The organism is Hydrocarboniphaga sp., from assembly GCF_028291725.1.
GTDB lineage: Bacteria > Pseudomonadota > Gammaproteobacteria > Nevskiales > Nevskiaceae > Hydrocarboniphaga.
Window position 1 is genome coordinate 1 of record NZ_JAQGNT010000098.1, and the last position, 55098, is coordinate 55098.

55 protein-coding genes and 2 pseudogenes (1 of these 57 only partly in view) are annotated in these 55098 nt (G+C 64.6%); 37 read left to right on the top strand and 20 right to left on the bottom strand.

The annotated features are described in order from the left end of the window. Window positions 1-116 precede the first annotated feature (116 nt). The 5 genes from JWQ90_RS25525 to JWQ90_RS25545 all read right to left on the bottom strand — a co-directional run bounded on the left by JWQ90_RS25525 (window position 117) and on the right by JWQ90_RS25545 (window position 5087). On the bottom strand, window positions 117-1055 hold the full coding sequence (locus tag JWQ90_RS25525; RefSeq protein WP_299697892.1) for a hypothetical protein: 939 nt from the start codon (window positions 1053-1055) through the stop codon (window positions 117-119). Window positions 1056-1253: 198 nt separating this feature from the next. Continuing rightward, window positions 1254-1469, bottom strand: coding sequence for a hypothetical protein (locus JWQ90_RS25530; protein ID WP_299697893.1), 216 nt, complete (start codon window positions 1467-1469; stop codon window positions 1254-1256). Then, window positions 1466-1726: a hypothetical protein gene (locus JWQ90_RS25535; RefSeq protein ID WP_299697894.1), complete on the bottom strand. Its 261-nt coding sequence runs from the start codon at window positions 1724-1726 to the stop codon at window positions 1466-1468. The genes JWQ90_RS25530 and JWQ90_RS25535 overlap by 4 nt, the downstream gene beginning before the upstream one ends. 233 nt (window positions 1727-1959) lie before the next feature. Beyond that, window positions 1960-3339: a sigma-54 dependent transcriptional regulator gene (locus tag JWQ90_RS25540; RefSeq protein ID WP_299697895.1), complete on the bottom strand. Its 1380-nt coding sequence runs from the start codon at window positions 3337-3339 to the stop codon at window positions 1960-1962. Next, entirely contained in the window at window positions 3336-5087 is a 1752-nt protein-coding gene (locus JWQ90_RS25545; protein WP_299697896.1) for a sensor histidine kinase, read from the bottom strand. The genes JWQ90_RS25540 and JWQ90_RS25545 overlap by 4 nt, the downstream gene beginning before the upstream one ends. A gap of 134 nt (window positions 5088-5221) precedes the next feature. Between JWQ90_RS25545 and JWQ90_RS25550 the strand changes: the two genes are divergently transcribed. The 11 genes from JWQ90_RS25550 (at window position 5222) to JWQ90_RS25600 (ending at window position 14522) form a co-directional block, all read left to right on the top strand. Then, window positions 5222-6304, top strand: a complete 1083-nt coding sequence (locus JWQ90_RS25550) for a porin (RefSeq protein WP_299697897.1) — start codon at window positions 5222-5224, stop codon at window positions 6302-6304. Next, window positions 6304-6783: a hypothetical protein gene (locus JWQ90_RS25555; RefSeq protein WP_299697898.1), complete on the top strand. Its 480-nt coding sequence runs from the start codon at window positions 6304-6306 to the stop codon at window positions 6781-6783. The genes JWQ90_RS25550 and JWQ90_RS25555 overlap by 1 nt, the downstream gene beginning before the upstream one ends. A gap of 309 nt (window positions 6784-7092) precedes the next feature. After that, complete coding sequence (locus tag JWQ90_RS25560) at window positions 7093-7764, top strand: thermostable hemolysin (RefSeq protein ID WP_299697899.1); 672 nt, start codon at window positions 7093-7095, stop codon at window positions 7762-7764. After that, entirely contained in the window at window positions 7761-9302 is a 1542-nt protein-coding gene (locus JWQ90_RS25565) for an AMP-binding protein (RefSeq protein WP_299697900.1), read from the top strand. Before JWQ90_RS25560 ends, JWQ90_RS25565 begins: the two co-directional genes overlap by 4 nt. Next, window positions 9299-9961, top strand: coding sequence for an iron-containing redox enzyme family protein (locus tag JWQ90_RS25570; RefSeq protein WP_299697901.1), 663 nt, complete (start codon window positions 9299-9301; stop codon window positions 9959-9961). Before JWQ90_RS25565 ends, JWQ90_RS25570 begins: the two co-directional genes overlap by 4 nt. Beyond that, a complete protein-coding gene (locus JWQ90_RS25575) occupies window positions 9952-10755 on the top strand; it encodes an SDR family oxidoreductase (RefSeq protein WP_299697902.1) in 804 nt (267 codons plus the stop codon). The genes JWQ90_RS25570 and JWQ90_RS25575 overlap by 10 nt, the downstream gene beginning before the upstream one ends. Before the next feature lie 32 nt (window positions 10756-10787). Beyond that, window positions 10788-11444, top strand: a complete 657-nt coding sequence (locus JWQ90_RS25580; RefSeq protein ID WP_299697903.1) for a tetratricopeptide repeat protein — start codon at window positions 10788-10790, stop codon at window positions 11442-11444. A 5-nt stretch (window positions 11445-11449) separates the two neighbouring features. Next, window positions 11450-12016, top strand: coding sequence for a cytochrome b (locus JWQ90_RS25585; RefSeq protein ID WP_299697904.1), 567 nt, complete (start codon window positions 11450-11452; stop codon window positions 12014-12016). A 118-nt stretch (window positions 12017-12134) separates the two neighbouring features. After that, window positions 12135-13496, top strand: a complete 1362-nt coding sequence (locus JWQ90_RS25590) for a hypothetical protein (protein ID WP_299697905.1) — start codon at window positions 12135-12137, stop codon at window positions 13494-13496. Further along, window positions 13481-13879, top strand: coding sequence for a c-type cytochrome (locus JWQ90_RS25595; protein WP_299697906.1), 399 nt, complete (start codon window positions 13481-13483; stop codon window positions 13877-13879). Before JWQ90_RS25590 ends, JWQ90_RS25595 begins: the two co-directional genes overlap by 16 nt. A gap of 22 nt (window positions 13880-13901) precedes the next feature. Continuing rightward, on the top strand, window positions 13902-14522 hold the full coding sequence (locus JWQ90_RS25600) for an isoprenylcysteine carboxylmethyltransferase family protein (protein ID WP_299697907.1): 621 nt from the start codon (window positions 13902-13904) through the stop codon (window positions 14520-14522). 138 nt (window positions 14523-14660) lie between these two features. Here JWQ90_RS25600 and JWQ90_RS25605 read toward each other — a convergent pair whose 3' ends face one another. Continuing rightward, entirely contained in the window at window positions 14661-15698 is a 1038-nt protein-coding gene (locus JWQ90_RS25605; RefSeq protein ID WP_299697908.1) for a chromate resistance protein ChrB domain-containing protein, read from the bottom strand. 45 nt (window positions 15699-15743) lie between these two features. Between JWQ90_RS25605 and JWQ90_RS29305 the strand changes: the two are divergent. The 4 genes and pseudogenes from JWQ90_RS29305 to chrA all read left to right on the top strand — a co-directional run. Continuing rightward, window positions 15744-15992, top strand: a pseudogene (locus tag JWQ90_RS29305) (sulfurtransferase); the annotation flags it as partial. A 90-nt stretch (window positions 15993-16082) separates the two neighbouring features. After that, window positions 16083-16560, top strand: a pseudogene (locus tag JWQ90_RS29310) (chromate resistance protein ChrB domain-containing protein). Then, window positions 16557-17303, top strand: a complete 747-nt coding sequence (locus JWQ90_RS25615; protein ID WP_299697910.1) for a superoxide dismutase — start codon at window positions 16557-16559, stop codon at window positions 17301-17303. Before JWQ90_RS29310 ends, JWQ90_RS25615 begins: the two are co-directional and overlap by 4 nt. Window positions 17304-17316: 13 nt before the next feature. After that, window positions 17317-18657, top strand: a complete 1341-nt coding sequence (gene chrA / locus JWQ90_RS25620; RefSeq protein WP_299697911.1) for a chromate efflux transporter — start codon at window positions 17317-17319, stop codon at window positions 18655-18657. Between the two features lie 2 nt (window positions 18658-18659). On the opposite strand, the gene JWQ90_RS25625 is transcribed toward chrA, so the two are convergent. From JWQ90_RS25625 to JWQ90_RS25640, 4 genes are all read right to left on the bottom strand, one after another. Continuing rightward, on the bottom strand, window positions 18660-19277 hold the full coding sequence (locus JWQ90_RS25625) for a hypothetical protein (protein ID WP_299697912.1): 618 nt from the start codon (window positions 19275-19277) through the stop codon (window positions 18660-18662). Between the two features lie 125 nt (window positions 19278-19402). Then, entirely contained in the window at window positions 19403-19852 is a 450-nt protein-coding gene (locus tag JWQ90_RS25630) for a helix-turn-helix transcriptional regulator (protein WP_299697913.1), read from the bottom strand. A 149-nt stretch (window positions 19853-20001) separates the two neighbouring features. Further along, entirely contained in the window at window positions 20002-20229 is a 228-nt protein-coding gene (locus tag JWQ90_RS25635; protein WP_299697914.1) for a hypothetical protein, read from the bottom strand. Between the two features lie 260 nt (window positions 20230-20489). Next, on the bottom strand, window positions 20490-21203 hold the full coding sequence (locus JWQ90_RS25640; protein WP_299697915.1) for a VacJ family lipoprotein: 714 nt from the start codon (window positions 21201-21203) through the stop codon (window positions 20490-20492). 382 nt (window positions 21204-21585) lie between these two features. Here JWQ90_RS25640 and JWQ90_RS25645 point away from each other — a divergent pair, with 382 nt between their 5' ends. Continuing rightward, entirely contained in the window at window positions 21586-22665 is a 1080-nt protein-coding gene (locus JWQ90_RS25645) for a glycosyltransferase family 9 protein (RefSeq protein WP_299697916.1), read from the top strand. A gap of 6 nt (window positions 22666-22671) precedes the next feature. Here the strand turns inward: JWQ90_RS25645 and JWQ90_RS25650 are convergent, their stop codons facing one another. Further along, complete coding sequence (locus tag JWQ90_RS25650; protein ID WP_299697917.1) at window positions 22672-23946, bottom strand: HAMP domain-containing sensor histidine kinase; 1275 nt, start codon at window positions 23944-23946, stop codon at window positions 22672-22674. A gap of 2 nt (window positions 23947-23948) precedes the next feature. Next, complete coding sequence (locus JWQ90_RS25655; RefSeq protein WP_299697918.1) at window positions 23949-24629, bottom strand: response regulator transcription factor; 681 nt, start codon at window positions 24627-24629, stop codon at window positions 23949-23951. A 399-nt stretch (window positions 24630-25028) separates the two neighbouring features. Here JWQ90_RS25655 and JWQ90_RS25660 point away from each other — a divergent pair, with 399 nt between their 5' ends. Together JWQ90_RS25660 and JWQ90_RS25665 are read left to right on the top strand one after the other, a co-directional pair. Further along, the gene (locus JWQ90_RS25660) at window positions 25029-25544 is read left to right on the top strand and encodes a phosphatase PAP2 family protein (protein WP_299697919.1); all 516 of its coding nucleotides are present in this window, start codon (window positions 25029-25031) and stop codon (window positions 25542-25544) included. Next, entirely contained in the window at window positions 25541-27205 is a 1665-nt protein-coding gene (locus tag JWQ90_RS25665) for a phosphoethanolamine--lipid A transferase (RefSeq protein WP_299697920.1), read from the top strand. The genes JWQ90_RS25660 and JWQ90_RS25665 overlap by 4 nt, the downstream gene beginning before the upstream one ends. Here the strand turns inward: JWQ90_RS25665 and JWQ90_RS25670 are convergent. The 6 genes from JWQ90_RS25670 to JWQ90_RS25695 are packed head-to-tail and all read right to left on the bottom strand — an operon-like array spanning window position 27186 to window position 32260. Continuing rightward, on the bottom strand, window positions 27186-27566 hold the full coding sequence (locus JWQ90_RS25670) for a hypothetical protein (RefSeq protein WP_299697921.1): 381 nt from the start codon (window positions 27564-27566) through the stop codon (window positions 27186-27188). The genes JWQ90_RS25665 and JWQ90_RS25670 overlap by 20 nt on opposite strands. Window positions 27567-27582: 16 nt before the next feature. Beyond that, entirely contained in the window at window positions 27583-27957 is a 375-nt protein-coding gene (locus JWQ90_RS25675; protein ID WP_299697922.1) for an EamA family transporter, read from the bottom strand. A gap of 29 nt (window positions 27958-27986) precedes the next feature. Next, entirely contained in the window at window positions 27987-29438 is a 1452-nt protein-coding gene (locus tag JWQ90_RS25680; RefSeq protein ID WP_299697923.1) for an efflux transporter outer membrane subunit, read from the bottom strand. Then, complete coding sequence (locus tag JWQ90_RS25685; protein WP_299697924.1) at window positions 29438-30373, bottom strand: HlyD family efflux transporter periplasmic adaptor subunit; 936 nt, start codon at window positions 30371-30373, stop codon at window positions 29438-29440. The genes JWQ90_RS25680 and JWQ90_RS25685 overlap by 1 nt, the downstream gene beginning before the upstream one ends. After that, window positions 30370-31104, bottom strand: a complete 735-nt coding sequence (locus JWQ90_RS25690) for an ABC transporter ATP-binding protein (protein WP_366919595.1) — start codon at window positions 31102-31104, stop codon at window positions 30370-30372. Before JWQ90_RS25690 ends, JWQ90_RS25685 begins: the two co-directional genes overlap by 4 nt. Before the next feature lies 1 nt (window position 31105). Next, entirely contained in the window at window positions 31106-32260 is a 1155-nt protein-coding gene (locus JWQ90_RS25695; protein WP_299697926.1) for an ABC transporter permease, read from the bottom strand. Window positions 32261-32479: 219 nt separating this feature from the next. On the opposite strand from JWQ90_RS25695, the gene JWQ90_RS25700 reads away from it, so the two are divergent. From JWQ90_RS25700 to JWQ90_RS25725, 6 genes are all read left to right on the top strand, one after another. Further along, complete coding sequence (locus tag JWQ90_RS25700) at window positions 32480-33256, top strand: MtnX-like HAD-IB family phosphatase (RefSeq protein WP_299697927.1); 777 nt, start codon at window positions 32480-32482, stop codon at window positions 33254-33256. Continuing rightward, window positions 33253-34656: an aminotransferase class III-fold pyridoxal phosphate-dependent enzyme gene (locus JWQ90_RS25705; RefSeq protein ID WP_299697928.1), complete on the top strand. Its 1404-nt coding sequence runs from the start codon at window positions 33253-33255 to the stop codon at window positions 34654-34656. Before JWQ90_RS25700 ends, JWQ90_RS25705 begins: the two co-directional genes overlap by 4 nt. Beyond that, complete coding sequence (locus JWQ90_RS25710) at window positions 34653-35510, top strand: alpha/beta fold hydrolase (protein ID WP_299697929.1); 858 nt, start codon at window positions 34653-34655, stop codon at window positions 35508-35510. Before JWQ90_RS25705 ends, JWQ90_RS25710 begins: the two co-directional genes overlap by 4 nt. Window positions 35511-35558: 48 nt before the next feature. Then, window positions 35559-37337 carry an ATP-binding protein gene (locus JWQ90_RS25715; protein ID WP_299697930.1) on the top strand — a complete coding sequence of 593 codons (1779 nt, stop codon included), beginning with the start codon at window positions 35559-35561 and terminating at the stop codon, window positions 37335-37337. Further along, entirely contained in the window at window positions 37337-38725 is a 1389-nt protein-coding gene (locus JWQ90_RS25720) for a sigma-54 dependent transcriptional regulator (RefSeq protein ID WP_299697931.1), read from the top strand. The genes JWQ90_RS25715 and JWQ90_RS25720 overlap by 1 nt, the downstream gene beginning before the upstream one ends. A gap of 193 nt (window positions 38726-38918) precedes the next feature. After that, window positions 38919-40175 carry a cyclopropane-fatty-acyl-phospholipid synthase family protein gene (locus JWQ90_RS25725; RefSeq protein WP_299697932.1) on the top strand — a complete coding sequence of 419 codons (1257 nt, stop codon included), beginning with the start codon at window positions 38919-38921 and terminating at the stop codon, window positions 40173-40175. Here the strand turns inward: JWQ90_RS25725 and JWQ90_RS25730 are convergent, their stop codons facing one another. Continuing rightward, window positions 40176-41375, bottom strand: coding sequence for a glycosyltransferase (locus tag JWQ90_RS25730; protein WP_299697933.1), 1200 nt, complete (start codon window positions 41373-41375; stop codon window positions 40176-40178). It lies immediately after the preceding gene. Between the two features lie 176 nt (window positions 41376-41551). Between JWQ90_RS25730 and JWQ90_RS25735 the strand changes: the two genes are divergently transcribed. Next, complete coding sequence (locus JWQ90_RS25735) at window positions 41552-42214, top strand: response regulator transcription factor (protein ID WP_299697934.1); 663 nt, start codon at window positions 41552-41554, stop codon at window positions 42212-42214. Further along, on the top strand, window positions 42190-43542 hold the full coding sequence (locus JWQ90_RS25740; protein ID WP_299697935.1) for an ATP-binding protein: 1353 nt from the start codon (window positions 42190-42192) through the stop codon (window positions 43540-43542). The genes JWQ90_RS25735 and JWQ90_RS25740 overlap by 25 nt, the downstream gene beginning before the upstream one ends. Window positions 43543-43710: 168 nt before the next feature. On the opposite strand, the gene JWQ90_RS25745 is transcribed toward JWQ90_RS25740, so the two are convergent. Then, complete coding sequence (locus JWQ90_RS25745; RefSeq protein WP_299697936.1) at window positions 43711-43956, bottom strand: hypothetical protein; 246 nt, start codon at window positions 43954-43956, stop codon at window positions 43711-43713. 231 nt (window positions 43957-44187) lie between these two features. On the opposite strand from JWQ90_RS25745, the gene JWQ90_RS25750 reads away from it, so the two are divergent. From JWQ90_RS25750 to JWQ90_RS25800, 11 genes are all read left to right on the top strand, one after another. Beyond that, window positions 44188-45003, top strand: a complete 816-nt coding sequence (locus JWQ90_RS25750; protein WP_299697937.1) for an enoyl-CoA hydratase-related protein — start codon at window positions 44188-44190, stop codon at window positions 45001-45003. A gap of 2 nt (window positions 45004-45005) precedes the next feature. After that, complete coding sequence (locus JWQ90_RS25755) at window positions 45006-46880, top strand: acyclic terpene utilization AtuA family protein (protein ID WP_299697938.1); 1875 nt, start codon at window positions 45006-45008, stop codon at window positions 46878-46880. Then, on the top strand, window positions 46877-47584 hold the full coding sequence (locus tag JWQ90_RS25760) for a TetR/AcrR family transcriptional regulator (RefSeq protein WP_299697939.1): 708 nt from the start codon (window positions 46877-46879) through the stop codon (window positions 47582-47584). Before JWQ90_RS25755 ends, JWQ90_RS25760 begins: the two co-directional genes overlap by 4 nt. Next, entirely contained in the window at window positions 47581-49083 is a 1503-nt protein-coding gene (locus tag JWQ90_RS25765) for a biotin carboxylase N-terminal domain-containing protein (protein WP_299697940.1), read from the top strand. Before JWQ90_RS25760 ends, JWQ90_RS25765 begins: the two co-directional genes overlap by 4 nt. Window positions 49084-49207: 124 nt before the next feature. Next, window positions 49208-49702: a biotin/lipoyl-containing protein gene (locus JWQ90_RS25770; RefSeq protein WP_299697941.1), complete on the top strand. Its 495-nt coding sequence runs from the start codon at window positions 49208-49210 to the stop codon at window positions 49700-49702. Between the two features lie 124 nt (window positions 49703-49826). After that, entirely contained in the window at window positions 49827-51434 is a 1608-nt protein-coding gene (locus JWQ90_RS25775; protein WP_299697942.1) for a carboxyl transferase domain-containing protein, read from the top strand. Window positions 51435-51553: 119 nt separating this feature from the next. Further along, on the top strand, window positions 51554-52711 hold the full coding sequence (locus JWQ90_RS25780) for a Fic family protein (RefSeq protein WP_299697943.1): 1158 nt from the start codon (window positions 51554-51556) through the stop codon (window positions 52709-52711). 157 nt (window positions 52712-52868) lie between these two features. Further along, window positions 52869-53147, top strand: a complete 279-nt coding sequence (locus JWQ90_RS25785; RefSeq protein ID WP_299697944.1) for a type II toxin-antitoxin system RelE/ParE family toxin — start codon at window positions 52869-52871, stop codon at window positions 53145-53147. 13 nt (window positions 53148-53160) lie between these two features. Next, window positions 53161-53466, top strand: coding sequence for a HigA family addiction module antitoxin (locus tag JWQ90_RS25790; RefSeq protein ID WP_299697945.1), 306 nt, complete (start codon window positions 53161-53163; stop codon window positions 53464-53466). Between the two features lie 199 nt (window positions 53467-53665). After that, window positions 53666-54106, top strand: a complete 441-nt coding sequence (locus JWQ90_RS25795) for a DUF2834 domain-containing protein (protein WP_299697946.1) — start codon at window positions 53666-53668, stop codon at window positions 54104-54106. Between the two features lie 91 nt (window positions 54107-54197). Then, a protein-coding gene (locus tag JWQ90_RS25800; RefSeq protein ID WP_299697947.1) for a tannase/feruloyl esterase family alpha/beta hydrolase crosses the window boundary here: on the top strand, window positions 54198-55098 show its 5' portion. Its footprint extends 638 nt past the window's final position; the window shows 901 of its 1539 coding nt (coding positions 1-901); its start codon is at window positions 54198-54200; its stop codon lies off the right edge, out of view.

Here is a 55098-nt window from a genome sequence, read left to right on the forward strand (position 1 = left end):
CGCTCACCCCAACCTACGAATGCCCTGGTAGGTTGGGGTGAGCGCAGCGAACCCCAACATCCCGCGCACACAAAAAAGCCCCCGGAAAATCCGGGGGCTCAGTCAAGCAGCAGGCCTTATCGGCTGCCGATCTGCTTCTGCAGCGCACCCAGATCGTGGATCGCCGCGTCCAGCGAGTAGCGCTGGATCGCCGCGCGTGCGCTATGGCTGGCGAGCCGGTTGGCGGTCTGATAGATCGACAGCGTGCGCAGCACGTCCATCAGCGCCGGGCCCCAGGGGTCGATCGGCACCGGCGTGCCACCGCCGATCGGAATGCCGAAGCCGCCGCCGTCGAAAGTGACGCCGCCGAACAGCACCCAGCCTTCACGCGGTAGCCGTGACGGATCGATGCGCGGTGGTGCGGTATGCGGATTGCGGTACGACGCGATGACGATACCGTCCGCAGCGGCCGCCTCGTTGAAGCTGCGGCTGCCGCCGAGTTCGACGCCGGGTTCCAGTGACACGAACTCGACGAACTGCTGCGAGGAATCGCCGGGCAGGGTCGCGACCATGGTGCCGGTGGTCGCACCGGCCTTGGTGAAGATCAGATCGTTGTCGATGCCCTGCGGCCCGGCGCCGTGTGCCGATGCCGGGTTCACGCTCTCCAGCGGTGACAGCCACTGGCTGCCGGTGTAGATGTCGACGAAATCATCGGCGTCGATCGAGAACGTATCCGCCTCGACCGCCGGCGTGTCTTCACCGCCGATGCCGCCGGGCGGCGCATACCAGGCGGTGATCGTCATGTCGGTGCTGCCGATCGGCTCCATCAGCGCGCTCGGCGGCGCGGTGTGATTCGGGTTGGCCGAGCCGACCACGTTCCAGTACATCAGCTTGCATAGCACCGTCGCTTCGCCTTCGCCGTAAGGCAGCTGCGAAAAAAATCCCGGCGTGGCGATGCCGGACTGCTGGTTGGTCGTCGGCAGAATCAGATCGACATAGGAAGCACCGCCGTTCTGCCGGCGGTGATGGCCGCCCAGGAACAGGCGATACGAAGTAACTACATTGACGTTGGGCATGATGCTCTCCTCCGAAATCGGGACCGTGAATCGTTACGCCGGATGCGTAACGCGGCGCCAACTTAGGCTCGAAAAGCCGTCACGCCTGTGAGCTGCCGCACGTTTACCCCCGGCCTATGGCGTAGGGCATATCGCGTTCGCGGGAGGGGAGTATCCCGACCTGCAGTGCGGTTTATCCGGGCGACACTCAGCGCTTCCTCAGCAGACACCGAGTTCGCGGCGCAGCAGTTCGAGCACCCGCTCCAGCGCTTCGGTCTCGGCCAGCGCCGCGAGTTCGATCGCATCCACGGGAGTGTCGGCTAGCAGTCTCGAACGGCGCATCGCTGCATCGGCGGTGGCCTGGTTGCCAAGCCGCGGACGCGCCGCCGAACCGAGCCCGTGTGCGGAATCGCCGGCGCCCGGCATCGCGTTCACCGCGGGTCCGGCGGAGTGCCGCCCGGCATCTTGGTCGGACGCGCGGCGAGCTGCTCGCCAAATTTCTCGCAGCTCGCTTCCATCGTATGGCTGCCCATCGTTACGCTCACCTTGTCGCCGACGCTTTTGCCGGTGCAGGCGCTGAAGGCTTCCGGCGGCGGTCTGCGCTGAGTTTCGCCGCCCGGCGGCTCGGCCCGGGCTGCGAGGCTGGCCAGCGTCAGTGCGAACGCGGCGGCGGAGCGGTGATAGCGCTTCATAGAGTCCATCCGGTAATGCGCCGATTGGCGCGGTCCGGTCATTGGACTCCGCTATGCGGTAAACCGTTGGCACGACTTCGAAACGATTTGAAACGACCTGTATGCCGGTCCGCTGAATCATGGGAATCGGTGAACGATATTTCGGCGGCCTTGTAGGTTGGCAATCCTTTGCCGACGTGTACCCCCGGATGCGCCATCACCGCTTCACGTCGGCAAGGGATTGCCGACCTACGTCAGGGCTCGCCGTCGATCGCCGCGAGGCCGTATTTTTTCAGCTTGTACCAGATCGATCTTTCGCTGATCCGCAGCAGCTGCGCGGCGCGTGTCTTGTTGCCCTGGGTCTGGCGCAGCGCCTCGCGGATCAGGCGCGTCTCCAGGCCTTCGACGCAGGCATCGAGGCCGATCTCGCCGAGCGTGATCTCGGCAGCGGCGCGCGGCGGTGCGGCTTCGGCCGCGTCCAGTGCGACGTGGCGCAGCTCGAGACTGCGGCCGCCGCCGAGAATCAGCGCGCGCTCGATCACGTTGCCGAGTTCGCGCACATTGCCGGGCCAGGAGTAGGACTGCAGGTGCTGCAGAGCCTCGGCCGACAGCGCCGGCACGCTGCGACCCGCGCCGAGATGCTGCTGCGCAAAATGGGTGATCAGCGCCGGCAGATCGTCGCGGCGTTCGCGCAGCGGCGGCAGCTCGAGCGCGAACACGTTGAGCCGGTAGTACAGATCTTCGCGCAGCCGGTTCTCGCGCACCGCGGTTTTCGGCGGACGGTTGGTCGCGGCGATCACGCGCAGGTCGAGCGAGACGCTGCGGTTGCCGCCGAGCTTTTCGACCACGCCCTCCTGCAACACGCGCAGCAGTTTGGTCTGCAGCGCCAGCGGCATTTCGGTGATCTCGTCGAGAAAGATCGTGCCCTTGTCGGCCAGCTCGAACTTGCCGACGCGCTCGCGTACGGCGCCGGTGAACGCACCTTTCTCGTGGCCGAACAACTCGCTCTCGAGCATCTCCGCCGGGATCGCGGCGCAGTTCAGCGCAACGAACAGCTGCTCGTGGCGGTCCGAGGCGCGGTGGATCGCGCGCGCCACAACCTCCTTGCCGGTGCCGGTTTCACCGGTCAGCAGCACGGTGGCGCGTGTCGGCGCGACCTGGCTGATCTGCTCGCGCACGCGCTGCATCGCGGCACTGCCGCCGACCAGTCCCTGCCAGTCGCGGTCGGTCTGTTCACGCAGGTACTGGTTCTGCTGCAGCATGCCGCGCACGTTCAGCACACGCTGGATCGCCAGGTCCAGCGCGTCCACGTCGAAGGGCCGCAACAGATAGTCGCAGGCGCCCAGGCGCATCGCCTCCACCGCGCTTTCGATGCTGCCCTGCGCGGTGATCATGATCAGCGGCACGTCGATGCCGTGATCGCGCAGCTGGTGCAGCAGCTCGATGCCGTTGATCAGCGGCATGCGCAGATCGCTGATCACCAGATCGAAGCCGCCTTCGCGCAGCTTGTCGAAAGCCTCCTGGCCGTTGGCGGCACTCTCGGTGCGATAGCCATGCCGGGTCAGCATGATCTCGAGCACGCGGCGCATGTTGGCCTCGTCGTCGACTACCAGAACTCGCAATGCGCTCGTCATGAATCCTCGCTGTGGTTGCGCGGCAGCCAGAACCGGAACAGCGCGCCGCCGAGCTTGCTCTGATCGGCGACGATATCTCCGCCATGTTGCCGCAGAATCTGCCGGACCACAGCCAGCCCCAGGCCGATGCCGCCTTCGCGCTTGAATACGAAGGGCTCGAAGATCCGGATGCGGTCCTCCGCCGGGATGCCCGGCCCGTCGTCGTCGACTTCGACGACCAGGCGCTGTGCCTCGTCGCGGCTGCGGACCTGCACATGGCCGCCGCGGGGCAGGATCTGCAGCGCGTTCATGATCAGGTTCAACAGCACCTGCGAGATCTGCTCGGAATCGCAGTCCAGCATCGTGTCGCGGGCATCGGCCTGGAACTCGATGCCGATGCCGCGGGCGCGCGCCTGTGCTCCGAGCAGCGTGATGGCGTGGGTGATGATGTCGTGGATATCGTCGGGCCGGCGTTGCGGCGGCCGCGTTCGGGCGCTGTCGAGCATCGAGCCGACCAGGCGGTTGAGCCGCGCGGTCTCGCTTTCGATAATGCCGACCAGTTCGCTGCCTTCAGAGCTCAGCGCCGGCTCCAGCTTCAGCATCTGCGCCGACGAGCGCAGGATGCCGAGCGGCGTGCGCACCTCGTGCGCCATCAGTGCGGTGATCTCGCCGAGCGCGGCGAGCTTGGATGCCTGCGTCAAGGTCGCCTGCGAGCGCTGCAGTTCTTCCACCAGCCGCACGAAGCTGCGGTTGAGTTCGCCGATCTCACCGGGCCCCTGCGGCGGTGCCGGCGGCGGCGGGCCGGGCTGCAGGTAGTGCCGCGTGAACTGGGTCAGCGCGGTGACCGGCCGCGCGATCACGCCGGCAACCCAGGACGAGACCAGGATCGTGATCAGTACCGTCGCCGCCAGCAGGCCGGCGAAAGTCCAGGCCATCTGCTGCACCGGTGCCAGCGCCGAGTCGCGCGACTGCAGCAGCAGCGAGGTCCAGCCGAAACCGTTGAAGCTGCCGATGCCGTCCGAGCGTGTGGAGGCGACCAGCACCGGCACCGCCATCCACGGTGCGCCGTCGCGGTTCTGGATCGTGCCGGGCGTCGCCGGCAGCCAGCCGGTGGCGGCGGTGCCGGGCACGGCGCCGCGCTGGCGCAGGCCGGACGAGGCGATCACGATGCGGCCCTGGGTGTCGAGCACCAGCGCCTGGCGTGTCGCGTCGGCGACCGCGTCCAGCGAGCTTTCCAGCTGCGCCCAATCGAGTTCGAGCACGAGTTGCCCCAGCGTGCCCTCGGTGAATTGTGACTGCAGCCGGGTTCGGATCGCGAGACGGCCGCCGGCAACCGGGTCGATCTGCACCGCGCCGCCGGGCAGCTTCGTCACAAACCAGGGCGTGATTGCGGCGTAGTGCCGGCCGATGCGCTGCGGCTCGCTGCTGGCGACGATGCGTCCCTGTGGATCGACCGCGAGCAGCGCCAGGTAGACGCCGCCATAGCGCCGCTTCATCTCCGCCAGGAAGTTCGACAGGCGCTTGTCGACGTCGTCGAGCCGCAGATCCTGCATCACCTCCAGATGGCTCCAGGTGGTCGCATTGAGCAGACGCTCGTAGAGCTGCCGGTCCAGGTCGTCAGACAGCGCGCCGGCGGAGCGATGCGCGTTCTGCTCGATCTCGCCGAGCATCGCGTTGCGGGTCTGGCCGAAGGCGAGCAGGGTCAGGCCGATCGCCGGCAACAGGCTCACGAGCAGGAAGGCGGCCAGCAGCAGGCGTCGTATGCTCACGCGCTGCGGGCGCCAATTAATCTACTTGATCTACGATCCGCCACGCCTGCGGCTATCAGCCGGCGATGGCCGGACGCAGCGCTGAACAGGGGAAGGATCAAAACCATGGGGATAACGAAGGCCGTGCGTCAATCATGATAGCCCTGCGTCTCAAGGCCCGGCGGCTCGCGCATGTCGCCCTGCTGTTGCTCGCGGTGGCGCCGTTCGCAGCGCTGCATGCCGAGGATGTGGCGAGCACTCACGACGTCGACTTCGACCCGATGGCGCAGCGCTACCAGCTCGGCCAGGGCTTGCGTCTCGGCGATTCGGGCTTCGCGCTCGGCGGCTATGCCACCGCCAGCGCTGCCGAGCCCGCCGAGCCCGATTCGAACCTGCTGCTGCAGTCGCTGAGCGGCTTCCTGTGGTGGGACAACGGCGGCCGCTGGCACGCCTTCTCCGAGCTGGAGGCCGAGAATCTGTTCGCCGCCGACGAGGACACGCTCACCACCCGCCGCGCCGAACTGGAGCTCGAACGGCTTTACGTCGATTACACCGCCACCGACCTGTTCAAGTTCCGCGTCGGCAAGTTCCTGACGCCGGTCGGCCGCTGGAACCTGATCCACGCCTCGCCGCTGGTCTGGACCACGTCGCGGCCGCTGATCACCGAGAAGACCTTCCCGACCAATGCCACCGGTGCGATGGTCTACGGCAGCTTGCCGTGGACTGAGGACGGCGTGGAGTACTCGCTGTACTACTCGCCGGGCGAGGAACTGGCGCGCGATCCGGATATCGACACCTTCCGCGAAGCCCTGGGTGCGCACCTGTCGTTCGCGCCGTTGCCGCACCTTCACGCTGGCCTCTCCTACGCCAATTTCGAGCAGCGCAACACGCCCGACGAGCATCGCAACCTGTACGGCATCGACGCGGTCTGGGCCTGGCACCGTTTTGAGCTCAGCGGCGAATTCCATTACCGGGTCAATAACGGAAACGAATCCGACAGCAACGAGCGCGGCCTGTACCTGCAGGCGGTGGCGCCGCTGAGCGAGCGGCTCTACGCGGTTGCGCGCTACGAAACCTTCCGCCGCTCCGACGCCGAGCGCGACATCAACATCTATCTCGGCGGCCTGAACTACAAGCTGCGGCCGGCGCTGGTGTTCAAGGCCGAATACAGCCGCGCGACTGACAACGATCTGAACGTGCGTGATGGGTTGCTGGGTTCGATTGCGGTGCTGTTCTGATGCGCTTTCGGACGCTGGTGTTCGCACTGGCTCTGGGCGCGGGCTTCTGGTCGCTGACCGGACGGGCAGAAGAGCCCCTGCTGGCCGTGATCGTCGCCGCCGCGCGTGCCGACCAGCCCAGCGACGACGAGATCGCGCAGATCTTCAAGCGCAAGAAGCTGTTCTGGGACGACGGCAGCCGGATTCAGCCGGTCAACCTGCCGGCGGACCATCCGCTGCGGCGGCGCCTGATGCGCGATGTGCTGCACCAGTCGGCCGATGCGCAGCAGGAATACTGGAACGAGCAGTACTTCCACGGCGTGCTGCCGCCGCATGTGCTGGCCTCCGAAGAGGCGATGCTGCGCTTCGTCGCCGGCACCGGCACCGCGATCGGCTACCTGCCGGCCTGCCCGATCGATCCGCGCGTCCGCGCGGTGCTGTGGGTGAGCGCCGACGGGCGCGTGATGAGGCCTGAAGGCGCGCCGGCCTGTGGCGGCTGAGATCGCGGCGGCTCTGCTGATGATGTAGGTCGGCAATCCTTTGCCGACATGAGGCAGCGATTACCGATCGGGTTTGCACGTCGGCAAGGGATTGCCGACCTACGGCGATGCGGCAACCCCGCAAAAATTGTCGGCAATGCTTGCGCGATGCGCCTCCTTGCGGGGATTTCCTGGCCGCCGAAAATCTCTGGTTTCAGGGGATAAACTAAAACCAATCAATTGCTTGCAATCGCTTGAGGCGACTGGCACCGGCGTTGCTCCCCTGCAGGCATGACTCCGCCTTCCGCAGGGTCCGTTTCGGGGCCGCCCATGCTCAGTGCCAGTCGCCGCCTTACTCCTGCCTGCCCGGATCTTTGCCTGCAGGAGGCCGACGAACGCCGCCGGCCGGAGCTGCAGGGTTTCATCGCCGAGCGCTTTGCCGAGGTCTACGGCGCCGAGCTGTACAACTTCATGCCGCGGCTGTTCGGACTGCAGAACGAGGACGACGGTGAACTGCTGGCGGCCTTCGGCATGCGCCCCGCCGAAGTCGATGGCCAGCGCGAGTTGCTGTTCCTCGAGCATTACCTCGACCAGCCGGTCGAATCGCTGGTGGCGCAGGCCGCGGGCCGGCCGGTGCTGCGCCACCAGATCGTCGAGGTCGGCAACCTCGCCGGTGCCTCGCCGGGTGCGCTGCGCCAGCTGATTCCGCTGGTCTGCGAGCGTCTGCACCAGGAAGGTTTTCACTGGGTGGTGTTCACCGGTCCGGCGCGGTTGTGCAACAGCTTTTCGCGTCTGGGCCTGCCGCTGCAGGTCGTCGCGCCCGCTCCGGTGGAGAAGCTCAGCTTTGAGGAGCGCCGGCACTGGGGTCGTTACTACGATCAGCAGCCTTCGGTGATGGCCGGCGATGTCGCCGGCGCGACCCGGATGCTGCGCGAGCTCGGCCGCACGCCCGGCCTGCTGCAGCGGCGCCTCGCGCCGCTGTCCGACGTGGGCGCCCCGTGAATTCTGTGACGGCGATTCGCGGCGAGCTGCTGGCTGCGGTGCGCGCACACGCGCTGCGCCGGCCGGCCGCGATCGCGCTCGAAGGTCCGCAATCGGCGCTCAGCTACCGCGAGCTGGAGCGCGCGATCGGTGATCTGGGCGCGGAGCTGCGGCGTCATGGCAGCCGTCGTGTGGCGCTGCTCGCCGACAACGGCATGGCCTGGGCGCTCGCTGAACTGGCCTGCCTCGACGCTGGCCTGCTGTGCGTGCCGCTGCCGTCATTCTTTTCACCTGGGCAAATCGTGCATGCGCTGCGCAGCGCGGGTATCGACACCCTGCTGGTCGATCCGCGGCTGTCGCTGCCGTCGCCGCTGTTCGATGCCCCGTCGGTGCCGCTCGACGCGCTGCCGGTGCTCGCCGGTGTGCTGCACCGGGTTCGCCTGCCGACGCCGCCGGCGATCACGGGCCTGCATGCCGGCACCTGCAAGATCACATTCACCTCGGGCACCACCGGCGAGCCCAAGGGCGTGTGCCTGGGGATCGAGGAGCAGCAAAGCGTCGCCGCCGCGCTGCTGGGCGCCAGCGGCGCCGATGAGGATGCGCGCCACCTGTGCGTGCTGCCGCTATCGACGCTGCTGGAGAACATCGGCGGCCTGTACGCACCGCTGCTGGCCGGCGCCACCACTTGCGTGTGGCCGCTGGCCGACGTCGGGCTGTCGGGCGCCTCGGCTCTGAACGTGCACAAGCTGCTGGAGGCGATCATCACCGCACGCGCCAGCAGCGTGATCCTGGTGCCGCAGATGCTGCTGGCCCTGGTGTCGGCGATCGAGGCCGGAGCGCCGCGGCCGGTATCGCTGCGCTTCATCGCGGTTGGCGGCGCGTCGGTGTCGCCGGCGCTGCTGCAGCGCGCGATTGCGCTCGGGCTGCCGGTGTTCGAAGGCTATGGCTTGTCCGAATGCGCGTCGGTGGTTGCGTTGAACCGCGCCGATGCGCAGCGCCCGGACACGGTCGGCAAGCCGCTGCCGCATGTGCAGATCAGCATCGCCGGCGATGGTGAGATCCTGGTCACCGGCAGCAGCTTCCGCGGCTACGTCGGCGAAGCGCCGCGTGATCGCGGGCAGGCGGTCGCGACCGGCGACATCGGCTATCTCGACAGCGACGGATTCCTGCATATCACCGGGCGCAAGAAGAACATCTTCGTCACCTCGTTCGGCCGCAACGTGTCGCCCGACTGGGTCGAGCGCGAGCTGTGCCTGCATCCGGCGATCGCACAGGCGGCGGTGTTCGGCGAAGCCGCGCCGTTCAATGTCGCGGTGATCGTCGCGCGCGCGCCGGGCATCGATGCCGCGATCGCCGCGGTCAATCGCGAACTGCCGGATTACGCGCGTATCCGCAAATGGATCGCGGCGAGCGCGCCGTTCACGCCGGCCAACGATCAGGGCACCGCCAACAGCCGGCTGCGCCGCGCGCAGATCCGCGCTGCCTACGCATCGCAGATCGAGTCGCTGTACCAAGACCCACCCCGTTCCATCCAAGGCAGCGAGGCTGCACCGGCATGAGCTTTTACCAAAGGCTGCAAATCGAGACTCAACACGAACGCGCGCAGCTGCTGGCGCAGCCGCTGTTCGCCGACGCGCTCGCCGGGCGTGTGACGGTGCCGCTGTACATCGCGTTTCTGAGTCAGGCGTTTCATCACGTCAAGCACACCGTGCCTTTGATGATGGCCTGCGGCGCCCGGCTCGGTGACGACCGCGAATGGCTGCGCGCCAAGATCGCGGCGTACATCGAAGAGGAATACGGCCACCACGAGTGGGTGCTCGACGACATCGCGGCCAGCGGCGGCGATGCCGACACGGTGCGTCGCGGCGCGCCCTCGTTCGAAACCGAGATGATGGTGGCCTATGCCTACGACCTGATCGCGCGCGGCAATCCGGCGGGCTTCTTCGGCATGGTGCACGTGCTCGAAGGCACCAGCACCGCGCTCGCAACGCAGGCCGCGCAGCGGATCGCGAGCGCGCTGAAGTTGCCGGGAAAAGCCTTCCGTTATCTGAGCAGTCACGGCTCGCTGGATCTGGAGCATGTCGACTTCTTCCGCGGCCTGGTCGAGCGGATGACAGCGGCGGATCAGCAAGCGGTGGTGTGCGGTGCCAAACGTTTCTACCGGCTCTACGGCGACATTTTCGCGAACCTGCACCGGGAGCACACCGCATGCAATTGAAGAACCAGCGCGTGCTGCTCACCGGCGCATCGGGTGGCATCGGCCGTGAGCTGGCGTTCGAACTCGCGCAGCACGGAGCGACGGTTCTGTTGTCGGGGCGCAAGACCCTGGTGCTCGACAACATCGCCAACGCGATCATCAATCTCGGTGGCCAGGCCCGGATTCTGCCCTGCGACCTGTCGGCCGCTGGCGGGCCGCAGCGCCTGATCGAGCAGGCCACGCGTGATGGCGCGACGCTGGACATCGTCATCAGCTGCGCCGGCATCTCGCATTTCGGCATGACCGAAGACCTGGGCAGCGAGCAGCTCAATCAACTGCTGCGTACCAACGTGGTTGCGCCGATGCAGCTGGCGCAGGCGGTGCTGCCGGTATTCAAGGCTCAGGGGCGTGGCCTGATCGTCAATGTCGGCTCGATTTTCGGCTCGATCGGCTTCCCCTGTTTCAGCGCCTATTCGGCCAGCAAGTTCGCACTGCGCGGATTCTCCGAGGCGCTGCGGCGCGAACTGCAGGGCAGCGGCGTCGACGTGCTCTACGTGGCGCCGCGCTACACCCGAACCGCGATCAACGAGGGCGCGGTCAGCCGCATGGCCGACGCGGTCGCGATGAAGCAGGACGAGCCGCAGCGCGTCGCCAAGGCGATCGCTGATGCGATCCGTGGCAACGCGCGCGAGCGCTACCTGGGCTGGCCAGAGCGCTTCTTCGTGAAGCTCAACGCACTGTTCCCGCGCCTGGTCGACAAGGGTTTGCGCGAGCAGGGCAGGCGTATGCGCCCGTTCGCGCTCTCGGGCTCCTGATCTCTCGAAATTTCCATTGGAGTCATCGATCCATGTTCAATAATCCGATCTGCAAAAGTCTGTTGATGCTGGGCAGCGGCCTGCTAATGCTGTTCATGCTGCCGGCGCACGCCGATGCGCTGGGCGAGCGGATCGCCGGTCTGCAGCACGGCTGGGCCCAGTCCTACTACCAGCTGCCCGAGGCGCAGAAGCCGGCGAGTTTCGATGCGCTGATCGGCACGGCAGCGAGCGTCGCGGCGGAGTATCCGGCGCGTGCCGAGCCGATGATCTGGCAGGCGATCATCCTGAGCAGCGCCGCCAAGTTCCAGGGCGGCCTCGGTGCGCTGTCCAAGATCAAGCAGGCGCGTGAGCTGCTGCTGTCAGCCGAGAAGATCGATGCGAAGGCGCTAGCCGGTTCGGTCTACACCTCGCTCGGCAGCCTGTACGCGAAGGCGCCCGGCTGGCCGCTGGCCTTCGGTGACAAGAAGCAGGCGGCGGCCTACCTGCAAAAAGCGCTCGCGATCAATCCCGACGGCATCGACCCGAACTACTTTTATGGTGATCTGCTGCTCGAGCAGAAGAACGCGGTCGAGGCCGAGCGCTATCTGAACAAGGCGCTGGCCGCGGCGCCGCGGCCCGGCCGCGAGGACGCCGATGCCGGCCGCCGCGCCGAGATCACGCAGGCGCTCGCCCAGTTGAAGCAGGGCTGACGGCGATGAAGCCGAATCCGGGCGGGGACCTGCGTCCCCAATCTTCATGGCTGATCGGTTTTCACTGGGCCACTCTCGCGCTGATCCTGATCGGAGTAGCCGCCGTGCTGGGCCGCGAGTGGATCGACGACAAGCTGCTCCGCCTGTGCCTGATCCAGTTGCATCGCGGCAGCGGCCTGCTGGTGATGATGCTGACCCTGGTGCGCCTGCCCTTGTCGCCGTGGCTCAAGGATCGGGTCGTCGAGACCACGCAGCTGATGCGGTATGCCGCGAGCGCCACGCACTGGCTGCTGTACGGTCTGCTGCTCGCGATACCCGCGGTGGGCTGGGCGCTGAGCTCGGCGCACGGACAGGATCTCAGTTTTCTCGGCCTGATTCCGCTGCCGCCGCTGGTTGCGCGCGATCGTGATCTCGCCGATCAGCTGCAGCAGATCCACGAAGCGCTCGCGATCGCGATGCTGTGCATCGCGCTGATCCACGCCTCTGCGGCGCTCTGGCACCACTACGTGCGCCGTGACGCGGTACTGATGAGCATGCTGCCACGGCGTCGCGGCTCGATCGAGAACCCGTAGGTCGGCAATCCCTTGCCGACGTGCGAAGCCCGATGCGCAAGTGGAGCCTCACGTCGGCAAGGGATTGCCGACCTACGGCATCAAAAAGTTGTTATCGCAGCACTACAGGGAGATATACATGCAGCAGATTTTCCAGCCGCAGCGGACGCTCGGCCGGCTTTTGATGTTGGTGCTGTTGTCGGCCGCGTCGAGCACCGCGAGCGCCTTGCCGAGTTTCGCGCGCCAGACCGGCGAAGACTGCGCCGCCTGCCATGTCGGCGGCATCGGCCCGCAGCTGACTCCGCATGGCACCAAGTTCAAGATCGGTGGCTACACCGACGGCGACAACGCAGAAAAATTCTGGGTGCCGATGTCCGGCCAGGCGATCACCACGAGCACGCACACCAGCAAGGATCAGCCCGGCGGCGCCGCGCCCGGCTACAAGGCAAATGACAACACGATCTTCCAGGAAGGCTCGGTATTCCTGGCCGGGCGCTTCGCGCCGCATGTCGGTGGTTTCGTGCAGGGCACCTATTCGGGCGTCGATCATGCCTGGTCCTGGGACAACGTGGATCTGCGCGCCGCGCTGCCGTTGCAGCTCGGCGGCGGTGAAACCACGTTCGGCGTGTCGCTGAACAACAGCCCGAGTACGCAGGACCCATTCAACACGCTGCCGTCATGGAGCTTCCCCTACGTTTCTTCGGACCTGACGCCGGGCTATCTGGGCGAGCCGCTGCTGGCCGGCGGACTCGGGCAGCTGAGCACCGGACTCACCGGCTACGCCTACATCAACGAATGGGTCTACGCCGAGGCCGGCGCGTATCGCGATCTGCCGGGTGATTTCCTGAGCAGCGTCGGTGTGCCGCGTGAAGACCGCGTGAATCTCGATGGCGCGGCGCCGTACTGGCGCCTGCATGTCGGCCACGAGTTCAAGCATCAGTACGCGTCGCTGGGCCTGTTCGGGCTCGACGCCTCGATCCAGCCCGATCCCGGCGCCGGCGCGAAAGACCAGTACCGCGACATCGGCATCGACGGCACGTACCAGTTCATCGGCACGCATCGCAACATCTTCTCGGTCAATGCCCGCTACATCCGCGAGAAGCAGGATCTGAATGCCACGGTCGCCGAAGGCGGCGCCGAGCGCAACAACGCGACGCTGACCGAGTACAACTTCAGCGCGTCCTACTACTACCTCAATACCTACGGCTTTACGGTCGGCGCCTTCGGCACCGGCGGCGACACCGATCAAACGCTGTACGCGGCCGCCGACATCGAGGGCTCGCGCACCGGTAAGCCCGATACCCAGGGCACGATCTGGCAGATCGACTACACGCCCTGGGGCAAGGAAGCTTCGTGGATGGCGCCTTGGGCCAATCTGCGGCTGGCGCTGCAATACACCGCGTACAGCCAGTTCAACGGTGCGAGTTCCGACTACGACGGCGCGGGCCGCGATGCTTCCGACAACAACACGCTGATGGCCTTCGCATGGCTCGCGTTTTGAACGCCGTGCACTCGCCGCTGGGTTTGGCGGCGGCTCTGGCGATGCTGGCCGTGGCCACGGGCCCGGCCCTTGCCGCCGACGCGAAAAAAGGTGCCGACTCGTTCGACGAGAACTGCAGCGAGTGCCATAGTGTGGCCAGCACCTTGCGTAGCAAGAAAGGGCCGAGCCTGTATGGTGTGGTTGGCCGCAATGCTGCCAGCATCGAGGGCTTCAGCTATTCGGACGCGATCAAGCAGCGCCCCATCGTCTGGAGCCGGGAGAATCTCGATGCCTACATTGCCGCACCGAAGAAATTCGTGCCTGGCGGCAAGATGAAGTTCGACGGGGTCGCCGACACGGCCGAGCGTGCCGATCTGATCGAGTTTCTAGAGCATCCGAACTAGTCGCCTTACCGAGTACGCACGCATGGAAATGATTGGTCGTCTTGGGTCGGTGCAGAAAACGCGCCGCCTGCTGTTGAAACTCGCCGGCCTGCCGCTGGTGCCGTTGCTGCTGGTGACCTCGTCGCGCTGGCAGGACGGTGGCTTTATCCACGAGAGCATCGAGGGAATCGGGCTGCTGCTGATCCTGACCTGCCTGCTGGGGCGCGCTGCTTGCACGCTGTATATCGGCGGCCGCAAATGCAGCGAGCTGGTCACCATCGGCCCGTACTCGATGTCGCGCAATCCACTGTATTTCTATTCGCTGCTGGGTACGCTCGGTGCCGGATTGATGTTTGGCTCGGTGGTGGTCGGCGTGTTCTTCGGCGCGATCTACCTTCTGGTGTTCGATCGACTGATCCGGCGCGAAGAGCGCTTCCTCGAAGCCAGTTTTCCTTTCACCTTTCCGGATTACTGCGCCAGCACGCCGCGCTGGTGGCCGCGCCTGGGCAACTGGCGCGGTGTAGACGAGATCGTCGTGCGTCCGCGCCTGGTCTACAACACGCTGCGCGACGCCAGCGTGTTCGTGCTGATGGTGCCGCTGTTCGAGGGTATCGAGGCGGTGCAGCAGATGGGCTGGCTGCCGGTGCTCGTCAAGCTGCCGTAGCGGCCGCTAGTGGTCCGTTGCATGCTTGGCGGCGCAAATAAAACCGATGGATTTCGGCCTGTGGCAAGGCGCAAACCACAGCAATAGCACCGCTATTGCGAGGATTTGCAACGCCGCCACGGGTCGAAAGACGCGGTTTTATGTGCCGTCAAGCGTGCAACGGACCACTAGATAATCGTACTGCCGGTACAGGGCGTCAAAGACCACGGCCGACAGCCGCATTCTCTGTTCGTCATCTTTGCCCGACAGTGCAATTCCGGAAAGCACTGCTCCGATTCCGGCAGCCTCGTCCGGCTGGAACTTGTCGTCCTTCAGATCGAGATCGTGGATGACTCTTGCGATCGCGACAACCGCCGGATCATCGATCTGGAAGCGCTCCCGCAATACTTCGAAGGTGCAGTGATCTCCCTCGTGCGTGAACTCGCCGACGGACATATCGAAGCGAATCGTCCGTGCCCGCGGCGGCGCCTGTTCATCGGCGAAAACATCGGTGAAAACGAATCGGGCTGCTGGATCGATGAACCTCTGAATCAACCAGGCGCTGGCCATGCGATCGACGCGAATGCCGGGGCGCGTCGCCCAGGTGCGGCCGACATAGCCAGACAACTTGCCCTCTGCCGGGCTGGCCACCGGCGCTTCCTGCTCGTTCAGCAGCTTGTCGAACTCGCCCAGCAGCGCCGCTGCGCCGGCCCGGCTTGCCGCGCCGAAGAAATCGATGGCGCTGATCTGGTCGCAGCGTCTCTGCATGCGGCTGAAGCGCGTGCGCAGTTCGCCGGCGTTTCCGGACGTTGCCGAGATCATCGCCAGCGCCTCGCGGATCTCGTCACTCAGCGCTGAATAGTCGGCCTCACGCGCCGCATTGAAGAGCGCCCGGACCTGGGCATCGGACAGCCCGTCGATGAAGCGCGCTTCGCACACCGAGGCCTCGCCTCCCGCGCCTTCGATTTCTTTCAGCAGCCACTGGAAGTCCTCGCGAGTCTGATCGTTGCACGGCAAGGCATAAACCGAATTCTTGATCGCCATGGCACCCAGGCCCTGCATGCGCCGCCAGATTTTCACGCGCAGATAGTCCGGCTTGGGTGGTAGCTGGTGGATCAGCAGCAGCCAGTGCTCCGCTGCCGCGATGTCGAGCGGCGGCGGACTTGATGATACGGTTGTATCTTTTATCATTTTCATAAGATACGCTTTCTATATTGGAAATCGCCAGTCCGGTCCCCGTACATGAAAGCCGATCCCGACAGTGTAGAGGTCAGCGTTTTGCAGGCGCTGCTCGGCAGCAGGGCCGCGCCCTTGGTCATCGACGTCCGTCGCGTCGACGACATCGAAGCGTCTGGCCGGGTGATCAGCGGATCGCTGCGGCGAGCACCGGACCGGAGCTGCGACTGGGTGCCGACGCTACCCCGGTCGCAGCCTGTGGTGGTGTATTGCGAACACGGGCGCTGGATCAGCCAAAGCATGGCCGGCACGTTGCGGGAAGCGGGTGTCGACGCCCGCTATCTGACCGGCGGATATAGCGCATGGAGCGCCGCTGGTGGGCTGACCCGGCTGTGCCGGCCGTCGATAGAGCGGCCCACGGCCTGGGTGACGCGGGAGCGGCCCAAGATCGATCGCATAGCCTGCCCCTGGCTGATCCGGCGATTCATCGATCCGCTGGCGCAGTTCCACTACGTGTCCGCAGCCGCCGTACTGGCGGAAGCCGAACGACTCGGCGCCGAGCCCTACGACGTGCCGGGCGTGGACTACAGCCACGACGCGGAGCGCTGCAGTTTCGACGCCTTTATCCGGCAGTTCGATCTGCGCGATCCGGCGCTGGATCAGCTGGCGACGATCGTGCGCGGTGCCGACACCTCGCGGCTCGACCTCGCCCCGCAAGCGGCTGGGCTGCTGGCGATCTCCTTGGGCCTGTCGGCCACTCGCCGATGACCACGCGATGCTGGACCACGGCATGACGCTGTACGACGCGCTTTACGCCTGGTGCCGGTCCGGCCAGGCAGAAACGCATCACTGGAACCCGCAAGCCACGGAGGCACCGACATGAACGACAACGACACACCCAACGACATCAGCCGTCGCGAGGCGCTGGGCCTGCTCGGAACCGGTGTCGCGGCGGCCGCGTTTCCCCAATTTGCTGCGGCCGAAGCGACACGGCCGGCATTCACGCTGCCGCCAGCGTTTGCCGGCAAGCACGAGCCCAGGCCGCTGCTCTTCGACCCGGCCAAGCTCAGCGGTCTTTCGGAAAAGCTGATCCGCTCGCATTGGGACAACAACTACATCGGCTCGGTGAAAGCGCTGAACATGATCGAAGGCCGGCTTGCTGCCGCAATGCAGGACAGGGATTTTCCGCCGCTGGTCTATGGCGGACTCAAGCGCGAAGAAACGCACCGCGTCGGTTCCGTGGTGCTTCACGAACATTACTTCGGCAACCTGGGTGGTGACGGCAAGTCGGGCGGCGACATTGCCGCTGCGCTGAAGTCGGTCTACGGCAGCGTCGAAGCCTGGGAAGCCGAATTTCGGCGGACCGCGCTGTCCTTGGCCGGCGGCTCGGGCTGGTGCGTGCTAAGCCTGAACCCCTACACCGGCGACATGCGCAATCAATGGATGTGGGATCACATGCACGGTGCCATCGGCGGCCTGCCGCTGCTGGTGCTCGACATGTACGAGCACAGTTTCCATATGGATTACGGCAGCGCCGCAGCCAAGTATCTGGACGCCTTCATCGCCAATGTGAATTGGGAAGTCGTCGATCAGCGCTTCCAGCACGCCCGCCGTTTCGCAGTCTGAAGGCACTATCCCGATGGAATCCGGCACTCCGGCGGTTTCGTTCCGCGAAGCGTTTTTTGTGTGGCTGAAGATCGGTTTCATCAACTTCGGCGGGCCGGCCGGACAAATCGCGTTGATGCATCGGATCGTCGTCGACGAGAAGCGTTGGATCTCCGAAGAACGCTTCCTTCATGCCTTGAACTACTGCATGTTGCTGCCGGGCCCCGAGGCGCAGCAGCTCGCTACTTATGTCGGCTGGCTGATGCACAAGACGCTCGGCGGACTCGTCGCCGGCCTGCTGTTCATCCTGCCGGGCTTCGTGCTGATGACGCTGATCGCGATCGCCTACGTTAGCTACGGCGATCTGAGCTGGATGCAGGGCCTGTTGTTCGGCATGCAGGCGGCGACGCTGGCGATCGTCATCGAAGCGGTGATCCGGGTCGGCAAGCGCGCCCTCAAGCATCGCGCACTGTACTGGCTGGCGGGTATCGCCTTCATCGGCATCTTCGCGTTCGGAGCGCCGTTCCCGCTGATCATCCTGGCTGCGGGACTGATCGGCCTGGCCGGCTGCCGATGGGCGCCGAAGGTGTTCCTGCCGGCGGGCAAGGCGGCCAACGCCGCCGAGAAAGAAGCGATACCGGACTCGGCACATCCGGCGGCTGGCTGGGGCTTGCACGTGCTGATGTCGGGCGTCGTACTGTGGGGGCTGCCGGTGCTGCTGCTGTTTCTGACGCTCGGCGCGCAGCACGTTTTTACCCAGGAAGCGGTGTTCTTCAGCAAGATGGCGGTGGTGACGTTCGGCGGCGCCTATGCGGTGCTCGCCTACATGACCCAGCAGGCGGTCGAGCGTTACGGCTGGCTGATGCCGGGCGAAATGGTGCAGGGCCTGGCGCTGGCCGAGACCACGCCGGGGCCATTGATTCTGGTGCTGACCTACGTCGGCTTTCTCGGCGCGCATCGCGATCCCGGTTCGCTGCCGCCGCTGCTCGCGGGCGTGCTGGGTGGCGCGATATCAAGTTGGGTGACATTCGTGCCCTGCTTCCTGTGGATCTTCCTCGGGGCGCCCTATATCGAACGGCTGCGCGGAAATCCATGGCTGACTGCCGCCTTGACCGGCATTACCGCGGCAGTCGTCGGCGTTATCCTCAATCTTTCGATCTGGTTCGCGATCCACGTGCTGTTCACGCAGGTCGATACCTGGTCCGGCTACGGGCTCAAGCTGCCGGCTCCACGGTTCTCGTCTCTCAGCATTGCCGCCTTGCTGCTCGGAGCCGGCTCGATGCTGGCGCTACTGAGATTCCACGTGAATCTGCTGCTCACACTGGCGGCATGTGCAGCGATCGGCCTGGCGCTGAAGCTGAGCGGAGTCGCCTAGATCTAGATCAGTTCGACCAGCCAGATCAGGCCCATCGTGGTCAGAACCAGGCCGGCAAGCAGCTTGAGCCGGACTTCAGGAATGCGCCGCAGCTGGCGGTGAAGCAGGACCGCCAGCAGGCATACGGCGACAATGCCCGAGACGCAGCCGGCGATAGCGGGCCGCCAGGCCTTGTCGGCCACCGCAATCGGCAGGACGAAGACCGCGATTTCGGCGGCCTCGACCATCGACGTCTTCGCCATCACCAGAAACACCACAAACGAAAAAGCCGCGACCGGCGAAGGCTCCGCCTGAACGCCGACTTTGCCCAGTGGGTCGTCGACCCAGCGTGGCCGGGTGCCCGAGCGAAGGCGGCGCCACGACTTCCATGTCCAGTAGCTGCCGGTCGCGATCAACAGAACGACCGCCGCCGACCGCAGCCATATCAGTGGCAAGTGCTGGTGAAGCGGATACAGGAATATCGCGGCCACCGCCACCAGCAGGTGTCCGACGACGATGGCGGTGATCGCCTCGCGGGGATACCCGGCACGCCCGATCGCGTATGCAATCACGAGCGTTTCCAAAAACTCGACGCTGGTGGCGGAGAAGGCGGCAACAAGAGGTTCCAGGTACTGCGCCATAACCCATTCTTCCGTCGCTACCCGGCACGATCATGCGGCAAGCTGACAGCGGTTCTGCGCCTCGCGGTCTGCGTTGCGAGCGGCTTGTCGTGCAAGTGGGACAGGCTCGCGCGGCGAGCCCGCCCCTACTGTTCTACGCTTGCCGTTTCCAGTTGCTCGAGCCGCAGTTTCGCTTCTTTCTTGCCGATGCCGCGCAGCTTGGCAATGGCTTTCACCTGCTCGGACCTGGGCGAGGACTTCTGAGCTTCCCAGTTGTAGATCGTCTGCAGGCTGACGTCGAGCAACAGGGCCATCTCGCGGGCGCTCAGACCCAGCCGATTGCGCAGCGTCACGAAGCCCTTGGCGGTGAATCGGACCTTGGTGCTTTCTTCTGCGGGAGCGGATGCGGCCTGGGTGGCGCCGACGCGCTGAAGCTTCTTGATCTCGCGTTGCGCCTGCTGGAGTTGCTTGTTCAAATCCGACAATTGCCGCTTGTGCAGCGTGGTCGCCTTCTGGATCGGATCCACATACTGGCGGATCACTTTTTTGGAAAGACGGATAATTTCGGTTTTCAACAGGCCGGCGATGTCCGACATAGGAAGTTGGAGGCAGGGGTAGAGCCGCTAGTATGCCAAGCTTGGAGATTTTCTGTCTTGGGGACGGGACGGCAGCCCTGGGACGAGTCCCAGCAGAGGCCATTCGTCCCATTCCGCGGTTTTCCAAAAGAGCGCGGCGCAAGCCCGGATTACCCCAGTGCTGCCTCGTCGGCCACAACCGGGCGGCTCTCGCGCGTGGCGCGCAGTGTTTTACCGGGCTCGCTGGCATCGACGATTTCCAGGTGATCTTCGAATACCGCAGTGATCGTCGCGACGAAGGGGAAGCCCGCCAGTTTTGGCACGCGATAGCTCACCGTGTCGCCGATCTTGAAAGTCGCGGGGTCGAAATTGAATTCGAAAGGACAGGTTTCCTGCATGAGGTTCTCCAATGTGTGGGCTTGCGCCCCTAGTGATATCAAGTCGCGGCTCTCGATGCCAGCCCCCCACGTTTTTTTCGGTTATCTGCGATACCGGCTCGCGCCACTGGCGAACACCGCCGAGGCTCGGTTGCCTCGGCGACTACAGAGGCCGGCAGGGTTTGAGCACGCCAGGGCTGTTTGCCCAGGCGCCGCCATCGACGTGGTACTGCGTCGGGTCGTGCCGGCTGTTCCCGCGTCTCAATCGCCGGTCAGGACGCCTATTGCGGCTCGTCCACCGTAGAGATGTCGTCGGGAGGATTTCCGTCGAAGACGAGATTCTGTCGGTAGTCGAGATAGGCGGTTCGCACAAATACATACGGATCGAGCTGCTCATGCATCACGTGGTCGGTCTTCAGTAATCGGCCCCGGTGATCGATTTGCTGGGCCGAATAGAAGCCGAGTCGGTCCAGCGTGGTGACCGGCGAGACGTACTGCAGGGTTTCAGTCCAACTGTCGCCGATCCGGCCGACCAGATCCCGATTCGTGGTCGGACCCAACAGCGGCAGCATCAGGTACCAGCCCTGACCAAATCCCCATTTCCCGAAGGTTTGACCCAGATCTTCGTCGTGGCGCTCGAAACCCTGCCCGGTCGCAACGTCCAGAAATCCGGCCAGGCCGATGGTCGAGTTCAGCGCGAAACGCAGCGAGTCTTCGCCGCCTTGTTCCAGCTTGCCTTGCAGAAAGTCGTTTGCAATCGTGGTGGGATACAGGAAGTTCTCAAAAAAATTTCTGACCGCCAGCCGGGCCGAGTCGGGTAGAACGCGGACGTAGCTTGTCGCAACCGGCCTCAGCAAATATTGATCGGCTTTCAGGTTGACGGCGAAAATCCGGCGATTGACTTTCTCGAGAGGATCCTCGGGGTCATAGCTCGGTGAATGAGCGCATCCGCTGATTGCCAGAAGCAATCCTGCAGCGGAAAGAGCGGCTGGCAAGCATCGGAGCATTGCGACCTCGGCTGCGTTTCGTAGTCACATATCGGACAGGCTGTGGAATCTGCTGGCCGCATCCTGATCTGCGATAGCAGCTTGCAGTAGGCCCTGCCACTGCAGATATTCGTGTTGCGACCCTACTGGCGAAATTGTCGTGAGAACGTCAAGTCTGCGTCAGAGTTTCGTAAGCGTTTTTTCCGCATGGGCGGAAGGGTCCCGACAGTGATTTTGTAGTCACTACAAAAAATGTCGGGAGCCTCGTGCTGCGGGGATGCGACCGCGTTTCAAACCGGAAAAATGGGAAGCCAAGCCACTGAAACCATTTGATTAATGGCTTTTCGAAAAAGCCCCTGGCGATGGCACCGCAGATGCGAAGCATGTGCCCATGATCAACTTCCCGATTGCGTTCCATTCTGCTGATTTCGACTATCGCCGCGTTTCGGCCGGCTTCGCTGCCGACACCTCGAACGCGAGAAAAATATTGGCCATCGAAATTGCCGGGCTCGGCGATATCGTTCACTCCTTGCCGGCCCTGTGGGCGCTGCGCCAGGGATACCCCAAGGCTGAGCTGCATTGCCTGGTGCAGGAAGGCAACGCCAGCCTGCTCGGAATGGCACCGTGGATCGATCGCGTCATTCCGTATCGCCGCTTTTCCTCCGTGGGCTACTTTCATCATCTGCAAATCGCACGCGAGATTCGCGCGCAGCGATACGACGTTGCAGTCGATTTGATCGGAGCCGATTGCTCCAGCCTTATCGCGGGGATCAGCGGTGCGACGCGAAAGCTGATTCGACGGCCGGGTTCGAGCAGGCCAAGAAGCGCCTGGCGGTGGTTTGGTACCGACATCATGCACGTTCCGTTCAGAACGGAACCGATGTACCAGCAACGGCTCAGTTGTGTCCGGCAGGCGGGGTTTACAACTCCTGCCGCCACTTTTCAGCTTGCCGAACCACAGAAAACAATTCCGGTCTCCGTCGCCTGGTCCGAGGCTGTGCCGTACATCCACGTCAGCCCCTATACCAAGCTATCGCGAAAGGAACTGCCGCCTTCGCAGATGGCGCAGCTCGTTGAGGGCTTGATGCGCAGCTTCCCAGGTCATCGGCTGGTACTCTCGTGCTCGGCGAAGCAACGTGAGCTGGCGGCGATGACTCGGCTCTTGGCCGATCTGCCGTCGAGCCCCTGGCAGGTGTTCGCGGGGACCTTGGATATCCCGCAGCTGTATTCGCTGATCCAGTCCGCCGCGCTTCATATCGGTGGCGACACGGGGACGATTCACCTGGCCTGGCTGGCAGATACTCCCACCGTCAGCTGGTTTAGGAAACGCGAGGGGCTCGTGCAGTGGGCACCGCAAGGCGCCCGGCATGCGCTCGTCCATTCGATCGAGGATGAAGCCGACTATTTGTACGGAGTGGACAACGATACGATCCTGACGAGAGCCCATGCCGCATTGAGCGATTCAGCTTAAGCGCCATCATCCCCGCGGCGGCGGTACCGGGAAAGTCAGCTCGAAGCGGGCGCCCGCTCCGAGTGCGCTGGTCACCTCGATATGCCAACCGAGCCGGTCCGCAATCCGGGCGACCAGCGAAAGCCCCAGGCCGAATCCGCGACTATTTGAACCGCGATATCCGTGCTCGAAGATGCGCGCCAGATCTTCCTCGGCAATTCCAGTGCCGCTGTCCTCGATGATCAGGCGGCTGGGACGCAGTGTGAGCTCGATCCGCCCGCGCTCGGTATGAGCAACCGCGTTCGCTATCAGGTTCCCGACCAGGGATGCAATCATGCCCGCTTGGCCGCGGACCCTCTGCGGCGCTTCGATGATCAGCCCGATCGTCAAAGGGCGGTCGCCAAGCAGATCACGATTGATCTGGCAGACCTCAGCCAACAGCTGATGCAGATCGCATTCCTCCTGGTCCGTTGCATGATCGTCGCGGGCCAGAAACAGTAGGACTTCGGTCAGGCGCGCCATCTGCACCGAGGCGCGAAGAATTCTCTGGACCCGACGTTGCGCGATCGGTCCGATATTCTGGTCGGCCGACAGCAACTGTGCCGCGCCTGATATGGCGGTTATCGGCGTGCGCAGTTCATGGCTGGCATCTTCAGTAAAAGCTTGCTCGCGGCGTATCAGTTCCTTCACCCGAAGAGCGTATCGGTCAAATGCGGCGGCGATCACCCCGATCTCGCGATTCTTGAACAGAGCCGCCAGTTCGGGGCCATGCCACTTCGGATCCGCGTGCGAGACCAGGGCCGCCAGCTGATCGACCGGGCGGGTCACCAGTCGCGCCAAAAGGCGAGCCAATAACCAGCTGAGCACCAGGCCGAGGACGGTGCACACAACGGTCAGTGCCAACAGTCGCTCTTCGAGCCGTTCTAGCGGCTCCATATCGATGCCGACGAACAGATGGCTTCCTTTGACGTCCTGCCGGCCGACGTAGAACTCCCGGCCATCGATCATGACATCGTCATGGATGCCGGGGGGAACCTGCTTCAAGGGGGCCGGAATATCAGCGTCGGTGCTGGCAATGTATCGCCATATGTCTTCGGATTCATGCGGCTCATGCTCGGTATCGGTTTCGTAATCCTTCACCAGCTCTTGCAGCTCCTGCTGAACGCGAGTCGCCAGCAGCTCGTATTCCAGATATTCGATGAACTGCGACACCGCAAGGTAGAAGCCCGCCGAAAGCAGGATGACGACCAGCAGAATGGCGCCTACGAAGCGGGTTCTGAGACTGAATCTGGTGCTGAGCATGTTCAATGATCCGGTTCAACGATCCGGTATCCGATGCCGTGAACCGTATGCAGCATCTTTACCGCCTCACCCTGATCGATCGCGATCCGCAGTGCATGGATATGCAGACGCAGAGCGGCGTCGCTATTAGGCGGATTTTCACCCCAGATGGCGTGCTGAGCCTCGGCTCGGCTGACCACGTTCGGCGAAGCCCGCATCAAGGCCTCGAGCAATTTCAGAACCGACGGCGTCAAATCGATCAGCCGCTCACGGCGCCGGACGAGCAGGGTGCCGGTATCAAAGTGAAGCTCACCTACGCTGAGGACGCGGTCGGTCATCGCACCCGCGCGTCGAGCCAGGACTTTAAGCCGCGCATAGAGCTCGTCGAGCGCAAACGGTTTGGTCAGATAGTCGTCGGCCCCGGCATCGAAGCCGGCCAGCTTGTCGCGAAGCGTGTCTCGGGATGTCAGCATCAGAATCGGGGTATATCGTAGCCCGGACGAACGCAGCCGGGCGCTGATTGCAAGGCCGTCGAGCCCGGGCAGTGTCAGATCCAGCACGATGACGTCGTAGGGGTTGACGACTGCCAGGTGAAGCCCGAGCACACCGTTCGCCGCGTAATCGACGATTTCGCGATGCTGCTCCAGATATTCGCCCACATTTTCCGCGATGTCCTGGTGATCCTCAATCAGCAATACGCGCACGATCACACCCGAACAAGGCAAGGCCGACAGGATACTGGAGCGGCATGTGCCGGACGACGTCGCCGGCCGATCTTATGAAATATTAACGAATAGATTACGGATAAAAAACGCCCCGAACTCGAAGATCCTGCGGAGCGCTGTATCGAGCCGCTCCGCTGCCGCTACTCTCGGGAACCCATGCGCGTTCTGCTTCGATCTTGCCGTCCCTATTTCGTCCGGCTTGCTCCCTGCCTGGCATCGCTTGCTCCGTCCTACGCTCTCGCATCTCCGCCGGACGATCCGCATCCGGCCTGGACACGCAGTGGGGACGTACTACAGTGGGGGATCCCTGCCTTCGCTTTCGGCCTGACTTATCTGCTGGACCCCGAGTCGGGGACTTCGAAATCGGGCGCTGCCGAAGTGCCGCCCGGCCTGAACTGGCCGGGGCCGCGCCTCGATAAATCCGAGCGGTACGACTTTCTGATTTCGTTTGCGCGGATGGAGGTAGTGACCTACGCGCTCAAGTACGGCGTGAACGAGGAGCGGCCTTATCATGGTGGAGGGCAGTCGTTTCCGTCGGGTCACGCCGCCTCGTCGTTCATGGGGGCCGAATTCATTCGCAAGAACTATGGTTGGGGCTGGGGAGGCCCGGCGTTGCTGGCGGCCACCTGGGTTGGATATACCCGAGTCGAGTCCTACAACCACTATTGGTACGACGTTGTGGCTGGAGCGGTGGTCGGCATCCTGTCCAATCACGATCTCGACGAGATTCATTTCAAAGGCTCCAGCCTGCGGTTTGCGCCGGCCCTGATGGCGCGCTCCGGATCGACGGCTTCTGACTCGGCCTCATTCGAGCCGCAGTCCATCGGTGTGGCTGACGATCATCGCCTCGTCCCCGGGGTTCAGATCGAGTGGCGATTCGGAGCCCCGCGTTGAATCGTGTTGTCAGCTTGCTCAAGGGTCTCGTCCAGGGGCCGATCAAGGCAACGACTCTGACGGTCATCGTGGCGATCTACCTGACGACGATGCAGAACCATTCGTTCTGGCTGGCCGTGATCACCACGCTGCCAGCACATTTCGATTTTCAGCAGTACCTGTTCCTGGCTTGTCTGTTCGTGATTCTGAACGCGGCCCTGATCGTGCTGCTGTCGATACTGGGAGCGGGGCCGCTGCTGAAACCGGTGCTGATCGCGGTCCTGCTCATCGCGTCGGTCTGCAGCTACTTCATGGATGCTTTCGGCACGATCATCGACGAGGCGATGATCGTCAACTCCTTGCAGACGGATGTGCATGAGGTCGGCGACCTGTTCTCCATCCCGTTTATCCTGCACATTCTGGGCTTCGGCGTGGTGCCCGCGATCTGGGTAGCGCGTGTGACGATCGTGGCGCAGCGATGGCAGCGCAGCTTGATGCAGCGGAGTCTGCTGGCGGGGCTGGCGCTTGTCGTGCTGATCGGCGGAATCGCCGCCGACTACAAGCAGATGTCCTTGTGGGCTCGACCCAACAAGCAGGTGCGGCTTTATATCAACCCGAGCTACCCGATCTATTCGGCCTTCCAGAACGCCCGCGACACGCTGAGCGTGAAAAAGAATGTTCCGCTGATCAAGCTCGCTACCGACGCAAAGCGAGGTGCGAAAGCAGGCAGGCCGCTGCTGGTGGTCGTCGTCATTGGCGAGACCGCCCGCGCCCGGAATTTCAGCCTGCTCGGCTATGAGCGGCCGAGCAATCCGGAACTGGCCAAGGTTCCTGGCCTGATCAGCTACGAACAGGTCAGCTCGTGCGGAACCTCGACGGCAATCTCGGTGCCCTGCATGTTCTCGGGCCTGGGGCGCGCATCGTTCAGCCGCGACAAGGCCAGGGAACAGGAGAACCTGCTGGACGTGGTCAAACGAACCGGCATCGACGTGCTCTGGCGCGACAACAATTCGGGCTGCAAGGGCGTGTGCGCCCGAGTGGCGACCGATGATCTGTTTCGCAAACACGATGACGCGCTGTGCAACTCCGAGGAGTGTCTGGACGAGATTCTGCTGAAGGGCCTGGATCTGTCGCCGGCCGCCGCGGGCAGGGACGAGTTGCTGGTTCTCCATCAGAAAGGCAGCCACGGGCCGGCCTACTTCAAGCGATATCCTGCCGAATACCGGCGTTTTGTGCCGGAGTGTGCGCGCGACGACGTGCAATCCTGCAGCCGGGAGGAGATCACCAACGCTTACGACAACACGATCGTCTACACCGATCATGTGCTGACAAGCCTGATCGATATCCTGCAGGCGCATGCGGCAAGCCTGGATTCGGTGATGCTGTATGTCTCCGATCACGGCGAGAGCCTGGGCGAGAACGGCATCTACCTGCATGGCCTGCCGTACTCGATCGCACCGGCCGAGCAGACCCACGTGCCGATGCTGGCGTGGCTTTCCGAGGGCGCCAGGCAAAGCCAGGGTGTGGATCTGCAATGCCTGATGGCATCGCGGAGCAAGCCGGCGTCGCACGACAATCTTTTCGACACCGTTCTCGGTTTGTTCCATATCGAGACCGAGCGCTACCGCGCCGACCTCGATCTGTTTCAGGCCTGCCGCGGCGTCAATCGCGCAGCAGGCTGACTCCGCCGACGATCATCGCAACGCCCAGGTATCGGCTGATTTCGATCGGCTCGGCAAACACCCAGTGCGAGCCCAGCAAGACGCTGACGTAGGTTATCGCCGTGGCGGGGAATGCAAGGCTCAACTCGCTGCGTCGAAGGATCAGCATCCAGCTGGCGAAAGTCCCGATGTAGCAGGCCGCCGCGGCGAGCGCGGCTGGCGTGTGGAGTACCAGGCCGAGCCAGGCGATGCTCGCGGACGGATCACCCAGTGCTGTTCCCGCCGACTTCAGCAGCAGCTGGAGTGTCGTCTCGCTGGCGATCAGGATGATCCACAGCGGCATTGCGCTGCGCGGCCGGGCCAACACGGCGGCGGTGTTCATCGCAAGCTCGCGTTCATCACTGGATTCCCGTGCATACGAGCGCGGCGCCGAGCGTAATCAGGCCGCAGCCGGCCCAGCGCCGGCGCGAAATCGCCTCTCCCAGCACCGCGCGGCTGACGATCAGCACACCGCAGTAGCTCAGGCTGGCCAGTGGGAACGCGATGCTCAGCTGGACGCGGCTCAACACCGCGAGCCACAGAAAGAATTCACAGGCATAGGCGGCGATGCCGAGCAGCAGCCATCGCTGCGTAAACAGTCGCAGCCAGAACGCCGGCCGCCTTGCATCGGCGTGCGAGTCTCCGATGCCGTTGAGTCCGAGCTTGAAGCCCAGCTGTCCGAACACGTCGAGAACAATCGTGGCGGCGATCAGCAGTAGGGTGCTCGGGATCAAAGGGAGGTTCCTTGGGCTTGACGGCTGCGCTAGCGGACGGCGTTGTCGGCGGTGCCGACCCAGTCGCGGTGCGGCATCGCCTGATCTGGATTCCAGCCGCCGCCGAGCGCCTGGTACAGCGCGACCAGGCCGGCCAGTTGTTCCCGGTAAGCGAACAGGGCCTGGCCGTCACGGTCGAGTAGACGCTCCTCTACGTCGAGACGATCAAAACGGGACGAGCGGCCGGCGTCGATCTGCGCCGCAACCTGCCGCAGTTGCGCTTGCTCGATCATCGTATCGGCGTTGCTGCGCTGCGCGCTTTCCACTGCAGCCTGGTAGTCGAGTAGCGCGCGCTCGACTTCGGCGAGTGCCTGTCGGACCGCTTTGCGATACTCGAGCACGGCGGCATCGTCGCGCCAGCGGCTGGCGTCCAGCTCGGCCTTCAGTCGGCCGGCATCGAAGATCGGCAAGCTGATGTCCGGGCCAATTCCAAAAACGGTACTGCCGGCCTTGGCCAGATTGCGCACCGCGCCGGTGACGAAGCCGGCCTTTGCCGTCAGCGCGACTTGCGGAAACAGATCGGCATGCGCCACCGCGATCTCTGCATGAGCCGACTGCAGACGGGCTTCGGCCGCCAGCAGATCGGGACGCCGTTCCAGCAGGCTGGACGGCAAGCCTTCCGGCGGCGGCTGGGCCTGCACGCTGCCGCGCAGTGTTGATTCGCTCAGCTGCAGATCTTCCGGATTCTTGCCAAGCAGCAAAGCCAGTGTCGATACCGCGAGTTGGCGTTCGCGGCCGATCGCCGCGAGCCTGGCCTCGCAGTCGCTGCTCGCCAGCCGTGCGGCTGCTACCGGCGTATTGCCGGTGCGGCCGGCGCTTTGCCGGAGCTGCGATAGCCTCAGCCGCTGATCCGCGATATCGAGCCGTTGCTGCTCGATGCGCCGTCTTTCATCGAGCATGCGCAGATCGAAGTAGGTATTGGCAACCATGCTCAGCAGGCCGATCTGCACCGTGCCGGCATCGGCCAGACTCGCCCGATAGTCCGCGTGGGCGGCGAGTTCCTGATTGTGGACCCGCTGCCAGAAATCCAGTTCGTAGCTGGCGTTGAACGACAGCTCGAAGATGTTGGAATCGACATCGACACGCCCGCTATTGGTCGTGCGTAGCTGCGTGCTGACCGGATCGGTGGGCAGGCCATTGAATCCGACCACAGGAAATTTCGCGGCGTGCGCAACCGTGACGCTGTCCCGAGCCTCGAGTACGCGGTCGACCGCGATCGCCAGGTCGGGGTTGTTCGCGATCGCGCTCTGCAGCAGCTGCAGTAGCTCCGGGTCAGCGAAGCCAGCCCACCAGGCCTCGGCAGTGGGGGTCGAGACCGCGACGGTCGCCGTGTCCCACTGGCTGGGCAGCGAAACGGCCGGTCGTTGATAGTCCGGCTCCAGCGCGCAGGCTGCCAGCAGGGCTACGGTCAGCGCCGCGACCGTGATCGATAGCCGGCGCATCAGTGGCTGCCGCGAAAGCGGACCAGCACGCGCTGTCCGATCAGCAGATCATTGTTGTCGACCGACAGCACGCACTCGACCACCCGATCGTCTTTGGCCGCGGCTCGCAGCTCGGGCAGCGTCTGTACCGGCCCGACCGCGTGCGCCACGCGCAGCACCCGTGCTTCGTAGAGTTTCATGTCGTCGTATTCGGGGGCGACTTCCGCGGTCATGCCGCTGGTGACCTGGCCGAACAGGCGCTCGTCGAGTTCGGCGCGGACGATGCGCGGCCCGTTGCCGACGAAAGACAACAGGGCGCTACCCGGCGCCACGGTATCGCCGACATGGGTCGAGACGCGCAGGATCTCGCCCGCGGCGGGCGCGCGCAGCTCGCCGCGCTTCAGGCGCTGCTGCAACTGCAGTGTCTGGAGTTGCGCCGCATGTTCCGCGAGATCTGCGAGCGTGATCTGCGATTGCAGATCCGCCAGACGCGCGCTGGCGCCACGCAGTTCGTCGGCGGATTCGGCCTGGGCTGCCACCAGCGGCGTCAGCCGCGTGATTTCCGCACGCAGGCGCGTCAGCTGCGCGGCCAGGGCGATCTGTTCGGCGTGCCGCCGCTGAATGTCGATCGCGGCGGCGCGCAGCTCCAGCATCGTCGGCCCATCGTCGAGTTTTAACAGCAGATCGCCGGCTGCGACGCTCTGGCCTTCGTGAACCATCAGCGATTGCACAGTGCCTTCCGTGCGGATGCCGAGCCGCTGAATGCCGCCTTCGACATCGACCCAGCCGGGTGCGGTCGCGACGAGCGGATTCTGCACGGCGCCGGCTACGGCCTTGGTCGGCGCCTGGTGCAGCAGTGCAAGCGCCGCGGCGGCGGTGGCCGCGATCAGGCAGCCGGCAATCAACAGCCATCGGGATCGCGACACGAGCACCTGAGTACGAACGCGCTCTTTCATGCGATGTCCTTGTGTGATTTCGGGCGCTCGTCGCTGATGATCACGCCGTCCCGCATTTCGACGATGCGGTCGGCGTGGCCGCTCAGACGCGGGTCGTGAGTGACGGTCAGCACCGTCGCGTGCCGCTCACGCGCGATCTTTTTGAGCAGGCCGATGACGACCTCGCTGTTGGCGCTATCCAGTGCGCTGGTCGGCTCGTCGGCGAGCAATACGTCGGGCTCGGTGACCAGCGCGCGCGCGATCGCCACGCGCTGCTTTTCGCCGCCGGACATCAGCGCCGGGCGCAGCTTCGAGCGCGCCGACAAGCCCATTTCATCCAGCGCATCGCGCGCCCGGCCGATGGCGATGGCCGGCGCGACACCGGCGAATTTCAAAGGCAGCGCAACCTGTTCGACCGCCGTCAGCGCGGGGAACAGGTTGAACCCCTGGAATACGAAGCCGAAATGGCGGAAGCGGAAGCGCTCGAGATCGGCGTCGCTCAGCGACCAGATGCCGGTGTGCAACACCGTGACGCTGCCGGATTGAGGCCGCAGCAGGCCGCCGAGCGCGGCCAGCAGCGTCGATTTTCCGGAGCCGGACGCGCCGATCAGCAGTGTGAGTTCACCGGGCCAAAGTCGCAGCGACAGCTGGTCCAGCACCGTTCGCGCTGCCGCGCCGCGTCCGTAGACCCGGCTCAGGCCGACGGCCTCGATGCTCGGTTTCATCGTGGATCTGGCGCCGATGGAACTCATGTCAGCGCAGCAGTTCCACGGGTTCGAGCCGGTATAGTTCGCGCAGCGCGAGCAGGCCCGACATCACCGCGGTCGCGATGCTCAGCAGTGCGGCGCTGACGATCGCCCAGGGGGTCAGCGTCAGCGGGATATAGAAGCTGCGTGCGAGCAGGCTGGCGACTGCCGACAACACCAGCGTCGCCAGCGCGCCGCACAAGCCGATCCACAGTGACTGCTCCAGAATCACGGCCGACAACCGGCGCGCCGGCACGCCGATCGCGCGGAACGTCGCGTATTCGCGCAGCGAGCCGAGGATCACGCCGCGCAGCGTCTGGCTGGTAATGACGATGCCGATAACCAGGCCGAGCATCGACGAAAACAAAAAGCCCGCGCCGACGCCAGACTCGAGCAGCCAGTAGCGCTGCGACTGCATCGAGAATTCCGCCGCGGTCCATACCCGATAGACCGGACGCCGCATCAGGCTCTGCAGCTGATCACGGACGCTGCCGGCGTCGGCACCGGCGAGTAGTTGCACCAGCACGAAGCTCACCGGATCATCGGCATCGGTATCGGCGTCTGCGGCATGCGCGGCCAAGGCGCGCTCGGTCTGCTCGGACGCAAACACATAGGCGCTGCCGATGCTGCGCAGCCCGCTGGTCACGCCCACCACGCGCACCCGCCGTCCGTTGACCTCGGCCAGTTGGCCGAGCGCGATGCCGGGCTCGATGCCGAGCTTGGCCAGGTCGCCGCGATCCACCAGCACCGACATCGGCGCCGAGAGCCGCGCGCACAGCGCTGCGCGCAGCACCTCGGGGCAGGCGATCGATCGCCCCTCGGGCCGCAGCCCCACCAGGCTGACCGCGACCCGTGTGGCGGTGCCCGAGCGCCAGTCGGCGTCGTGCAACTGCATCGTCTCGGTGTGGATCACCTGCGGATGCAGGCCTGCGAGTGCGGCCAGGCGCGCCGGGATGTCTCTGGATTGCTCGAAGCTCTGGGTCTCGGGCGAGGTGATCCACAGATCCGCCGATGCGGTATCGACCAGCACGGTGACGCTGCCGAACATGCCGAGCAGCAGGCCCAGCTGCACCAGCATCAGCACGCCGGCAAAAGCCACCGACAGCAGCGCCGGCACGAAGCGGCGCCAGTCGTGAAGCAGAATCGAGCATGCGAGCGACATTGGAATCAATCAGCGACGGGCGTTCGGCTGGTGCTGACTGCTAGCGGCGAGGGCCGAGCTACGCAATTTGTAGCTCGCTACGAAAAGCGCGGCTCGCGGTCGCCCGGTTTTCCATTCGGCGCGCCCTAAAAGCTCTGTAAGCTGTTGTTTTTTCATGGGACAGATGCTTGGCACCGTCTTTGCCATTTCGTCATCCAGGCAAGCCTAGGAGCGAAATTGATGCCGGATTCTTCAAGCCCTGATCCAAGCCGCGACCCAAGCCGCGTCACCACCGGCCATTTGAGCGCGCCGTCCATCGCGGGGCCGTGGATCGTGATCTGTGACTTCGACGGAACCATCTCCGACGTCGACGTCACCGACGCGCTGCTGGAGCGTTTTGCGCTTCCGGAATGGGAAGCAATCGAGTCCGAGTGGAAGGCGAGCCTGATCAGTGCCCGCGAATGCATGGCCCGCCAGGTGAAGCTGCTGCGCGTGACGCGGCCCGAGCTCGAAGCCTTTCTCGATACCATCGACATCGACGCCGGATTTCGTCAGTTCATCCAGGAATGCCGCTCGCGGCGCCTGCCGGTGCGTGTGGTCAGCGACGGGCTCGACTGTGTCATCCGCAGCATTCTGCGGCGGCACAACCTCAGCCAGCTATCGGTGACCGCCAACCAGCTGATCACCACCGGCCGCAATACCTACGAGTTGCAGTTCCCGAACAGCCGGGTCGATTGCACGGCCGCGAGTGGCACTTGCAAATGCGCCAACGCGGAGCAGGAGTCGCGTGACCGGCGGGTGCTGCTGATCGGCGATGGCCGCTCGGATTTCTGCCTGGCCCACAACGCTGATTTCGTCTTCTCGAAAAACAAGCTCAGCGAATATTGCGAAAGCATGGGCATCCCCCATCGCGATTTCAGCGGATTTTCCGACATGCCGTTTCTGTTGAGCGAGCTGCTCGATCATCCGCACCACCACGTACACCGCCAGCCCTTATCCTGGAGTCTTGATCGATGAACGAAGCATCCCTGCTTAGCGACGAAGCGAAGTACTGTTCTTTTGGCGATACGGTGCATTATCTGAATCCGCCGAAAATCTTCGAGCGCTGCGATGGCTCCTATCTGTACGACGCCGAGGGAACCCCGTTCCTTGATTTGCAGATGTGGTATTCGGCGGTCAACTTCGGTTACGCCAATCAGCGTCTGAACCATGCGCTGAAGCAGCAGATCGATACCCTGCCGCAGCTCGCATCGCAGTATCTGCATCGCGAGAAGATCGAGTTGGCGACGCGGATCGCCCAGCATTCCGAAAAGGCCTGGAACAGCAAGGGCCGGGTGCACTTCAATGTCGGCGGCTCGCAGTCGGTCGAAGACTCGCTGAAGCTGGTGCGCAATGCCAGCAATGGCAAGAGCCTGATGTTCGCGTTCGAGGGCGGCTATCACGGCCGCACGCTCGGGGCATCGGCGATCACGTCCTCGTATCGCTATCGCCGTCGTTATGGCCACTTCGGCGAGCGCGCACAGTTCATCCCGTTTCCGTATCACTTCCGCGGGCCCAAGGGCATGAGCAAGGAGGAATACGGCAGCCACTGCGTGCGCCAGTTCGCGCGCCTGTTCGAGACCGAATACAACGGCGTCTGGGACCCGAAAACCGGCCAGGCCGAATACGCGGCGTTCTATGTCGAGCCGATCCAGGGCACCGGCGGCTACGTGATTCCGCCGATGAATTTCTTCAAGGAGCTTAAAGCAGTGCTCGACCAGCACGGCATCCTGCTGGTGGTCGACGAAATTCAGATGGGCTTCTATCGCACCGGCAAGCTATGGTCGATCGAGCATTTCGGCGTGACGCCCGACGTGCTGGTGTTCGGCAAGGCGCTGACCAACGGCCTGAATCCGCTGGCCGGCATCTGGGCCAAAGAAGCGCTGATCAACCCGACCGTGTTTCCGCCGGGCTCGACGCACTCCACGTTCGCCGCCAACCCGCTGGGTACCGCGGTGGGGCTCGAAGCGATGAAGATGATGGCCGAGCACGACTACGAGACCATGGTGATGGAGCAGGGCGCGTACTTTCTCGATGGCCTGAAGCAATTGCAGAAGCGCTTCAGGATCATCGGCGATGTCGACGGCCTGGGCCTCGCGCTGCGTGCGGAGATTTGCGCCGAGGACGGCTTTACGCCCGACAAGGCGATGGTCGACCGGCTCGTCGACGAATGCATGAAGGGCGATCTGATCGGGCCCGGCGGCCGCAAGCACGGGCTGGTGCTCGACATCGGCGGCTACTACAAGAACGTCATCACCTTCGCGCCGTCGCTGCACATCACACGCGCCGAGATCGATCTGGGTCTGGAACTGCTGGCGCAGGCGCTATATCGCGTGACCAGGCCGGTTGCGAGTCTGCGCATGTCGGAACTCGCATGAGCCAGCCTGCAGGGATCAGGGATCACAGCTTCTTCTACGAAGGCGGCAACGTCGGCGTGCTGCTGATCCACGGTCTGACCGGAACGCCGGTCGAGATGCGCTATGTCGGCCGCGGATTGCATAAATCCGGTTACACCGTCTACGGCGTGCAACTGCCCGGGCACTGCGGCACCGAGGACGATCTGGCGGCGACCGGCTGGAAGGACTGGTATCGCGGAGTCGAGCTTGCGCTGAACGCGCTGCTGACGAGGGTCGACAAGGTATTCATCGGCGGCCTGTCGATGGGCGCCGTGATGTCGCTGTACGCGGCGTCGCAGCACCCGGACAAGGTCAGCGGCCTGCTGCTGTACGGGCCGACGATCTGGTACGACGGCTGGAGCATCCCCTGGTATTCGATCCTGTGGAAGCCGCTGATCAATACGCCGATCGGCCGCAACTACCGCTTCATGGAGCGCCATCCCTACGGCATCAAGGACGAGCGTCTGCGCAAGCGCGTGGTGCAGAACATGCTGGCCGGCAACAGCGCCGACGCCGGCCTCGCCGGCATGCCGGCGTTCAGCGTGCGCCAGATGTGGGGCCTGGTCGACGAAGTCAAATGCCGCCTGCCGTCGATCCGCACGCCGGCCCTGGTGATGCACTCGCTCGAGGACGACGTCTGCAGCGTCAAGAACGCGCGCTATATCCAGAAGCGGATCGGCGGCGCGGTCGAGCTGCGGCTGTTGAACGACTGTTACCACATGATCACGGTCGATCGGCAACGCGATGTCGTGCTCGCCGACAGCATCGGCTTTCTGCAGGCGCAGGCGGTGCTCGGCCCGTGCGCGGCGGCAGGGCCTACAATGGCGACGGCCTGACCGGCGCCCGGCCGGCTATCGAACCTGCGAATCCGAAAATTCCCGATCATGGTTCCGACTGCAGACCTCGCATCGCCTCATCAAGCCGGCATTGCGGCGCCGCGGCTGCGGCGCCAGGGTTCGCTGCAGGCGCGGCTGCTGCTGGCGTATTTCCTGGTTGGCCTGCTGCCGATGTTCTTCGCTGCCGAGCTGGCCAGCCAGGTGGTAACCCGCGCGTTCGAGAGCAATCTGCGCGTCTGGTTGCGGCAAACCGCCAACTACTTTCTGGCGGCGGTCGCCGATTCGGAGCGCGAGGCCAACGATGTCGTCCAGGTGCTGGCGCGGCAGCCCGATATGCTGGGCAATCTGATCGACAACAAGCGGCTGCCCTTGCTGCTGGAACAGATGATCGCCGGCGAAGGCTACGATCTGCTGACCATTACCGACGATGCCGGGCGCATCGTGTTCAGCTCGTCGCCGATCCTCAGCTGGCGTCATCTGCGCCTGGGCCACGGCATTGGTTTTACCGAAATCACCAATCAAACGGGTACCCAGTTGATGGTCGCGGCGAGCGCCAGCTTCGACCACGAAGGACGGCAGTACCAGGTGATGCTCGGCTCCTGGCTGGACGAGAATTTCTTCGGCCATCTGAGCGAGATCACCTCGTTCGATTTTCGTCTTTACGGCCAATCCGGCAGCGGCTTCAAGGAAATCTTCCGTTCGGCGAGCCAGGCGCACAGCGACCCGCAGCTGGGTCCGAAAGTCGTTGCGGCGGTGACTGGCCCTGACGGCGAATACTTCGATCGGCACGTCGACAACGATGCGTTTACCGGTCTGTACCTGCCGCTGCGCAACGACGTTGGCAGTATCGAAGGCGTAGTGCTGTGCGGTTTGAGAAGCAGTCTTTCATCGACTCGCTGGATCACGCGCACCAGCGTATTCCTGATCATCTTCATCACCGGCATGCTGTTGTCGATGCTGGTGGGCTATGTGATTTCCAAGCGGCTGACGCGTCCGCTGCGCTCGCTGACGGCCAGCGTCAGCGCGGTCACCGCCGGCAACTACGGCAGCCGCGTGCAGGTCGAGGGCAATGACGAAGTCGCGGAGCTGGCCAGCGTGTTCAACGGCATGGCGCAGCGTCTGGAACAGCTCAACGAGCTGGAGATCCAGCTGCGCCGGCAGGATCGCCTGTCGGCCCTGGGCCTGGCGGCGGCCGGCATCGCGCACGAAGTGCGCAATCCGCTCGGCACCATTTCCACATCGGCCGAGCTGATCCGCAACCGCTACGCACTCGCCGAACGCGACCAGAAGCTGATCGACAACGTCGTCGGCGAAGTCAGGCGCATCGATCGCCTGATCGGCGATTTTCTGACTTTCGCCAAGCCCGAGCCGATGCGGCGCGCGCCGATCCGACCGTCGGAGATCGTCGCCCAGGTCGCGCACGTGCACGCGCCCGAACTGTCGCGCCGCAACGTGGTGCTCGACGTCGTCGACGAAACCTCGGCCGCGCTCGTCGACGGCGACGCCGACGCGCTGTATCAGGCAGTGCTCAACGTGGTGCTGAACGCGGCCGACGCGATGCCGCACGGCGGCCGCCTGCTGATCGTGTCGAGCATCGTCGGCCAGGAGCTGACGATCCGCTTTGCCGACAACGGCAGCGGAATCCCCGAGGATGTCATCGACCGCATCTTCGATCCCTTCTACACCACCAAGACCCACGGCAGCGGTCTTGGGCTGGCCAAGGTTCGCAGCGTGCTCGAGGCGCACCAGGGCCGTGTCGAATGCTGGAACGTCGACCGCGGCGGCGCGGTCTTCGAGTTCACGATTCCATTGGCGAAGCAGCCCTGATGGCCGCAGCGCATACGATCCTGGTGGTGGACGACGAGCCGCGCTTGCGCGAGGTGATCGCATCGGCGCTGGAGGATCTCGGCTATCGCACGGTGATTGCGGAATCCGGAGAGGCCGCGATCAGGCTGATCGAGACCGAAGACATTGATCTGGTACTGACCGACCTGCGCATGCCGCAGATGGACGGCCGCGAGCTGATGCATCAGGTACGGCGCAACTGGCCGGGCATGCCGATCGTCGTCATGACCGCGTACAGCACGGTCAAGGACGCGGTGCAGATGATCAAGGACGGTGCCTTCGATTACGTCAGCAAGCCGTTCGAGATCGACGAGCTGTCGGCGACCATCGCCAACGCGCTGCGGCTGTACGAAGCCCTGCGCGACAACCTGCGGCTACGCAAAGAGCTGGAAGGCCGCTATCGCTTCGACAGCCTGATCGGCTCCAGCCCGCCGTTCCGGCGCGTGATCGAAGCCATCGGCGAGGTCTGCGAAAGCCGCGCGAACGTGCTGCTGACCGGTGAAAGCGGCACCGGCAAGGAAGTCGCCGCACGCGCGATCCATTTCAACAGTGCCAGGCGCGCCGGCCCGTTCGTCGCGATCAACTGCGCGGCGATTCCCGAGGGCCTGCTCGAGAGCGAGCTGTTCGGGCATGTCAAGGGCGCGTTCACCGGCGCCGTCAGCGCCAGGCCCGGTCGCTTCGTGCAGGCCGATGGCGGCACCATCTTTCTCGACGAGATCGGCGATATGCCGATCGCGATCCAGGCCAAGATTCTGCGCGTGTTGCAGGACCGCACGGTCGAGGCGGTCGGCGGGACACACAGCAGGCTGGTCGACGTGCGCATCGTCGCCGCCACCAACAAGAACCTGCGCGAATCGGTGCGCAATGGCAGCTTCCGCAACGACCTGTATTACCGCTTGAACGTATTCCCGATCGAGCTTCCGCCGCTGCGCGAGCGGCGCGACGATGTCGCGCTGCTGGTCCGGCATTTTCTGCAGGAGATGGCAAAGACTTCGGACCGGCCGATGCCCGATTTTACGCCGGCGGCGCTGAAGCTGATGGAAGCCTACGAATGGCCGGGCAATATTCGCGAGCTGCAGAACTGTGTCGAGCGCGCCGTCATCGTCGCCAAGAACGGCCGCGTCGAAGTCGGCGATCTTTCCCATGACTTGCATTTTCCGGCGATGAAGAACGCTCGCGAATCGAACTCGATACCGGGGGACCTGGACGCCGAGCTGGAGCGCATCGAAAGGCGCTTCGTTCTCGACGCGCTGCAGAGAACTCATGGTGTACAGGTTCAGGCGGCCGAGATACTCGGCATCACCGAACGCAGCCTGTGGCATCGCGTCAAGAAACTCGGCATCAACATCGTCAAACGCACGGCGCCCTAGTAGTCCGTTTCACCAAAACCATGACAAATTCGCTTGGTCTTTTCGCGCCTGCCGTTGTTGCAGCTCGTCGCCATAGTCACCACTATGCCTCCTCGCCGCGCCTAGGCAGTCGCGAAAATCCCGGCGCGCCTTTGTCATGGTTTTGGTGAAACGAACTACTAGTGTCATCGATCGACACGAGCAGAGGGCCGTCATGGAAAGTTTGCTGAAGTCCGCGTTGTCCGGCCTGGTCGTCCGCGGCGCGCTCGAGCTGCAGACTGCCAGCGGCAAGCGCTGGTTGTTCGGCAATGGTTCGGAGCCGGAGATCGGCGTTCGCTTCGTCGACGCGGCGGCGCAGCGCGCCTTTCTGTTCGACCCGGAGCTGAAACTCGGCGAGCTGTTCATGGACCAGCGCCTGCTGGTGGAACGGGGCTCGATCTACGATTTCCTGTACCTGCTGCTGGACAACGCGCGGGACTCTGCGCCGAGTCCGCTGCTGGCTGCGATCGACCGCCTGCGGTTCGCCACGCGGCGCTGGCGCCAGCGCAACGATCCGCGTCGCGCGCTGCGCAACGTCGCCCATCACTACGACCTGGGCGAGCCGCTCTACGATCTGTTCCTGGATTCGGACCGGCAATATTCCTGCGCGTATTTCGAGACGCCGGAGCAGAGCCTGGAAGATGCGCAGCTGGCAAAAAAGCGGCATATCGCCGCCAAACTGCGCGTCGGGCCCGGTGACAAGGTGCTCGACATCGGTTGCGGCTGGGGCGGCCTGGCGATGTATCTGGCCGAAGTGGCAGGCGCCGATCAGGTGCTCGGCATCACGCTGTCGAAAGAACAGAGAGCCACGGCCGAAGCCCGTGCCGCCGAACGCGGCCTGGGCCGGCAAGTGGTTTTCTCGTTGACCGACTATCGTCATCAGGACGGTGAGTTCGACCGCATCGTGTCGGTGGGCATGTTCGAGCATGTCGGCCTCGGCTACTACGACACTTATTTTCGAAACTGCCGCCGGCTGCTGCGTGACGACGGCCTGATGCTGCTGCATACGATCGGCTGCTCGGGTCCGCCGTCGCATGCCAATCCCTGGCTGGACCGATACATTTTCCCCGGCGGCTATCTGCCGACACTGTCCGAGATGATGCCGGCGATCGAACGCGCCGGCCTGATCGTCACCGACATCGAGGTTCTGCGGCTGCATTACGCGAGCACGCTGCGTGCCTGGCGCGAGCGCTTCATGGCGCGCCGCGCCGAGGCGGCCAGGCTTTACGACGAGCGCTTCTGCAGGATGTGGGAATTCTATCTGGCGTTCTGCGAGGCGGCGTTCCGCTGCGAGGACGTGGTCGTGTTCCAGCTGCAGCTTGCGACTCGCAACGACTCGGTGCCGCTGACCCGGCATTACATCGCCGAGCGCGAGCAAGCGCTCAAAACAGAAGAGCAGCGGCGGCGGGCGTCGTCGAGCAATGTCCCGTGATCAGCCGGCGAGGGCGCCGCGGTAAGCGGCCAGCATGCGCTCGACCATTGCGTCGTCGGTGAATCGCGACAGGTAATAGCGCCGCGCCGCCTGCCCCAGGCGAGCGGCAAAGTCGGGATCGGCCAGCAGGCGCCCTACTGCGGCCGCAAGACTCCCGGAGTCGTTCGGCGGCACCAGTAGGCCGGTCTGGCCATCGAGCACGATCTCAGGAATGCCATCGACGGCGGCGGCGACGATCGGCCGCTCCAGCGCGCTGGCTTCGAGCAGGGACAAGCCCAGAGGCTCGCGTGTCGAGGGTTGCAGGAACACGTCGAATGTCGAGCAGAGCGTCGTTGCATCATCGCGTTGCCCTAGAAACACCACGCGCGATTGCAACTCCAAAGCCTGAACCTGTGCATGCACGGCGGCGCCGTGTGCGGTGCGGTCGTCACCCACCAGCACCAGGCGCACCGGGAGATCACGCAGGCGATGCAGCGCGTCGACCGCGACGCCATGGCCTTTTTTGGCGACGAAGCGCCCGACCATGCCGAGTATCCGTTCGTCCGGGCCAAGTCCGAGTTGCTGGCGAAGCCGGCAGCGCAACTCCGGCGCCGGCAGGCCGGGGTCCTGTATGCCGGGATAAAGCGGGCCGTGAATCTGCGTGTGGTAACCGCTGGCGATCAGCGAATCGGCGACCGCCGCGGATACCGGAAAGATGCTCCGGGCGCCGCGCAACCACGGCCCCTTGACCGTGGAGTGCGCGCTGCCGACGGCGGTGATGCCGGCCCAGGAACCGGCCCAGACCGCGTAACGGGTGCCGCGCATCGCATGCCCGTGCACCAGGTCCGCGTCGATCCGGCGCAGGTAGGAGCACAGTCGGAACGTGGATCTGAAGTCGTACATCGCCATCATCGGCACATGCACCTGCGGCAGGCCCGCGCGCGACAGCTGCTCTCCGATCCAGCTGTCGCGCGGGCCGGCGAAGTGCGGGTCGTGGCCGGCGCGCGCCAGCGCCAGCATCAGCGTCAGCACATGCCGCTCGATTCCGCCCAGACCGTGGCTGTGCATGACCATCACCGGTCTCAAGGAGCCGCGATCAAGCCCGGTCTTCGCTAGTGCCGGCTGCGGCGGCGCCTCGCCGACTCGCCCGAACAAGGCCGGGCTCAACGCGGCGGCATCGCCGCGATTGATCGTCTGGCCCTGCGGATTCTGGAGTTCCATGGCACCGGCTCGAAGACGCGCATCTCCCGAGCCCATGGTGGCTTCGAACAATTAGCCCAGAGTTAGGGTCTGTATGATCGGCGCGCCTCAGCCGGTGCTAAGTCGGCCGCTATAGCCTGGTACGCGCGCCAATGTCGGCGCGCTACTTTCTCGTCACACTGCGGAGGTGGGTACGCATGCGCGTGCTGCTGATTGAAGACGACCGCATGATCGGCGAGGCCGTGGAGGAGGCACTCAAGGAGGCGAGCTATGCGAGCGACTGGGTGCGCGACGGCGAGCTGGCATCGGCGGCACTGGACCATCAGGACTACGACATCGTGCTGCTCGACCTGGGGCTGCCGAAGATCGATGGGCTGGAGGTGTTGCGCGCGATCCGGACACGCAGAGATCCGATCCCGGTGCTGATCATCACGGCGCGCGATGCGGTCCAGGATCGCATCGCGGGGCTGGACAGCGGCGCCGACGACTATCTGCTGAAACCCTTCGAGCTAGGCGAGCTGCTGGCGCGGATGCGTGCGGTGATTCGCCGCAAGGGCGGCGTCTCCGGACCGATGCTTTGCAATGGCTCCATAAGCTTGAACCCGGCGACCCGGGAAGCCACCGTGAACGGTGTCGCCATGCGTCTGTCGGGCAAGGAATTCTCGCTGCTGCATGCGCTGCTGATACGGCCGGGGGCGATTCTGTCGCGCAGCGAACTGGAGGATAGGATCTATGGCTGGGGCGACGAGGTGGAAAGCAACGCGGTGGAATTCCTGATTCACTCGCTACGCAGGAAACTGGGTAGTGACGCGATCAAAAACGTCAGGGGCGTGGGATGGATGGTATCCAAGGGCGACTGAATACCTCGCTGCAGTTCAGGCTTTCGGCCTGGCTGGCACTGGCTATCCTGGTGATCGCGCTGGTCGCGGGGACGTTTTCGTTCGTTTCCGCGTTCGAGGGCGCGATCGATCTGCAGGACGATCAGCTGCAGGAAGTCGCCGCACTGCTCGATCGGCGACAATTGAGCTTTTCCGCCGAGCAACCCTGGGATGATCCGGCGAGCGACGATTCGGAAGAGCAGGTGTTCGTCAGGCCCCTGGGTCAACTCGAAGGCCTGTCGGTCAAGCCCGAGAGCGCGGCCAGCTGCTTGGTCGACGGCATGCAGACGGTCAGGATTCGCGATATCGAATGGAGGCTGCTGGTCAAAACGCTGAACACTGGCGCGCGCATCGCGGTTGGCCAGCAGACGAGCTTGCGTGACGAGATCGCCAGGGACAGCGCGCTGCGCACGGTGCTGCCGTTCGTGATCCTGATCCCGATCCTGCTGGTGCTGGTGGGCGATCTGGTCCGCAAGATATTCCGGCCGCTGGTCAGTGTCTCGGTCGAACTCAAGCGGCGCCAGGAGCACGATCTGCGTGAAATCACAGCCGATAAAATTCCCTCGGAGGTTCGGCCGTTCGTCGATGCGATCAACCAGCTGCTGTCGCGAGTCGCGCGATCGCTGGCCTTGCAGCGGCGCTTCGTCGCGGACGCCGCACATGAGCTGCGCTCACCGCTGACGGCGCTGTCGCTGCAGGCCGAAATGCTGGATGGCAGCGACATGTCGGCCGAGGCACGAGAGCGGCTGTCGTCCCTGCGAGCCGGCATCCGGCGCACCCAGAGCCTGCTCGGCCAGCTGCTGACGCTGGCGCGAGCGCAGAGCGCATCCGACGAGCCGGTCGACAGGCTGCCGGTCCATACGATCTTCAGGCAGGTGATCGAAGAGCTGATGCCGCTGGCGGCGGCCAGGAACATCGATCTCGGCGTGGTCGGCGCTGCCGATTGCGAAGTGACGGCGCGTGCCATCGACCTGAAGACCCTGATCCGCAATCTGGTGGACAACGCGATCCGGTATTCGCCGGACGGCGGGCAGGTGGATCTGTCCGCGCGTGACGGTCCGGATGGCGTGGTACTGCAAGTCACCGACAGCGGACCGGGCATCCCGCAGGCCGAACGCCAGCGCGTATTCGACGCTTTCTATCGCGTGCTCGGCAACGACGCGGTGGGCGCCGGACTCGGCCTGTCCATCGTCAGGACCATCGCTAGTCGTATCGGCGCGGAATTGGTGCTCGGCTATGCCGACGAGGCCGGGCAATCCGGGCTTTGCGTCACGATCAGGTTCAGCGGGGTGTTGCAGGTGCAGGCGTAGGTCGGCAATCCTTTGCCGACGTGTACGGTCAATGTGTATTCGAGGCCTCACGTCGGCAAGGGATTGCCGACCTACGGCTGTAGGAGCGGGTCATACCCGCGACTCAGGCCTTGAAGCGCACAGTCGCGGGTATGACCCGCTCCTACAGGTGCAGATCGTAGACGGCCATTAGTTCGCCACCGCGCTTTTGATGGCGTGAATGAAGGCATAGCAGCCGAGTGCGGCGAGCGTGCAGAAGATCAGCAGGGCGCCCAGGATCGCGCCCGTGCTGGCGTCGGCGAAGCCGCGTCCGCGCGCACTGTTGCCCCGGACTCCGGCGGCCGCAGCGAGGATGCCGCCCAGCAGCTGGAACGAGTTCGGTCGCTTGATACGGGGTTTGATAAGGGGTTTGCTGTCGGGCTCGGTGGGCTGCATGGGATGACGATAGGGGATGCGGACGAGCGGAGATTACCGCACTTCGGTCGACTTTCCGCCCGAAACGGACGAAGGCTCTTTCGGTTGCCGGCAGTGGAAGCCAATCTGCGTCAGCGCCGACCCGGGAACCGGCTCACGCGAATGGGTGAGGCAGACTCACCAGCGCGATAACAGACTGCCGGCGACCCAAGCCAGGGTGTCGCCATGACGGCGGCGCCGACGAGGAGCCGCATGTCTGACGAGCCTGTACTGATAGCGCGCCGTGGTCTGGCTTCCGCCGGCGGAAGCGATGATCGATGCGTGCTGTGGATCACGCTGAATCGCGAAGAGCGGCGCAATTCGCTCAACGAGGAGGTCGTGCGCACGATCGACCGCGCGATCGCCGAGGCGGTTGCCGGCAACCAGGTACGTGCGATCGTGCTGACCGGCATCGGTGACAAGGCGTTCTGCGCCGGCGCCGATCTGGCCAAAAACGCGAAGGGCGCGGTGTTCGCGGTCGACTACTCGCAGCCGCATCACTACATCGTCGAGCTGTTCAAGCGCATCGAGGAATGCACGCTGCCGGTGATCGCGAGAGTCAATGGCCATGCGATGGCCGGCGGCTTCGGCCTGCTCTGCGCCTGCGACCTGGCGATCGCGGCGGACGACATCCGCTTCGGTACCAGCGAGCCGAAGATCGGCATGACACCGATGATGATCCTGCCCTACATGATGCGGCTGCTGCCGCCGCGTCAGCTGCAGGAGATGTGCATCACCGGCGAGCCCTTCGGCGCGCAGCAGCTGCTCGACTGGGGCATCGTCAACTACCTGGTACCGCGCGCCGAACTCGACACCAAGCTCGACTGGCTGCTGTCGCGCATCGTCGACAAGAGCCCGACCGCGCTGCGCATCGGCAAGCAGGGCTTCCATGCGATGCGCGACATGAATCTGCGCCAGGCGCTGGAGTACGCGCAGGTGATGCTGCCGGTGATGGCCAGCACCGAGGACGCGAAGGAGGGCATGAAGTCCTTCCAGGAAAAGCGCGCGCCGAACTGGACCGGTCGCTGAAAATGAGCGCTGCGAGCAAAGACATCGTCCGCATCGGAGGCGGCGCCGGTTTCTGGGGCGACAGCAGCGAAGGCGCGCAGCAGCTGGTCGAATCGGGCGCGATCACCCCGGGGTCGTCCCCGGGCATTGATTACCTGATTCTCGACTACCTGGCCGAGATCACGATGTCGCTGCTGGCGCGTGCCCGCGCCAAGGATGCGGCGCTGGGCTATGCGACCGATCTGCCCGGCGTCGTCGGCCGGCTCGCGCCGCAGCTGAAGGCGAAGAACATCAGGCTGGTCACCAATGCCGGCGGCGTCAATCCGCAGGCCTGCAAAGCGGCGATCGAAGACAAGCTCAAAGTGCTCGGTATCGAGTTGAAAGTGAGCATCGTCACCGGCGACGACCTGCTGCCGCAGGCCGATGCGCTGCGCGAACAGAACGTCCGCGAGATGTTCAGCGGCGAGGCCTTTCCCGACAAGCCGTGGAGCATCAATGCCTATCTCGGCGCGTTCCCGATCGCCGCCGCGCTCGATGCCGGTGCCGACATCGTGCTGACCGGCCGCTGCGTCGATTCGGCGCTGGCGCTGGGGCCGCTGATTCACGAGTTCGGCTGGAAGGCCGATCAATATGATCTGCTGTCCGCCGGCAGTCTCGCCGGCCACGTGATCGAATGCGGCGCGCAGGCCACCGGCGGCGTCAGCACCGACTGGCGGGCTGTCGCCGGCGACTGGGATCGCATGGGCTTCCCGATCGCCGAATGCCGCGCCGACGGGACGTTCGTCGTCACCAAGCCCGAAGGCAGCGGCGGCCGCGTGGTGACCGACACGGTGGCCGAACAGATCGTCTACGAGGTCGGTGATCCGGCCGCGTATCGGCTACCGGATGTCAGCTGCGATTTTTCTCAGGTGCAGTTGAAGGCAGTGGGCGCGGATCGAGTCGAAGTCAGCCGCGCGCGCGGCTATGCGCCGACCGACGAATACAAGGTCTCCATCACTTACCAGGACGGCTTCCGCTGCTTGGCGACGATGCTGGTTGGCGGCGTCGATGCGGTAGCCAAGGCCGAGGCGGTCGGCGCCGCGATTCTGAAGCGCACGCGCCGGCTGATGAGCGAAGTCGGGTTTGCCGACTACCGCCGTACCGACATCGAGGTACTCGGAGCCGAAGCCAACTGGGGCGCGAACGCACGGGCTCGCGCTACCCGCGAAGTGGTGCTGAAACTGGCGGTGCATCACGACGATGCCAAGGCGCTCGAGGTGTTCGGCCGCGAGTTCGTGCCGCCGGCAACGGCGATGGCGCAGGGTATCACCGGCATCTTCGGTGGCCGGCCCAGTGCGGCGCCGCTGGTGCGCTTGTTTTCGTGTCTGGTGGCCAAGAGCAGCGTGCGGATCGAGGTCGACGGCATCGCATTTTTATCTCCCTCCCCCGCGAGCGGGGGAGGGTTGGGGTGGGGGCGAGACGTCGCGGAGCGGCGCTACCTTCCGCCCCCATCCGCGTTTGGCCTTGGGTGGGGAGTGACTCAATGTCACTCCCCATTGAGCCAAACGCCTTCCCCCGCTTCGCAGGGGAAGGAGACAAGCAAGACAGTTCCGCTGGTCGACCTCGCCTACGGCCGTTCCGGTGACAAGGGCGATTTCGCCAATATCGGCGTGCTCGCGCGCAAGCCGGAATATGTCGCGATCCTGCGCGAACAACTCACCGCAGATGCAGTGCATGAATACTTTGCGCACTTCGTCAAAGGCAAGGTCGAGCGCTACGAATGGCCGGGCCTGCAGGGCTTCAACTTCCTGCTGCACCAGGCGCTCGGCGGCGGCGGCACCGCCAGCCTGCGTTACGACCCGCAGGGCAAGATGCTGGCGCAGGTGCTGATGGACTTTCCGATCCGGATGCCGTCATGAGCGCCCGCATCGCCGCGCCACGGCTCGCCCGCGAACAGCGGGTCGACGAGATTCTGGTATCTGCGCGCACGGTGTTCTGCGAGAAAGGCTATGACGCCGCTGCGGTCGCCGAGATCGCTTCGCGCATCGGAGTCGTCGAAGGCACCGTCTACAAGTATTTCTCGACCAAGCGCGAGCTGCTGCTGCGCACGCTCGAGAACTGGTATGACGAACTGTTCGGCGACTACACGCGCGAACTGATCCATGTCAGTGGAGCGCGTGCGCGGCTGCATCTGCTGATCTGGCGGCACTTGCGCTCGATCCGCGACTATCCGCAGTTGTGCCGCCTGATGTTCCGCGAAGTGCAGTCCGAGCCGCAATATCGCGGCACCGTGCTGCACGAACTCAATCGCCGCTATACGCAACTGCTGATCGCGGTGATCGAACAGGGCGCCGCCGCCGGTGAATTCCGCAGCGACATCGCGCCAACACTGCTGCGTGCGATGGTCTACGGCGGCATCGAGCACCACAGCTGGAACTATGTCTGCGGCCGCGGCGAGCTCGACATCGACAGCATCGCCGACCAGCTCGTCGCGGTGATTTGCGACGGGATGGTGCAGCCGGCTGAATGCAGGCAAGCCAGGGCTCGCATCGAGCCGCGCGTCGTCGCCGACACCTATACCGGCACCTATACCGAGACCGATACCAGGAAGCAAACCGCATGAGTGCAGACGCAGCAACAAAGCCCTGGCCTTTCGACTCGGTGCTGGTCGCCAACCGCGGTGAGATCGCGGTGCGCGTGCTGCGCACGGTGCAGAAGCTCGGCCTGCGCGGCATCGTCGTCTATCACTCGGCCGATCGCGGCGCGCTGGCAGTGACGATGGCCGATCAGGCGATCGAGATCCACGGCAGCACGCCGGTGGCCGCGTATCTGGACGCGCAGCAGATTCTGGCGGCGGCCAAAAGCAGCGGTGCTGGCGCGATCCATCCGGGCTATGGCTTTCTGTCCGAGAACGCCGGCTTTGCGCGCGCGGTCGAGGCTGCGGGCCTGGTGTTCATCGGGCCCAGGCCCGAGCAGATCGAACTGATGGGCGACAAAGTGCGCGCCCGCAACTTCGTCGAGAAAAGCGGCTTCCCGGTCGCGCCGAGCGCGATCGAGGACGACGATCCGGCGAGCTTCGTCGAGCGTGCGCGCAAGGTCGGTGCGCCGCTGCTGATCAAGCCTTCCGCCGGCGGCGGCGGCAAAGGCATGCGCATCGTGCGTGATCTGTCCATTCTGGAAACCGAGATCGAACGCGCGCGTTCCGAAGGTCAGCGTTATTTCGGCGACGGCCGGCTGTATGTCGAGCGCTACATCGAGAATCCACGGCACATCGAGGTGCAGGTGCTCGGCGACGCCTACGGCAAGCTCGTGCACGTGTTCGAGCGCGAATGTTCGGTGCAGCGGCGCTTCCAGAAGATCGTCGAGGAGACACCGTCGCCTGCGCTCGACGAGGCGCTGCGTTCGAGGATTTGCGAGACCGCGGCCGGCATTGCGCGCGCGGCCGGTTATCGCAACGCGGGCACCGTCGAGTTCATTTTTGGCCAGGACGGTGAATTTTATTTTCTTGAGATGAACACGCGTCTGCAGGTCGAGCATCCGGTCACTGAAGAAATCACCGGCCTGGATCTGGTCCACGAGCAGCTGCGTGTCGCCGCCGGCGAGCCGCTGCGCCTGGCGCAGTCCGACATCATCTCGAAAGGCCATGCCATCGAGTTCCGCATCTACGCCGAAGATCCGGCGCGCGGCTACACGCCGACCATCGGTCCGGTGCTGAGGCTGCATGCGCCGCAGGGCGAGGGCGTGCGTTGGGACAGCGGCGTGGTGCAGGGCGGTGAAGTCACCAGCGCCTTCGATCCGATGATCGCCAAGCTGATCATTCGAGGCAGCGATCGCGGTGATGCGATCCGGCGCGCGGACAAGGCGCTGCGCGAAACCGTGTTGCTCGGCTGCAAGACCAATACCGCGTTCCTGCGCCGGCTGATCGCGCATCCGGCTTTCGTCGCCGGCGATGTGCACACCGGTTTCCTCGACGCCAATCCGCAGATCGCGACTGATCCGCCGATGCCGTCGGCGACGCTGCAGGCACTGCTGGCGGCCGCCGCGATCAGCACCAGGCCGATGCGCGACGCGGCGGACGCGATCCCGGATCTGCATGCGGCGATCGGCGCCTGGAGTAATTGATCCAATGCTTGGCACTGCCGATGAAGATCGAACTGTAGGAGCGGACCTTGTCCGCGATTGTGCTGTTGAAGGTTTCAATCGCGGACAAGGTCCGCTCCTACAGTTGCGTTGAGAGAGAGATCACATGCACCACGCTTTCAAACTCGGCGAAGCCGAGCACAACGTCGAGCTGTCGCGCGGGCCCGGCGTCTATCGCCTGCATCTGGGCGGTGACACGATCGCGGTCAAGCTGGCCGACACTGCCGACGGACGCAGCTGGCTCAGCATCGGCGACCGCCATGTCGAAGTCGTGGTCGCGACACGCGGCGACGAGGTCTTCGTGCAGTTCGACGGCGAAGCTTACGAGCTGCGCTATCGCCATCCGCTGGATCGTCTCGCGGCCAGTGCCGGCGGCGCCGCCGAAGACAGCATCCGCGCGCCGATGCCGGGCAGCATCGTCGCGGTGCAGGCCGCGGCCGGCGACGCGGTCACCAAGGGCCAGACGCTGCTGGTAATGGAGAGCATGAAGATGGAGACGACGATCCTCGCGCCGCGTGACGGCGTCGTCGATGCGGTCGCGTTCGAGAAAGGGCAGACCTTCGATCGCGATGCGCTGCTGGTGATGCTGAAACAAGCCTGATGCTGTTCCCCTCTCCTGGGAGAGGGTGGCCCGGAGGGCCGGGAGAGGGTTCTCTCCGATCCTCCCTCTCCCGGCGCTGTGCGCCACCCTCTCCCAGGAGAGGGGAAAAGATCCGAGACCTCGCATGAAACGTATCGAATCCAAGCTCAACACCACCTCCGCCACATTCCTCGCCAACGCCGCGCACAACCGCAAGCTCAGCGACGACTTCAAAGAGAAGCAGCGAGCCGCGCGCCATGACCGGCCGCAGCGCGACGTCGAGCGCCTGCGCGCGCAGAACAAGCTGCTGGTGCGCGAGCGCATCCAGCAGCTGCTCGATCCGGGCACACCGTTTCTGGAGCTGTCTTCGCTGGCGGCCAACGAGGCTTACGGCGGCGAAGTGCCGGGCGCGGCCGTGGTCACCGGCATCGGCATCGTCTCGGGGCGCGAGGTCGTCATCAATGCCGGCGACGGCACGGTCAAGGGCGGCGCCTGGTATCCGCTGACGGTCAAGAAGGCGGTGCGCGCGCTCGACATCGCGATCGAGAACCGGCTGCCGGTGGTGCATCTCTGCGATTCCGCCGGCGGCTTTCTGCCGCAGCAGGCCGAGCTGTTCGCCGACAAGTATTACGCCGGCCGCATCTTCCGCAATCAATGCATGCTGTCGAAGATGGGCGTGCAGCAGGTCGCCGTCGTGCTCGGCCATTGCACCGCCGGCGGCGCCTATGTGCCGGCCCTGTCGGACTACAACGTGATCGTGCGCGGCACCGGCGCGATCTTCCTCGCCGGCCCGCCGCTGGTGAAGGCCGCGACCGGCGAGGAGAACACCGTCGACGAACTCGGTGGCGCCGACATGCATACCAGCATCTCCGGCACCGCCGACTATCCGGCCAGCAGCGAGGAGGAGGCGATCGCGATCGCGCGCGACGTCGTCGCCCAGTTCAATCGCCAGACGAAAACAAAGATCGAGTGGCAGCAGCCCGAGGCGCCTTACTACGCGCCCGAGGAGCTGTACGGCGTGCTGCCGCAGGACATCAAGCAGGGCTTTGACATCCACGAGGTGATCGCACGCCTGGTCGACGGCTCGCGCTTCCACGAATACCAGCCGAATTACGGCAAGACCCTGATCTGCGGCTACGCGCATCTGTGGGGCTACAAGGTTGGCATCCTCGGCAACAACGGCGTGCTGTTCAACGACAGCGCGCTGAAGGGCGCGCACTTCATCGAGCTGTGCAACCAGAACCGCACGCCGCTGATCTTTCTGCAGAACATCACCGGCTTCATGGTCGGCCGCGAATACGAGCGCCGCGGCATCACCAAGGACGGCGCCAAGATGCTGATGGCGGTCAGCTGCTCGGAGGTGCCGAAGTTCACGGTGATGTGCCACGGCTCCTTCGGCGCCGGCAACTACGGCATGAGCGGCCGCGCCTTCGACTCGCGCTTCCTGTTCGCCTGGCCGCAGAGCCAGATTTCGGTGATGGGCGCCGAGCAGGCCGCCAACGTGCTGGCCGACGTCAAGATCCGTCAGCTCGCCAAACAGGGCAAGCAGCTCAGCGCCGAGCACATCGCCGCGATCCGCGACCCGGTGCTCGGTGAGTTCAAGCGCAAGCAGAGCGCGTACTGGAGCACCTCCGAGATCTGGGACGACGGCATCCTGGCGCCGTCGGACACCCGCAACGCGCTGGGCATGGCGATCTCGGCGGCGATGAACGCGCCGATCGGCGATCCGAAGTACGGGGTGTTCCGGATGTAGCAGGGGGTGCCAAAGTCTGCGTAAGCCTGACGCCCAGACAGTCTTACGAAGCTTTAATTGCCAAAGTCTGCATAAGGCCTGATGATGGCGCCTCTTATGCAGACTTGTGGCGGGTGGCGATGAGCAAGCGCCTGGGTACTTACGTCACCCGGACCACGGTGGGCGAAAGCTTTCGGGCCTTTATTCCCCCTGATCTGCCGCCTGATCCTCCGCTGGTGTTCGACAGCGCGATGATCGGCTTGCTGGAGGAGGCCAACCGCCTGCTCGGCCGCCTGGACGGCTTGGCCGCGGCCTTGCCCGACCCGCAATTGCTGCTCTACCAGTACGTGCGCAAGGAGGCGGTGATGTCCTCGCAGATCGAGGGCACGCAGTCCTCGCTGTCCGATCTGCTGATCCACGAGATGGACGAAATCCCGGGCGTGCCCGAAGACGACGTCGAAGAAGTCTCCTGCTATGTGCGCGCCCTCAACTTCGGCGTGCAGCGTCTGGCGAGCTTGCCACTGTCGCTGCGACTGCTGCGCGAGATTCACGCTCAGCTGTTGGCCAGTGGGCGCGGCGCCACCAAGATGCCCGGCGAGTTTCGGCGCAGCCAGAACTGGCTGGGCGGCAGCCGCCCGGGCAATGCCAGCTTCGTACCGCCGCCCCCCGAGAATCTGATGGACTGCCTCGGAGCCCTCGAAAGCTTTCTGCATGACGGCTCGACGCCGCCGCTGATCCGGGCCGCGCTCGCCCATGTGCAGTTCGAAACGATCCACCCGTTTCTCGATGGCAATGGCCGCCTGGGTCGCTTGCTGATTGCCTTGATGCTGGTCGAAGCCAAGGTGCTGCAATACCCGTTGCTGTACCTGAGCCTGCATTTCAAGAGCAATCGATCCGAGTATTACGAGCGGCTCAGCCGCGTAAGAACGCACGGCGATTGGGAAGGCTGGCTCGCCTACTTTCTGCGCGGCGTCATCCATACCGCAGGCGAGACGATCGACACGACGCGCCAGATCCTGGCGCTGTTCGATCGCGACCGGGCGCGCATCGCAACAGTCGGACGATTGTCGGGGACGGCGCTACGTTTGCATGAGCATCTGCGCGCCCGCCCGGTGACAACGGTGGCGCTTGCGGCCGCATCGACGAAGGTCAACCGCACCAGCATCGTCACCGCGCTGGCCAAGCTTACGGAGCTGGGCATCGTTCGCGAACTGACCGGAAACCGCCGCAATCGATTGTTCGCGTATGACACCTACTTGGCTCTACTGAGCCGCGACACCGAGCCTCTGCCCGATTGACGGACCGGGATCCTGGTTAGGACGTAGGTTGAGGTGAGCGCAGCGAACCCCAACATTTCGTCCGCGCCGACGTTGGGGTTCGCTGCGCTCACCCCAACCTACAACGGATGGTCCGCGCCATATTGCCGCATAACGTTATCCGTTATAAAGTGCCGGCGTGATCATCAGTTTCCGCTGCGTCGACACCCAAAAGTTGTTTGAGACTGGCAAGTCGCGCCGGTTCACCGGTATTGCAGCCGTTGCCACGCGCAAGCTGACCCAGCTCGACAATGCGCAGGAGCTACGCGACCTGGCGTCACCACCCGGCAATCGCCTGGAGGCGCTGCGCGGTAGCCGCGTCCGCCAGCACAGCATCAGAATCAACGACCAGTTCCGCTTGTGCTTCCGCTGGACGGACACCGGGGCGGAAGACACCGAGATCACCGATTATCACTAAGAGGACCAAGGCCATGAGCAAGAACGGCATGCGGCCGGTTCATCCCGGTGAAATTCTGCGCGAGGACTATCTGGCGGAACTGGGCATGAGCGTCAATGCGCTTGCCAAGGCGCTCAAGGTGCCCACGCCGCGCATCAACGACGTCGTGCGCGAGCGGCGCGGGATCAGCGCGGACACGGCGCTGCGGCTGGCACGCTACTTCGACACCACACCGCAGTTTTGGTTGAACCTGCAGGCGGCCTACGATCTGAGGCTGGCGGAAATCGCGGCCGGCAGCAAAATCAACCGGGAAGTTTCGGTGATGTCCAAGGCCGCCTGAGGTATTGCCCGCCGCCGACCTCATTGGCTAGCCCGTAGGTTGGGGTGAGCGCAGCGAACCCCAACATTGCGCCGGTGATCGTTGGGGTTCGCCAGGCTCACCCCAACCTACGACTGCGCCTGCTCGCTCGAATGGACGAGGCCCGGCCGCCGCAGCGACCTAGACTCGACGCGCGTGGATGTCACCCAGGAGAACCCACATGTCGCCGTCGGAATCCTTCTACGTCGCGATCGGCCTGCTATCGATCGTCGTCATCGTGGTGCTGAACCGGCAGCTGTACCGCCAGGGCGGGGTTTCGGTGCTGGAGGGCGTCTGCTATCTGATCGCGGTGCCGGCGCTGGTGATCGGCTGGTATTTCAACTTCCAGTACATGCGCGGCTACGGCGAGCAGGTCGGATGGTGGCACTGGACCACGCTGCTGTTCGTCAATCCGGCCTCGGCTTCCGGCGGCCAGGACCTGATCATCGCCAATCTGCTGCTGTTCCCGCTGTGGACCATCGTCGACGGCCGCCGCTGCGGCATGCGCCTGAGCGGGTGGTATTTCGTGATGAGCCTGGTGACCAGCTACGCGTTCGCGTTCGCCGTGTTCATGGCGCTGCGCGAACGCCAGCTGCGCTGGAATAACGCGCAGCGCCGATAGAGCGCAGCGCAGCACTTCGGGATCGCAGGCTCGGGCCGATTCGCGGCACGCGCCTTGCTGCGGGTGCTTACCGGAATATCGAGCACCCGTCATGAAGCTGATCGCCTCCGCCCTGTCTGCGCTCGCGCGGCTCGGCTGCGCCGCCTGCCTGATCAACAGCGTTTCGGCCCACGCCGCCGGCGACTGCGCCGCGCTGGCCAGCCTGGTGCTGGAGGGCGCGACCATCAGCACGGTCGAGGCGGTGCCGGCCGGCACGTTCACCACGCCGCCGCAGATCGCGCTGCCGTCGAAGACCTATACGGTGCCGGCGTTCTGCCGCGTGGCGCTGAGCATCGCGCCGTCGGCGCTGACCGAGGTCTGGCTGCCCACCGACACCTGGAACACGCTGCTCGGCGGCTGGGGCAATGGCGGCAGCACCGGCGTGGTGATGTATGACGCGATGGCCTCGTCGCTCAACGGCGGCTACGCGACGGTGTCGTCCGACCTCGGCCACCAGAGCACCGCCGAGGATGTCAGCTGGGCCAACGGCCGGCCGGATCTGGTCGAGGACTTCGGCTACAACATCACGCATGCGATGACGGTGATCGCCAAGCAACTGGTCGCCGCGTATTACGGCACGCCGCAGACGCGCGCCTATTTCGGCGGCTTCTCCGCCGGCGGCCGCCAGGCGCTGATGGAGGCGAGCCGCTATCCCGAGGACTACGACGGCATCAACTCCGGCGCGCCGGCGCAGAACTGGACCCGGCTGATGGACGGCCTGGTCTGGCAATCGCTGGCCGTGCTCGGGGATTCGAGCCTGGCGGCCTATCCGAGCGCCGATCAGGTCAATGCCTTGGCCGCCGCGGTGATGGCCAGCTGCGACGGCCTCGACGGCCTGGTCGACGGCCAGATCACCGATCCGACGGCCTGCAAATACGATCCGGTGGCGCTGTCCTGCGACACCAGCACCGCGAGCACCTGCCTGAGCAAGAAGCAGGTCAAGGCGATCCAGA

What these genes read in the sequence shown, in the direction of transcription:
- JWQ90_RS25525 (WP_299697892.1), bottom strand. Translation starts at nt 1,055, where the DNA reads ATGCCCAACGTCAATGTAGTTACTTCGTATCGCCTGTTCCTGGGCGGC.
- JWQ90_RS25535 (WP_299697894.1), bottom strand. Translation starts at nt 1,726, where the DNA reads ATGAAGCGCTATCACCGCTCCGCCGCCGCGTTCGCACTGACGCTGGCC.
- JWQ90_RS25540 (WP_299697895.1), bottom strand. Translation starts at nt 3,339, where the DNA reads ATGACGAGCGCATTGCGAGTTCTGGTAGTCGACGACGAGGCCAACATG.
- JWQ90_RS25550 (WP_299697897.1), top strand. Translation starts at nt 5,222, where the DNA reads ATGATAGCCCTGCGTCTCAAGGCCCGGCGGCTCGCGCATGTCGCCCTG.
- JWQ90_RS25555 (WP_299697898.1), top strand. Translation starts at nt 6,304, where the DNA reads ATGCGCTTTCGGACGCTGGTGTTCGCACTGGCTCTGGGCGCGGGCTTC.
- JWQ90_RS25560 (WP_299697899.1), top strand. Translation starts at nt 7,093, where the DNA reads ATGCTCAGTGCCAGTCGCCGCCTTACTCCTGCCTGCCCGGATCTTTGC.
- JWQ90_RS25570 (WP_299697901.1), top strand. Translation starts at nt 9,299, where the DNA reads ATGAGCTTTTACCAAAGGCTGCAAATCGAGACTCAACACGAACGCGCG.
- JWQ90_RS25575 (WP_299697902.1), top strand. Translation starts at nt 9,952, where the DNA reads ATGCAATTGAAGAACCAGCGCGTGCTGCTCACCGGCGCATCGGGTGGC.
- JWQ90_RS25580 (WP_299697903.1), top strand. Translation starts at nt 10,788, where the DNA reads ATGTTCAATAATCCGATCTGCAAAAGTCTGTTGATGCTGGGCAGCGGC.
- JWQ90_RS25585 (WP_299697904.1), top strand. Translation starts at nt 11,450, where the DNA reads ATGAAGCCGAATCCGGGCGGGGACCTGCGTCCCCAATCTTCATGGCTG.
- JWQ90_RS25590 (WP_299697905.1), top strand. Translation starts at nt 12,135, where the DNA reads ATGCAGCAGATTTTCCAGCCGCAGCGGACGCTCGGCCGGCTTTTGATG.
- JWQ90_RS25595 (WP_299697906.1), top strand. Translation starts at nt 13,481, where the DNA reads ATGGCTCGCGTTTTGAACGCCGTGCACTCGCCGCTGGGTTTGGCGGCG.
- JWQ90_RS25600 (WP_299697907.1), top strand. Translation starts at nt 13,902, where the DNA reads ATGGAAATGATTGGTCGTCTTGGGTCGGTGCAGAAAACGCGCCGCCTG.
- JWQ90_RS25605 (WP_299697908.1), bottom strand. Translation starts at nt 15,698, where the DNA reads ATGAAAATGATAAAAGATACAACCGTATCATCAAGTCCGCCGCCGCTC.
- JWQ90_RS25615 (WP_299697910.1), top strand. Translation starts at nt 16,557, where the DNA reads ATGAACGACAACGACACACCCAACGACATCAGCCGTCGCGAGGCGCTG.
- chrA (WP_299697911.1), top strand. Translation starts at nt 17,317, where the DNA reads ATGGAATCCGGCACTCCGGCGGTTTCGTTCCGCGAAGCGTTTTTTGTG.
- JWQ90_RS25625 (WP_299697912.1), bottom strand. Translation starts at nt 19,277, where the DNA reads ATGGCGCAGTACCTGGAACCTCTTGTTGCCGCCTTCTCCGCCACCAGC.
- JWQ90_RS25630 (WP_299697913.1), bottom strand. Translation starts at nt 19,852, where the DNA reads ATGTCGGACATCGCCGGCCTGTTGAAAACCGAAATTATCCGTCTTTCC.
- JWQ90_RS25635 (WP_299697914.1), bottom strand. Translation starts at nt 20,229, where the DNA reads ATGCAGGAAACCTGTCCTTTCGAATTCAATTTCGACCCCGCGACTTTC.
- JWQ90_RS25645 (WP_299697916.1), top strand. Translation starts at nt 21,586, where the DNA reads ATGATCAACTTCCCGATTGCGTTCCATTCTGCTGATTTCGACTATCGC.
- JWQ90_RS25650 (WP_299697917.1), bottom strand. Translation starts at nt 23,946, where the DNA reads ATGCTCAGCACCAGATTCAGTCTCAGAACCCGCTTCGTAGGCGCCATT.
- JWQ90_RS25670 (WP_299697921.1), bottom strand. Translation starts at nt 27,566, where the DNA reads ATGAACACCGCCGCCGTGTTGGCCCGGCCGCGCAGCGCAATGCCGCTG.
- JWQ90_RS25680 (WP_299697923.1), bottom strand. Translation starts at nt 29,438, where the DNA reads ATGCGCCGGCTATCGATCACGGTCGCGGCGCTGACCGTAGCCCTGCTG.
- JWQ90_RS25685 (WP_299697924.1), bottom strand. Translation starts at nt 30,373, where the DNA reads ATGAAAGAGCGCGTTCGTACTCAGGTGCTCGTGTCGCGATCCCGATGG.
- JWQ90_RS25690 (WP_366919595.1), bottom strand. Translation starts at nt 31,104, where the DNA reads ATGAGTTCCATCGGCGCCAGATCCACGATGAAACCGAGCATCGAGGCC.
- JWQ90_RS25695 (WP_299697926.1), bottom strand. Translation starts at nt 32,260, where the DNA reads ATGTCGCTCGCATGCTCGATTCTGCTTCACGACTGGCGCCGCTTCGTG.
- JWQ90_RS25700 (WP_299697927.1), top strand. Translation starts at nt 32,480, where the DNA reads ATGCCGGATTCTTCAAGCCCTGATCCAAGCCGCGACCCAAGCCGCGTC.
- JWQ90_RS25705 (WP_299697928.1), top strand. Translation starts at nt 33,253, where the DNA reads ATGAACGAAGCATCCCTGCTTAGCGACGAAGCGAAGTACTGTTCTTTT.
- JWQ90_RS25710 (WP_299697929.1), top strand. Translation starts at nt 34,653, where the DNA reads ATGAGCCAGCCTGCAGGGATCAGGGATCACAGCTTCTTCTACGAAGGC.
- JWQ90_RS25715 (WP_299697930.1), top strand. Translation starts at nt 35,559, where the DNA reads ATGGTTCCGACTGCAGACCTCGCATCGCCTCATCAAGCCGGCATTGCG.
- JWQ90_RS25720 (WP_299697931.1), top strand. Translation starts at nt 37,337, where the DNA reads ATGGCCGCAGCGCATACGATCCTGGTGGTGGACGACGAGCCGCGCTTG.
- JWQ90_RS25725 (WP_299697932.1), top strand. Translation starts at nt 38,919, where the DNA reads ATGGAAAGTTTGCTGAAGTCCGCGTTGTCCGGCCTGGTCGTCCGCGGC.
- JWQ90_RS25730 (WP_299697933.1), bottom strand. Translation starts at nt 41,375, where the DNA reads ATGGAACTCCAGAATCCGCAGGGCCAGACGATCAATCGCGGCGATGCC.
- JWQ90_RS25735 (WP_299697934.1), top strand. Translation starts at nt 41,552, where the DNA reads ATGCGCGTGCTGCTGATTGAAGACGACCGCATGATCGGCGAGGCCGTG.
- JWQ90_RS25740 (WP_299697935.1), top strand. Translation starts at nt 42,190, where the DNA reads ATGGATGGTATCCAAGGGCGACTGAATACCTCGCTGCAGTTCAGGCTT.
- JWQ90_RS25745 (WP_299697936.1), bottom strand. Translation starts at nt 43,956, where the DNA reads ATGCAGCCCACCGAGCCCGACAGCAAACCCCTTATCAAACCCCGTATC.
- JWQ90_RS25750 (WP_299697937.1), top strand. Translation starts at nt 44,188, where the DNA reads ATGTCTGACGAGCCTGTACTGATAGCGCGCCGTGGTCTGGCTTCCGCC.
- JWQ90_RS25755 (WP_299697938.1), top strand. Translation starts at nt 45,006, where the DNA reads ATGAGCGCTGCGAGCAAAGACATCGTCCGCATCGGAGGCGGCGCCGGT.
- JWQ90_RS25760 (WP_299697939.1), top strand. Translation starts at nt 46,877, where the DNA reads ATGAGCGCCCGCATCGCCGCGCCACGGCTCGCCCGCGAACAGCGGGTC.
- JWQ90_RS25765 (WP_299697940.1), top strand. Translation starts at nt 47,581, where the DNA reads ATGAGTGCAGACGCAGCAACAAAGCCCTGGCCTTTCGACTCGGTGCTG.
- JWQ90_RS25770 (WP_299697941.1), top strand. Translation starts at nt 49,208, where the DNA reads ATGCACCACGCTTTCAAACTCGGCGAAGCCGAGCACAACGTCGAGCTG.
- JWQ90_RS25775 (WP_299697942.1), top strand. Translation starts at nt 49,827, where the DNA reads ATGAAACGTATCGAATCCAAGCTCAACACCACCTCCGCCACATTCCTC.
- JWQ90_RS25780 (WP_299697943.1), top strand. Translation starts at nt 51,554, where the DNA reads ATGAGCAAGCGCCTGGGTACTTACGTCACCCGGACCACGGTGGGCGAA.
- JWQ90_RS25790 (WP_299697945.1), top strand. Translation starts at nt 53,161, where the DNA reads ATGAGCAAGAACGGCATGCGGCCGGTTCATCCCGGTGAAATTCTGCGC.
- JWQ90_RS25795 (WP_299697946.1), top strand. Translation starts at nt 53,666, where the DNA reads ATGTCGCCGTCGGAATCCTTCTACGTCGCGATCGGCCTGCTATCGATC.